Source organism: Rhodococcus sp. NPDC059969 (assembly GCF_042738325.1).
Lineage (GTDB): Bacteria > Actinomycetota > Actinomycetes > Mycobacteriales > Mycobacteriaceae > Rhodococcus_F.
Genome location: NZ_JBHWUF010000007.1, coordinates 115,344 through 172,026 on the forward strand (window position 1 = coordinate 115,344; position 56,683 = coordinate 172,026).

Consider the following 56,683-nt stretch of genomic DNA (forward strand, 5'->3'; position numbering starts at 1 on the left):
GGGGTTCGAACTGCGATGAGCGGTGGTCAGGCCCGCTCCCTGTGTCCCCAGGCGATAGTCGTTCCTCCACGAATGTCCGCATACTCGCAAGCGAGCAAAGACGTGTTCGACGTCTTTCATGACACGTCGCCGCTGGTCGAGGGAATTTCGATCGACGAAGCGTTCCTCGAGGTCGGGGGATTGGCCCGGATCGTCGGCACGCCATTGCAGATCGGTGCGAACCTCAGGCGTGACGTCGCCGAGCAGGTCGGACTACCGATCACGGTCGGCATCGCCCGCACCAAGTTCCTGGCAAAGGTCGCGAGCGCGTTCGCGAAACCCGACGGATTGCTGCGGGTGCCACCAGAGGGCGAAACCGAATTCCTGCATCCGTTGCCCGTCGAGAAGCTGTGGGGCGTCGGCAAGATCACCGCCCAGAAGTTGCGAAACTTCGACATCGTGACGGTGGGCGACATTGCTCGGCACGACGAATCCTCGATAGTGTCGATTCTCGGGGGCGGCGCCGGCCGGCATCTCTACGCGCTCTCGCACAACCGAGATCCGCGCCCGGTCCGGGCCTATCGCGGCCGTAGTTCGATGGGCGCGCAGCATGCGCTCGGTCGCGGACCCCATCCCCGCACAGAACTCGATGCGTCGTTGATGTCGCTGGTCGACCGTGTCAGTCGACGGATGCGCTCGGCGGAGCGGACGGGGCGCACGGTCACGCTCCGACTCCGCTTCGCCGATTTCACGCGGGCTACTCGATCTCACACGCTGCGCCGGTCCACGGCCGACACAGCGGAACTGCTGAACGCCTCGATGGTGCTGCTGGACGAAGCGATACCGCTGATCGCGGACAAGGGCATCACGTTGATCGGTGTGGCAGTCTCCAACCTGGATCGGGACGGCGCCGAACAACTCGAATTGCCCTTCGACGGTCCAGGATTCGCGGGTCCGGACACTGCCGCCCTCGACTCGGCGATGGATAGCGTCCGGAAGAAGTTCGGCTCCGCAGCCCTCACGAGGGGAGTCCTTCTGGGGCGCGACCCGGATCTGTCGGTGCCGTTGCTTCCGGACTAGGTGAGATTTTCTCGCAGAGTTGCTCCGTCGTACTCGCGACGGAACAACCCACGAGCCTGCAATGCCGGAATCACGTGATCGACAAAATCTTCCAGACCGTGGGGATAGGTCGGTGGCATCAGATTGAAGCCGTCGGCGCCGCGGCCGTTCAACCAGGCTTCCATTTCGTCGGCGATGGATTCGGGTGTTCCGATCATTGTTGCGTGTCCGCCACCGGCAGCCAATGTTCCGAGGAGCTCACGCACTGTCGGTGAATCCTTCTCGACGATCCGCAGAATCGTTGCGTAGCGTCCCTGCGGCCCGGTGAATGCCTCGAGCGGCGGTAGTGGGGGGACAGGACCGTCGAGATCCCAGTTTTCGCAGTTCTGTCCGGTGAACAACGACAGTTGGCGTATCGACTGTTCAGTGGGCAGAAGGCGGTCCAATTCGGCCTTCTTCGCCCGCGCTTCGGCGACCGTGCTGCCGACGTAGGTGACCAGGCCCGGCATGACCGCGACGGCGGCGGAATCCCTGCCGGCGCGTTCGATTCTCGATTTCACGTCCGCGTAGTACTTCTGCGCGCTGGGGAGGTCGTAGGCAACCGAATAGATTGCTTCGGCGCGCCGCGCCGCCAGATCGCGACCCTGCTCGGACGCCCCGGCCTGGAACAACACCGGCCTACCCTGCGGGGATCGCGGAACCGTCAACGGGCCGTCCACCCGAAAATGCTTGCCGTCGTGATTGATTCGAGAAATCTCGCCGGCGTCGGCGAAACGCCCGCCGCGGTCGAGGATCAGAGCGTCTTCCGACCATGAATCCCACAGTGCGAGGGCTACTTCGACAAATTCGTCGGCTCGTTCATATCTGGACGCGTGGTCCGGCATCGCCTCCAGTCCGTGGTTGCGCGCTTCCTGGTCGAACATCGAGGTCACGACGTTCCAGCCGGCCCGGCCGCCGCTGATGTGGTCGAGTGATGCCAACAGCCGCGCCGCGTGAAACGGCGTGTAGAAAGTCGTGGAAATGGTGGTGACGAGACCGATGTTCGTTGTCGCCCGCGCCATGGCAGTCAATGCGGTGATCGGCTCGAGAAACCACGACGCACCCGACTCGGGTTCGCGAACACTGTGACCGTCAGCGAAGAAGACGGCGTCCAGCTTTCCGCGTTCGGCGATCTGGGCGAGCGACTCGTAATACGTGATGTCGCCGAGACTTTCGACCGGTGAGTCGCGATGACGCCATGCCGCACTGTGATGTCCGCACCCGAGCAGGAACGCACCTATCCGTAATTGTGCGCCCATCAGTTCTTGACGAGTCCGCCGTCGACAACCAGGTTCTGGCCGGTCACGGCCCGCGACCAGGGCGAGGCGAAGAACAGTGCGGCGTCGGCGAATTCGTCCGGTGTCGTGACCCGGCGCAGGGGAGTGCTTGCCGCGATCATGTCGAATACCGCTTCTGGCGTCGCGGCACTCGCGTCCGTGGTGCGGAGCAAGCCGCCGGAGACCATGTTGACGGTGATCCCGTCCGGACCGAGGTCCGCGGACAATGTCCGCGTCAGTGCCAGCAGTGCGGCTTTGGCGGCGGTGTAGTCGTGGTACGGAACTACCGGATTCTGGACCAGATTGGTTCCGACAGTGATGATTCGGCCGAACCCGAGTTCTCGCATGCCGGAGAGTGCTGCCTGGGTGGTGTTGAGTGTCCCGGCGACAGCTCCGCGTAGTTGGGAGTCGAAGTCGGCCCAGGTGATCGTGTCCGCGTTCGGCCGGGCGTCACCGTTGAACGAGAAGTCGACAAGTGCATTGTCGACCACGGTCGAGATCGGTGCCTCGAATCGCTCGAGTGCAGCGGCGAACAACTGATCGACGGAGCTGCGGTCCGTCACGTCCGCCTGGACTGCGAAGGTGCGATCCCTGCCCAGTTCGGCGACCAGGGCCTCGGCGGCATCACGGCTCTTGTTGTAGTTCACGATCACCCGGGCGCCTGAGCGGGAGAATGCTCGGCTCAGTGCGGCTCCGAGCCCGCGGGCACCACCGGTGATCAGGACGATCTGCTCGCTGAGTTCGAGAGCGCGCTGAAATTGCTGTTCGGTCATGTCGACATCCCTCCGCCAGTGCTAACTGGTCAGGTTCATCGGGTCTGATCTCAGCCGACTTTTTCGGCACCCCGTGTCGCCGTCCATCAGACCACGAGAGGTGAACCCACCTGAACGCCGGGTGCGTGGTAATTGCCGGCGCGATGAGTTTTCGATCGCCGGGGAGTCGTTATTGGCAAGCGAAGTGGCAACCGGCCGCTCGCCTTCGCCCCGGGAGATTCCGATGACTACCCAGCCTGCCCACCACGACACCCTTTCCGGTGATGCAACACGAACGGCACCTTCGGGGACCGCGCGCAAGGTCGGATACGTCCTGAGTGGTCTGTTCGTACTTTTCATGCTGTTCGACGGCATCATCCACATCCTCAATCTCCAGACGGTCAAGGACGCCTCGGCCGAACTGGGGCTGCCCGACTCTCTTGCCCTGACAGCCGGGGTCGTGCAGTTGATCTGCCTTGCGCTGTACGTGATTCCGCGAACGTCCGTACTCGGCGCGATTCTGCTCACCGGTTACCTGGGTGGCGCTGTGTTGACCAACCTACGAGCTGAACAGCCTCTGGTGAGCACCACATTGTTTGCCGTCTACGCCGGAATCGTGATGTGGGCTGGACTGTATCTCCGAGATGAGAAGGTTCGCGAGATCATTCCACTCCGTCGGGCCTGAAATCAGGCCATCGAAGGGGTTGCGTGGGACGCGGTGTCCCATTATGTTTGACCTCATTCAAGTCCGTCGACTGCAATCGGCGGACTGGCCGTGAGGAGACACCGATGGCTCGGTCAGCGTCGATCGAAGTGGAACTGCCGTACCACGAGGTACTGCAGACTTTGTCCGAGGGCTCCGTGGCCCGCAGTTTTGATCCCTACCTCGACATCGACTGGGATTCACCAGAGTTCGCGATCGATCCACATGATCCGAGATGGGTGCTCTCGTCCGTCTCGGACCCCCTCGGCGCGACGCAGTGGTACCAGGAGCAGTCCCTGCAACGTCGAATCGCGATGGGAATGTGGCGTCAGGCCAACGTGACCAAGGTGGGTTCGGCGTTCGAGAGCATCTTGATCCGGGGAATGCTGCAGTACATCATGGCGCTTCCCAATCAGTCACCCGAGTTCCGGTACTGCCTGCACGAGATGACCGAAGAGTGCAATCACATCCAGATGTTCCAGGAACTCGTCAATCGTATGGACATCGACGTGCCGGGTATGCGTCCGATGTTCCGGCGACTCTCGCCCATCATCGGAGTGCTGGGTGCCAAGTTCCCGGTCATCTTCTTCATCGGCATTCTTGCCGGAGAAGAGCCGATCGACCACTTCCAGAAGGACTTAATCCGCGAAGGTAAGGACACCCCGCCGGCGATGCTCCGCACCATGGAGATTCACATCGCCGAAGAAGCGAGACATATTTCGTTTGCGCACGAGTTCCTGCGCAATCACGTTCCCAGGCTCAGTCGTACCAGTCGGGCAATGACGTCGGTAGCCTTCCCCGGCGCGATGCGTTGGCTCGCAGGCGAAATCATGTCACCGCCCAAGGAATTCGCCGAAGAATTCGGCATTCCCGAAGACGTGATGGCGAGTGCTTTCTGGGGCAGCCCGCATTCCCGCCGAATTCTGGGGAACTACTTCGGTGAAATGCGGTCCCTGGCAGACGAACTCGGTCTCATGAACCCCGTGTCGAAGCGGGCGTGGCGAAGGCTGGGCATCGACGGCGACTACGCACGCTATCGCGGCGAGCCGAAGCGCTCCGACAAAACACGGATCTAGTCAGGCGGCCCGGATCTAGTCAGGCGGCCCGGATCTAGTCAGGTAGCGAGGACTGGCCGTCGGCGGACACCAGTTCAGCGATGAGCGTGGACAATTCGACGTGGGGATCGATCGTGAGCCCGCTCGAGCGGGCAACGCCGTCGAACATGTACCAGGTGTATTTCGCGAGGTCGGCGACGATCTCTGCGCGGCTCGGTTTCGGATCAGTGCTTCGGACCCAGTGAGTGAGCGTGCCCTCGACCATCGTCACCACTGCGAACGGTAGTGAATCGAAGGGCGACGAATCGATCCCCACGGATCGGCCGACTTCGGTGATGGTGGCCAGGGCCGAGTCGGCGATTGTCGCCTTCAGACTGCTGATCGCGTCGATGCTCTCGTCGTCGTAGTCGGTGGGGCCGGTACCCATGAACTCGTGAATACGAGGATGCTCGGTGATCCACTCGGCGACGGCGCTGATGGTGCGAGTCAGGATCTCGTCGAGAGTGCCCACCGAAATGCTCATCGACGCATCCAGGGCAGCGGCAAATTGGCCGAGCACAAACGCTCGGACTCGTCGATCGAGGTCGTCCCGGCCGCTGAATTGCCGGTATACCACCGACTTGGCGAGACCGGCCCGGTCGGCGATCTGCTGAACGGACACCTCGGCACCTGCTGCCCGCTCTTCGATCAGTTCGACAGCGGAGGTGAGTATCCGTTTCTGACGCTCGGAGTTGTGCCGCTCCCACCGAGCTTCGCGACCGGTCAACTCCGCAGTGGCAGGTTGCGCAATTGCGTCGCTCGGCATCGGGTCAGTCTATCCGGACACCACCCGGCTCGGGATCAGGCGCGGCATCGCACATTCTCGTCGGCACAACGTGGGACACTGGTCGAGTGAGGTTGTATCGAGACACGGCGGTGGTGCTGCGCCTGCACAAACTGGGCGAAGCCGACCACATCGTCACGTTGCTCACCCGTCAGTTCGGGTTGGTGCGTGCCGTGGCCAAAGGTGTCCGCCGGACAACCTCCAAATTCGGCGCCAGACTCGAACCGTTTGCTCACATCGACGTACAGCTTCTCCCCGGCAAGAATCTCGACATCATCACCCAGGTGCAGACGGTCGATGCGTTCGCCACCGACATCGTCGACGACTACAGCCGGTACACGACGGCGTGCGCGGTACTCGAAACTGCCGAGCGGTTGGCCGGTGAGGAACGTGCGCCGGCCCCGCAGCTTCAGCGATTGACGGTTGGCGCACTGCGCGCGATCGCCGAGCAGGCACGACCGGTCGAGTTCGTGCTCGACGCGTTCTTGTTGCGAGCCATGGGCTATGCGGGTTGGGCACCTGCCCTCGAAGAGTGTGCGCGCTGCAGCGCTCCTGGACCGCACCGGGCATTTCACGTCGCCGCAGGTGGAGCCGTGTGTACCTATTGCCGCCCGGCGGGTGCTGCGACGCCGTCACCCGGAGTGCTCGACTTGATGGAAGCCCTGCTCCGAGGAGAGTGGGAGGGTACCGATTCGGCGCCCGCGACTCTGCGGACGCAAGCCAGCGGACTGGTCGCGGCACACCTGCAGTGGCATCTCGAGCGCCAATTGCGGACGTTGCCGCTGATCGAGCGTTCAAGGCCGCATGCAGCCGTCGAGGTCGACTTGCCCGTGAGGCAGGATGGAACCCGTGATTCGACGACGCGAACCGCGAACTCCGCTTGATTCTGCTGCTGAACGGGTGATCCGGCCACCGGACCCACATCCGTCCGGGGCGACCCCGCCCATCCTGCAAACCGAACTCATCCCGCGCCACGTCGCGTTGGTGATGGACGGCAACGGTCGGTGGGCTCAAGAGCGCGGTTTGCCGCGAACCGCCGGGCACGAACGCGGCGAAGCTGTCCTGATGGACACGGTGTGCGGTTGCATCGAGATGGGCGTCGAGTGGCTCTCCGCCTACGCCTTCTCCACCGAGAACTGGAAGCGCAGTCCCGACGAAGTTCGATTCCTCATGGGCTTCAACCGTGACGTCATCCGTCGCCGACGCGACGAGATGAACGAAATGGGTGTGCGTGTTCGGTGGGCCGGTCGTAAACCGCGCCTGTGGGCGAGTGTGATCAAGGAACTCGAGATCGCCGAAGAACTGACCAAGAACAACACCGTCATGAACTTGACCATGTGCGTGAATTACGGCGGCCGGGCCGAAATTGCCGATGCGGTAAAGGAAATCGCGAAGCGCGTCGCCGCCGGCGAGATCAATCCGGACAAGATCACCGAGGCGACGGTGGCCAAGTACCTCGACGAGCCCGACATGCCCGACGTCGATCTGTTCCTGCGCCCGTCGGGAGAACAGCGGACGTCCAATTTCTTGATCTGGCAATCCGCCTACGCCGAAATGGTGTACCAGGAGAAGCTGTTTCCCGATTTCGACCGCCGCGACCTCTGGGCCGCGTGCGTCGAATACGCCTCACGCGACCGTAGATTCGGTGGCGTCAAATGACGACAGGGGAGAACATGACCGACACCACCGACGAAGCAGCCCGCCTACAAGAACGCGCGGCCGCCTCGCTGGCGCATTTCGTGACGGTCGATGTGGCTGCCGACGGATCGCTGGGTTTTCAGTACTCGGGCGCGCTGTGTTCGATCCAGGCGATGAATCTGTCCGAGGGTCTGGACGTGCTGTCCATGACGTGTGTTCTCGCGTGGGACCGGCCGGTCAGCGCGGCACTGCATCGCAAGGTGGCCGAGCGGAATCGGACCATCCAATTCGGCTCGATCGCGGTGTTCGGTCACGGAAGTCTGGCGGACGTCATCCTGCGGTACACGTTCCCGGCGGCCGGACTGGACGACGAGGCACTGACCACGATGTTGCTACTCGCGCTCACCGGTGCCGATACCGCCCGGCAGGGTTTGATTCCCTGACGCTCTCAGGAGGCGGCGCAGTCGCGGCAGGTGCCGAAGATCTCCACGGTGTGGCTCACTTCGGTGAAACCGTTGTCCTCGGCGATGGTCTGTGACCACTGCTCGACGGTCGGGCCCTCGACCTCGACGGTGAATCCGCAGTTGCGGCACACCAGGTGATGGTGGTGGCCGGAGGAGCACCGACGGTAAACGGACTCGCCCGTGTCGGTGCGCAGAACGTCGATGGTTCCGGCGTCGGACAGTGCCTGCAGCGTGCGGTAGACGGTGGTCAAGCCGATGCCCTCACCGCGCTTGCGCAGTTCGTCGTGCAGTTCCTGTGCCGACTTGAATTCGTCGATGTCGTCGAGCAAGGCGGAGATGGCGCTGCGCTGCTTCGTGGAACGAACGCCGACGGTGGCCGGTCCACGTTTCGAGGTCGTACTGCCCGGAGTGTTCATGCGGTGGAATCTCATCCTTCTTCGGCGTGGGCGACAGCGTCGACGACGATGTGTGCGAGGTGATCGTCGACGAGTCGATAGAGAACTTCTCGTCCGTTGCGTTCGCCGCGGACGACGCCCGCTGCTTTGAGAACGCGCAGATGCTGGCTGATGAGTGGCTGAGTGACACCGAGAGCGCCGACAAGTTCGTGAACGCAGCGCTCCGACTCGTGCAGTTGGAGCACGATCGCGATCCGTACGGGTGCAGCCAGTGCCCGCAGAATTTCGCCGGCGGCCGCCAAGGTCTCCTTGGGTGGCACGGGCGCGGGAGGTGCGGCTTCGAACGGGTCATGCGTGTGTCCGAGGTCGGAATGATCATGGCTTTTGTGGAGATCGCCGGTATCCGCAATGCTCACAGCGAGGCTCCTTCGAGGGGTAGATCATGATGTCCGGGCATAGCCATCTCACCACATTATTGCAAATCACTTTCATTTTGATATGCACAAGTATGCATGTCAACCTTGGACGGAAGTGCGTGGCAGCCGCCAGATAGGCTGATGGTGCGAAAAGCGCACGAAAATCATGCATCTATTACCCAGATGGAGAGCAATCGAGTGGCACCCAAGTCCAAGATCGAAGCCGTTGTCAATCTCGCCAAGCGGCGAGGCCTGGTCTACCCCTGCGGTGAGATCTACGGCGGTACCAAGTCCGCATGGGACTACGGCCCATTGGGTGTCGAGCTCAAGGAGAACATCAAGCGCCAGTGGTGGCGCAACATGGTCACCAGCCGCGAGGACGTCGTCGGCCTCGACTCGTCGGTGATCCTGCCCCGCGAGGTGTGGGTCGCATCCGGCCACGTCGGTGTCTTCAACGACCCGCTCGTCGAGTGCCTCAACTGTCACAAGCGTCACCGTCAGGATCACCTGCAGGAGGCGTACGCGGAGAAGAAGAAGCTCGACAACCCGGACGACGTCTCGATGGATGTCATCGGTTGCCCCGATTGCGGCACCGTCGGCCAGTGGACCGAGCCGCGCGACTTCAACATGATGCTCAAGACGTACCTCGGCCCTGTCGAGAGCGAAGAGGGCATGCACTACCTTCGCCCCGAGACCGCACAGGGCATCTTCGTCAACTTCGCCAACGTGCTGACCACCTCGCGTAAGAAGCCGCCGTTCGGCATCGGTCAGATCGGCAAGAGCTTCCGTAACGAGATCACCCCGGGCAACTTCATCTTCCGCACCCGCGAGTTCGAGCAGATGGAGATGGAATTCTTCGTCAAGCCGGGCGAGGACGAGCAGTGGCATCAGTACTGGATCGACTACCGCCTGGACTGGTACACCGGCCTCGGTATCAACAAGGACAACCTGCGTCTGTACGAGCATGCGCCGGAAAAGCTTTCGCACTACTCGAAGGGTACGACCGACATCGAGTACCGCTTCCACTTCCAGGGCAGCGAATGGGGCGAGCTCGAGGGCATCGCGAACCGTACCGACTTCGATCTCTCGACGCACTCCAAGCACTCGGGCACCGAGCTGAACTACTACGACCAGACGACGGGCGAGCGCTACACGCCGTACGTCATCGAGCCGGCGGCCGGTCTCACGCGTTCGCTGATGGCCTTCCTGGTCGACGCCTACACCGAGGACGAGGCGCCCAACTCCAAGGGCGGCGTCGACAAGCGCACGGTGCTCCGCCTGGATCGTCGACTCGCTCCGGTGAAGGCTGCCGTTCTGCCGCTCTCGCGTAACGCAGACCTGACGCCCAAGGCAAAAGACCTTGCAGCGCAGCTGCGTCAGAACTGGAACGTCGAGTTCGACGACGCCGGCGCCATCGGTCGTCGTTACCGTCGCCAGGACGAGATCGGCACACCGTTCTGCATCACGGTCGACTTCGACACCCTCGAAGATCAGGCCGTCACGGTTCGTGAGCGTGACTCCATGGCGCAGGAACGCGTCGCCCTCGATCAGGTGGAAAGCTACCTGGCCGCACGGCTGATCGGTTCCTGATTCTCGTTCGAAGCTGACGGGCGGTTCTTCTCAATCGAGAAGGACCGCCCGTTTTCTCTTTCCCCGATGGTCCTTCAGGCGCAGGATCGAAGTTATGAGAAAACTCAGCGTGACCAACAGCGTGACTCTCGACGGTGTCATGCAGGCACCTGGTGGGCCGGACGAAGACCGTCGTGGCGGATTCGAGCACGGAGGGTGGGCGGCACCTTTCAACGATTCCGTCATGGCGCAGAAGATGGGGGAGGGGATGGCGAAGAAATCAGAGTTGCTCTTCGGGCGCAGAACCTACGAGAACTTCGCCTCGTACTGGCCGTTTCAGACCGACAATCCGTTCACCGAGGTTCTCGACAACACGCAGAAATACGTAGCTTCAAGAACTTTGGGTGAACCGCTCCCGTGGAAGAACTCGACCTTGTTGAAAGGTGATGCTGCCGATGCCGTAGCAGCGCTCAAGGAAAACGAGGGCCCGGATCTGGTGATTCTCGGCAGTGGAGACTTGATCACGTCATTGGCCGAGTGTCGCCTCGTCGACACCTACACCCTGCTCATTCATCCGCTGGTTCTCGGAACCGGGCGCAGATTGTTCCCCGACGGCGCTGCGCTCGCTCAGTTCACCCTCGTCGACAGCGTCCCCACGACAACAGGCGTCATCATTGCGACTTATCAGATGAGCTGAACACAGTTGCGTTGAACGCAGTTGAGCTGAACGCAGTTGAGCTGAACGCAGTTGAGCTGACACATCGGGGAACTCGCCGAAATGCCGCAACTGCCAGCGCTGAGTTCTGACTGCTTGCGCACTGGTCGGCGTGACCCAGGGCGGATAGACCCGGATAGCGCGCTTGCCGCCCGAGAAGTTGGTCGACACGATGTCGTGTTCGACGAGGGTCTCGACAGGAAAGACGAAGTGCCCCAGATGTTCTTCGTCGTGCACCTTCACCACGAACAGCATGACGCCGTCGGTGGTGTCGAAGGGGCGGATGGGCCCGGCATCGGAACGGCGCCACAGCGTGACGAATTGGCCCAGTTTGGTAGGCGTCGTCTTGGCGGTTCGATACACGGTCATGAGTCCGTTGACGGTCAGCGTGTGAGCGCCGTACTCGGCGCCCTCAAGCTCGGGAATCGGTGTGGACCAGGTAAATCCGTCGGCATTCATCGGCAACGATGATGGCACGAACCACCGACAGCCTTCGTGTCGAATGCTGTCGGTGGAAGGCCGCTTCAGGCCGAAGGCACCTTGTCGAGGAACCCGAGGACAAGCGTCAGACGCCCGTCGTCGTCGCGTTCGAGTACGTCGAATCCGTCGATCAGTGACTCGGCCCCCGACGGGCCGAGAGCCCAACCGAATCGCGCCTGCCGGTGGTGTGCGTCCACCGGTCCGACGAGAGTGAAGCGCATGCCCGGAAACTGTTGCTGCACAGCGTTGATCATCGCGTCGATCTGTTCGTGTCCGGTGACGTCCGCCAGCGGATCGGTGTAGCGACCGGCTGGTGTAAACAGTTGTTCGATCCGCGCTTTGCGGGCGGTGGTATCGGTTTCGTTCCACATGTCGATGTAGGCATCGGCAATGGCGTCGAAGTCGCTCATGGTAACTCCCTTGATCAGTACCCGGCGTTCTCGCCGGCTGATATCACTGTTGTGCCGAAACTGCTTCGGGTCGATTACCTGTGAGGTCATGTCCTCGGCTACCTCGGGTCGCTACCGTGGGGGAATGACCTTCGAGACGATGGACGTGGGCACAGAACTCAAACGGTGGCGGGAGCGGCGAAGGCTCACTCAGTTGGGTCTCTCGACAACGGCAGGAGTGTCGACCAGACATCTGAGCTTCATCGAAACCGGCCGCTCCAAACCCAGTCGGGACATGATTCTTCACCTATCTGATTGCCTGGATGTTCCTCTACGGCAACAGAACACGCTTCTACTGGCATGTGGTCACGCGCCGGAGTACTCGCAGAAGTCGTTGGTGGAAGCGCCGATGTCAGCAGTGAGTGAGGCCATCGATCGCATCATGGACGCGCATGACCCGTATCCGGCGGTGGTGATCGATCAGCAGTGGGAGATGGTAGCCGGGAACCAGGCCGTGGGAATTTTGACCGAGGGCGCCGCTGCGTTCCTTCTGGAACCACCGGTGAACGTCTTGCGGTTGAGTTTGCATCCCGAGGGAATGGCGCCGCGGATCGTCAACCTCGCGCAGTGGCGGACGCACCTGCTAGCCAGGCTGGCGCGGGAAGTGGAGGTGAGTGCCGATGCGCAGTTGGCGTCGTTGCTCGACGAGCTGCGCGGCTATCCGAGGGGAGGGGACTGGCACGACGACCGCGCAAATTCCCTGCTGGTTCCGTTGCGTGTACGCGCCGGCGATACCGAACTGGCGATGTTCAGCACCACCACAGTGTTCGGTACGCCGCGCGACGTCACGCTCGCAGAGATTGCGATCGAATCGTTCTACCCGTCGGACAAGCAGACGGCCGACTACTTTCGATCGGCCGCCGAGGTCACAGAGACTTCTTGCCGAACTTGAGCTTCCACGGCACCAGAGCAGACTCCAACTGAACCGAGAGACTCATCTTGGAGACGCCTTCGGTGCGCTCCTCGAAGCGGATGGGCGTTTCGGCGATCTTCATGCCGCGCTGAACAACTCGGTAGTTCATCTCGACCTGGAACGCGTAGCCGTTGCTCTGCACCGATTCGACGTCGATGTCGCGCAAGGTCTTTGCATGCCACGCCTTGAAGCCGGCGGTCGCATCCTTGACGTGAAGTCGCAAAATGGCGTTGACGTAGAAGTTCGCCCAGGCTGACAGTGCCTTGCGATGCCACGGCCAGTCGCCGGCGACTGCGCCGCCTTCGACGTAACGGGAGCCGAGAACGACTGCCGCATCGGTGGTGGTGAGGATCTCGATCATGGCGGGGATCGCTTCGGACGGGTGCGAGAGATCTGCGTCCATCTGAATGACGATGTCTGCGTTCTCCGCCAGAGCCCGGCTCATGCCCGCGACGTAAGCACGGCCCAGACCGTCCTTGACCGTGCGGTGCAGTACTCCCACCGGGATGGGGCCGTCGATACCCAACTTGTCGGCAACCTCGCCCGTACCGTCGGGGGAGTTGTCATCCACCACGAGGACGTGCAGGTTCGGGATCTTCAACGCGGCGAGGCGATCGACGAGCTTTGGCAGGTTCTCACGCTCGTTGTATGTAGGTACAACGACGGTTATCTGCGGGGCGACGCTTTCCATAACACCTTCGTATGATCTGTGATCCCGACTTGCCGGATGAAGCGTACGACGAGTGCGGTCGTGAACAAAGTACGGATTTTACTACCTCGACGGGATCCGTCAGAACCGGCCGCCGCCGCCTCGGCTCGTTCGGCCACCGCCGCCGCCGCCGAAACCACCGCCGCCGCCCCCGCGTCCGGAGCGCCCGCTGCTGCTCGGCCCGCCGTACGAGCGGGGTCCTCCGCCGCCTCGCAGAATGCTGTTGATCAGGATCCCACCGAGAATCGCTCCGGTCGCATCGCCGCCCCCACTGCGGGGTCGCTGGTTTGCTTCCCAGGTATTGACGTCGTTCTGCGCGGCGCGAAGTGAGTGCGTCGCCAAGGTGGTCGCTGCCTGGGCGTGTTGGAGTGCCTTCGATGGATCCGAAGTCTGCAATTGTTGGGCGGCTTGCAGGTGCCGCTGAGCCTCCGCGTAGCGAGTGCGGGCCTCGGCCCCGATCGCGCCGCGTCTGGTTCCTAGGAAGTCACCGGCAGCGGTCACCTGGGCCTGTGCGGCCAGAATGTCCTGGGCGAGGCGCTGCTGTGCCCGTTCGAGCTGCTGCTTCTGCTCCTGAGCGTCAGCAAGCAGCGCGTCGAGTTGGGCGTCGGCCGCGACGATCTGGTTGAACGCCGTCAGTGGATCGCTGTCCTTGGACGTCTGGGCATTGGCCAACGCTGACTGGGCCGCCGCCTTCGCGTCCGCCAATTTCTGCCCGCCCTGCGCCAGGTAAGCGTCCGCAGCGGTGATGCCCTGCTGGACGTCCTCCATCGCGGACGGAAGTGTCGCGATGGCGTTTCGGATGTCGTCGGCGGCGTGATCGACGCCGTCGAGTAGCTTGCGGGCCTGCTCGAGAGCTGCTTCGGCCGTCCGAATTGCGGTGACGGCGGCGCCTTGCTTGCCGGCCGGCAGCGCCGTGGCGTCTCGACCTTCTTCGATCGACTTCTCGGCGAGCGTCAAGCGTTCGCTCGCCATCGTGACGTTGTTCACCACCGACGCCAGCGTCGGCGCGGGGAACTGATCCTTCAGTTTGGTCAGAATCGCCTCGGATTCAGGCAAGCGCACGCTGAGAGCAACAACACTCTGCGTCAGAGCGTCGAGGCGTGCCGGGGCGTTGATGAGAAGGTCGCGAAGCCCGTCGAATTCGTCGACGCGAGCTTCGAGTTCTTGGTCGGCTCGACCGCACGAGGAGATGATGTCGATCAGCATCTGACGGCGTTGGTCGGGAGTTTCCGGGATGGCGTCGTCGAGCCGCTGCCTGATCGCGAAGGCTTCGGCGAGGGTGGCCTTGGCCTTGTCGAAAGCCGCGGAGAAGGGCGCAACAGCGGAATCTCCGAACTCGCTGCGGGCCAGATCCAGCTCTTCCTGGCTGCCGGCGATCGCGTTGTCCGTCTCGACGAGGATTTCCTTCGCGCGTTCGTCGAGTGTGGGCAGCGGGAGTGCGTTGAGGCTGGCGAGGTCGTCGGGGGCGATGTTCTTCGCGGCCTCCACGCTTGCCTTGTTCTTGTCGTTCTTCCGCTTGCGTGAGTACAGGACCACACCGCCCGTTCCGACCACCACAGCGCCACCCGCGATGAGGAGTGTTCCGACTCCCATTCCGCCGCTCGTGTTGTTCGCGTCGCCGAGTGCGCCGGCTGCTGCAATAGCTGCGCCGGTCCAATCATCCTCGGCGAGAGCCGGTTCCACCGCGTCCGAATTGATCGACTCGATGTCGGAATCGGTGATGTTGCTGAGTTCAGCTGGAACGTCGAGGTAGTAGGCGCGCTCTGCCGTGGCAACTGCAAGCAGGACGGACTTGGTACCGAGCGTCGACTTGGTGGCCGTCTGCTGCGCCCATGCCTGGCCACCGAGGTTGTTGAAGTCGGGGACGAATGCGACCCACAGGTCGATCTGGTGGTCCTCGCTGAGTTGATCGATCGCGGCTTGGATGTCGCTGCGTTGACCGGCGTCGAGAACCCCGGAGGTGTCGGTGATGTGATTCGGCAACACCATCGGTGCGTCCGCCGAGGCGAGCGCGGGGCTGAAGACGAGCGCCAACAAAGCGAAAATCGCGGCGACGGCGGCGGCGCTTCCCCGGCGCCGAACGGGTCGGGTGGTTGTCCGACTCTGCTCTACAGAGGACAACTGCGCGAAGTGTGGTGCGAGGGCCATGACGCAAATCTATCCGTTGTGGCGCGTCGGCATCGGAGGAGATCGCTGCGAACTGGCAGAATTGCGGGAGTGAAACCTGCTTTCGGTAACCGCCCCCACGATCCATCACCCTCACGGGCGGGCGGCTTCGGTGCAGGATTGGCTCGTTGGACGCGGCGATTGATCGCCGGCGCCGTGTTGATGGCAGTGGTCCTGGTCGGCGGTACCGCATTCCGGGTGTGGCAGGTGGCCCGCATCGACGACACGCGGCCGGCCGACGCAATAGTCGTTCTGGGCGCGGCTCAGTATTCCGGCACTCCGTCGTCTGTCTTCGAAGCCAGACTCGAACAGGCGTACAAGCTGTACAAGCGCGGAGTGGCTCCGCAGATCATCACCGTCGGCGGTAAACAAGAAGGTGACGAGTACACCGAAGCGGCGTCGGGAAAGATGTATCTGACCGATCGAGGGATTCCGTCGAGTGCGATCACCGCTGTGGAGACCGGTTCGGACACTCTGCTCAGCATCGATGCGGTGAGTGCCGAGATGTCCTCGCAGGGCATCAATTCCGCCGTCCTGGTCAGTGACCCGTGGCACTCGTTGCGCACCCGGACGATGGCCCGCGACACGGGACTTCAGGCGTGGACCGCACCGACTCGTCAGGGCCCGGCCGTGTTCACCCGCGAATCCCAGTTGCACGGAATCGCTCGCGAAACCGGCGCGCTGCTCTGGTATCAGCTCACACACTTCTCGGCAGACTTCCCCTACACGGCAGGGCAATAGAAACCATGACAGCTCACACCACCTACGGAGGCGGCATCTACTCCGAACACGACCTCGAACGTCGTGTCGTCGAGGCGCCGAAGCGAGCGGGGTTGCCGGGTTCGCAGATCGCAGCGGCGCAGCATCGTTCGGACTTCTCGCGAGACCGCGCCAGGGTCCAGCACTCCGCGGCTTTGCGGCGCTTGGCCGACAAGACCCAGGTTGTCGGCCCACGCGACGGCGACACACCTCGCACGCGGCTGACACACTCGATGGAAGTCGCACAGATCGGGCGAGGGATCGCCGACGGGCTCGGTTGCGACCCGGACTTGGTGGACCTTGCGGGTCTCGCACACGACATCGGGCACCCGCCGTACGGGCACAACGGCGAGAAGGCGCTCGACGAAGTCGCCAAGGACTGCGGCGGTTTCGAAGGCAATGCGCAGAATCTGCGAATCCTCACCAGCCTCGAACCCAAGATCCTGCGCCCCGACGGTCTGAGCGCCGGTCTCAATCTCACCAGGGCGTCACTCGACGCGGCCATCAAGTACCCCTGGACCCGCCCTGAGCCCGGCGCGAAGTTCGGCGCATATGACGACGACGCAGAGGTGCTCGCCTGGGTTCGCGAGGGTGCGCCCGAGCGTCGGCAATGCCTGGAAGCTCAGGTCATGGACTGGGCTGACGACATCGCCTATTCCGTGCACGACGTGGAGGACGGGGTGATCGCAGGCCGGATCGACCTTCGCTCGCTTGCTGATCCGACCGAGCAACGCGCACTGGCTGAACTGGGGGCCTCCGAGTTCCGCGGCTTGGTAGTCGACGACCTGATCGAAGCCGCTCAACGGTTGTCCGAACTCCCCGTCGTACGCGGAGTCGGAAGTTTCGACGGGACGCTGGGAAGTTCCGTCGCGTTGAAGAACCTCACAAGTGAATTGGTGGGACGCTTCGCCACGGCCGCGATCGCCAGCACACGGCAGACAAACGGCAACCGACCCCTCTCGCGCTATCAAGCCGACCTCGACATACCCGAGGCCGTCGCATCCGAGGTGGCGTTGCTCAAGACCGTGGCGCTCTACTACGTGATGTCCGACGCCGGGCACAAGGCGCGTCAGGATCGGCAACGTGATCGTGTGCATCGCGTCGCGGAATGGTTGTTGGCCACGGCGCCCGCCGGGCTCGATCCGATCCTGCTGCCCGCATGGGAGCGCGCCGCGGACGACGGTGCTCGGGTCCGCGTGGTGGTGGATCAGATCGCGTCGTACACGGAAAGTCGGCTGGAGCGGGTGGACAAGGCGAGCCTGGGCGCGCAGGCCAGTTGGGGCTGAGCCGGCCGCGCTCTCAGCAGGTCATTCGCGTCGACGGATCGGTAGTGGTGTCGAGCCACTTGCCGTAAGCGTCGCCGCCTGCTGCGCGGACGTCCTTGCAGATCTTCGACTCGCTGTTTCCGGATTCGCGATACACGGTGTAGATCGCAGTCCCGGAATCCGAGACTTGACGCAGTGACGGGCAGGACTGGTCTGTGCGTAGGTATTTCGAGCCGGGGAACGCGTCAAGGTAGTTCTGAATCTCGCTGGCATACGTGGCCGGATCGGTGGCATTGGCCAACACCACGATTCCGGTTCCCTTGCACGAGGGGACGGTGATCGGCTTGCTCACCCCGAGATCGCCGTTCTTCGTGGACGGGGTGGACGCCCGCGTGGTCGTGGTTGCCTGCTGTCCGGCGGTGGGCAACGGCTCCAGGTTTGGTGTTCTGACCGGCTCCTGGATGGGTGCCGGTTCCGTCGTGGCGGTGGAAGCTGCTACAGCGGTTAATGATTCAGGGCCCGAGCTTCCCAGTATCGCCCAAGCCGCCGTGCCTCCTGCGGCCAGAACGAGTGCAACTCCAGCCGCCCCGATCGCGATCGGGGCTCGGTTTCGCTTGGTCTTTGTCGCGATGTGCGTGTAGTTCCCGGAAGCGGGATTCACCGTGATGTAGGTGGGCGGCCCGACGATTGTGGATTGCAATCCGCGGGCCCCGCTGGTGGCACTGTCGGCCGAGAGGGCTTGCCGCGCTTCGAGTGCGAGCGCTCCGGTGGTCGGATAGCGGTGTGCGGGATCCTTTGCCATACCGCGAGCCACGATGGCGTCTAAGTGTTGCGGGAGCGACGGAACCGTCAGCGTGGGGCGCGGCGGCGGAGCGTTCAGGTGCGAATTGACGAGATGACCGATGCTTGTGGTGTTGAAAGGTGTTGTTCTGGTGAGGGACTGGTAGAGAACACAAGCAAGCGAGTAGACATCCGCTGCGGCCGTGGGTGTTTCGATACCGAATCGCTCCGGCGCCATGTACGCATACGAACCGACCGCGCTTCCCTCGGTGGTGATTTTCGTGTCTGTCTGTAAATATGCGATTCCGAAGTCCACGAGGTACGCGAAGCCGGTCTTCGTCAGAATGATGTTGTCTGGTTTGACGTCGCGATGGATGAGTCCGCGCGCGTGCGCTGCGTCCAGCGCTGACGCTATCTGCGAGACGATGTCGACGGCTCGCGCCGCGGTGAGTCTGCCGAACTCGGTCAACTCGGCTCGCAATGTGTGGCCTTCGACCAATCGCATGTCGATGAAGAGAACTCCGTCGATCTCGCCCCAGTCGTGGACCGGGATCACGTGCGGTTCGTTCAGGGCGGCGGTGGCGCGAGATTCTCGGCGGAAACGAGCTTGGAATGACGGGTCGGCCGCGAGCTCGCGATGGAGCAACTTGAGAGCGACCAGGCGATCCTTCGAGGTGTCGTACGCCTCGTACACCTCGCCCATTCCGCCCCGACCGAGCAGACGACGCAGCTCGTACACGCCGAATCGAGTTCCCGATCGCCCTTCGTGCGAGCTCGAGGCGTTTTCAGTCATCGTCGGTCCCATCGCTGCGGTGCAGAGTCGGCCATCAACATATCGTTGTCAGGAGGTGTCGGGGGACCGCCTAGACTGATGTACGTGGCGGGCCGAATTTCTGACAGAGACATCGCGGCCATTCGCGAACGCACTCGCATCGAGGACATCGTCGGTGAATACGTTTCACTCAAGCGTGCCGGTGGCGATTCGATCAAGGGTTTGTGTCCCTTCCACGACGAGAAGTCACCGTCGTTTCACGTACGACCCAACCACGGCCTCTATCACTGCTTCGGCTGCGGTGAGGGTGGTGACGTGTACTCGTTCCTGCAGAAGATGGACCACATCAGCTTCGTCGAGGCCGTCGAGCAGTTGGCGGATCGACTCAGCTACACGATCTCGTACGAGGGCGGCGGACCGTCCGTTCAGCGCGATCGCGGCACCCGTGCACGCTTGATTGCGGCGAACGCGGCGGCTCAGGAGTTCTACGCCGCCCGACTGCGCGAACCCGATGCCCAGGCGGCCCGCGACTATCTCACCGAGAGAAACTTCGACGGGGCAGCAGCCCTACAATTCGGATGTGGATACGCGCCCGAAGGTTGGGACACTCTCACAAAACACTTGATGTCCAAGGGATTCGAGTTCAAGGAGCTCGAAGCAGCAGGGCTGTCCAAAGAAGGGCGGCGCGGTCCGATCGACCGGTTCCATCGTCGCCTGCTCTGGCCGATCCGCAGCGTTGCCGGTGACGTCATCGGCTTCGGCGCCCGCAAGCTCTTCGACGACGACACCATGCCGGGCAAGTACGTCAACACGCCGGAAACGATCCTCTACAAGAAGTCTCAGGTCCTGTTCGGCTTGGACCTCGCCAAGCGCGACATCGCCAAGGGGCACCAGGCTGTCGTCGTCGAGGGGTACACCGACGTCATGGCGATGCACTTGGCCGGCGTCAAGACCGCCGTTGCTTCGTGTGGAACCGCCTTCGGTGAGGAGCACCTTGCGATGCTCCGCCGACTCCTGATGGACGACAGTTACTTTCGCGGTGAGATCATCTACACCTTCGACGGTGATGCCGCAGGGCAAGCTGCCGCGATGAAGGCATTCGAAGGCGATCAGAAGATGGCCGGGCAGACCTTCGTGGCCGTCGCTCCTGACGGAATGGACCCGTGCGATCTTCGCCTCGAGTCCGGTGACGCCGCCGTTCGCGACCTTGTTGCGAGGCGTACGCCGATGTTCGAGTTCGTGGTGAAGTCGATACTCACCGAGCACGATCTCGAGACGGCTGAAGGGCGCGTCGAAGCACTGCGTCGTACGGTCCCCGTCGTTGCGCAGATCAAGGAATCAACTCTGCGCGACAGCTACGCGAATCTCCTCTGCGGATGGGTCGGTTGGGACGATCTTCCATCCGTCCGACGACGCGTGCGTGACGAAGCTCGTAAACGGGCGTCGACGCGTGGATCTTCACCGGCGTCCAAGCGCCGTCAGGTTGTCAACCCACCTGCCGCCGATGCGCTTGCCCTGCCGATCGGAATCTCGAGGCCACGGCCCAACGACCCGGGGCTTTCGACGCAGCGAGCTGTCCTCAAGGCCGCGTTGCAGCACCCTGGCGTCGCCGGCAGTGTCTTCGACTCGTTGCCACCCGAGACCTTCACCCACCCCGCCTACGTCGTGATCAGGCAGGCAATGGCAGACGCCGGCGGAACGAGCAAGGGACTCGGCGGCGCCGAGTGGATCGAAGTCGTCACCAAGGGCGTCGAAGACATGACGGTGGCCTCGGTTGTATCGGAGCTGGCCGTCGAACCCATGCCCTGTGACGAAGACACGGTTCCGCGCTACATCAACGGAGTGCTCGCCCGGCTGCAGGAAGCGTGGGTGGGCGAACAGGTTGCCGACCTCAAATCCAAGCTTCAGCGCGTCTCACCTGCTGCGGCCCCGGAGGAGTACAACTCGCTGTTCGGCGATCTCGTGGCGCTGGAGCAGTATCGCCGACAGCTGCGTGAGCAGGCTGTCGGCGATCAAAGCGTCTGACCTAGCGGTTCTTCTTCAACTGGTCGTGGGGGACCAGAATCGTGGTCTCCTCGTTGAGCGGCTTCATCGGCTCGAGCTTGGGCTGAGTACTCAGTGAGTCGGCCAGCTTCTGCCGTGACGCATCCAACACCTTCTTGGTGGCCGGACTAGTGGCCACCGCCTTCGCGGCCCGGCTGATCTGCTCGTATCGTGCGCGGCCCGCTTTGGTTCCCAGGACGTACCCAGCTGCAACACCGATCAACAAACGCATCATTCCTGCTTCCCTCCAGCACCGATCGTCCTGACTCCATCCTGCCTGATGACTCGCTGGGCAGGCGATTTGGTACTTCGGTGGAGGATTCGCTACAGTTTCTCAGGCAACGCCGGAACGGGCGAAGCGAGCAAGACAATCCCCTGTAGCTCAATTGGCAGAGCTTCCGACTGTTAATCGGACGGTTGCTGGTTCGAGTCCAGCCGGGGGAGCATAGAAAAGCCCCTCACCTGAGAAATCGGGTGGGGGGCTTTCTTGTATTCGTCCTTGTTTCGTCTCCGCTAGTGCGTTTGCAGCAGACCCACCGATCGAAGTGCCGATTCAACGTCTGCCGCCTTGTTTGCTTGTGCACCGCGAATTCCCAGCTGTCGAGCGCCGAGGACGTTGATCGGGTTGTCGTCGACGAAGAAGGTCTGCTGAGGGCGCGCATCGAACAACTTCAGCGCGGCCAGGAAGGCCGTAGGGTCGGGTTTGGTGGCTCCGAGCGACAAAGATATCGAAAGCCCGACGCAAGAATCTGCGTCGGGCTTTCGGTGGAACCGTCGAACTGTTCGGCCGGTGCGCTTACTTCGCTGCGCGATCCGACGGCTCGAACAGTCGGATGATGTGGCTGGGGTTGATGTAGTAGACACCGTTCGGAGAATTGAGAACGAGAGTGTCTTCGGTGAAATCGGTGACGGTGCCGTTCAGCTTGGCGCCGTCGGACATGATGATCCGGATCGTAGCCTTCGAGTTCTTGAATTCGGTCAGTGCAAGCTTCATGTGGTGATCCTGTTCCGTGGGGTGTGCACTCCCACGGTATCGGCTCATTGCGCCTGTGCCGACCAACCTTGGAAGACTCGACTCGAAAGAGTGCAACGCGTCACCGCCTGCCCGATTGTGATCCGCGTCGGATGTGCCGGTAACATTCGGATTCGCCGTGATGCAGCGCGTCACGGATGGGGCGGTAGCTCAGTCGGTTAGAGCCGTGGACTCATAATCCATTGGTCGCGGGTTCGAGCCCCGCCCGCCCCACGTTCAGGTGCCGCGAGCCCGCGGCTCAGCCCCAATGACTTTTGTCGAAGAGCATGCTGCAGACGATCGCCAAGGCGACAAGTGCGCAGAGTGCAACCACCAGGACAGTTGCCCACCGGTTGTTGGGATTGAATCGCCTGGCAATGCGCCTGCGGTTGCGCCTGAGTCGAGCATTCGTGGTCACGCAAGGAATCGTCGCATCATGATCGTCGATTCCAGATGAGGTGAAAGTCTCGGATTCATATGACCAATTTCCCGACAGAGTCGGATGTGCAGCGCTTCTGGATGTGACCGAGACAGCGACCACTCGGAAGGCGAAGGAAAATAGGTACCGATCCAGGCAATTCAGCGTATGTGCTCAACCTGACGAAGTGTCACGCTCTAGATGTACCTACGCACGGCGATCGAAGATGATTTCGAAGATCGAACTCAGGGTTCACTGAACAATTGTCTGTACCTGCTGGCGCGAGCCCGGCCCACAGGTGACGACGATGTGTTCCAGCGACACCCTGAGCGTCGACTTACGCTGGTTAAACAGTTAGCCGGCACGAAAACCATCTTCGCCTGGTGTAGGTGCAGGCAGTCGAGCCGACCCCCCGCGGCTCGGCTGCCCTCAACAGGCGAAGTGAAGCCCGAATGGCGCCGAATCGGCGATCAGGGCGTCAGTCTGCGGACCGAATGTCCATGGAATGTAGAAATGCTCGGAATCTAATTGGGAGACAACAGGTTTGTTTGATCCCGCGGCTGAGGGGCCTGAGGATCGCCAACCTGCGCTGGGGTACTCACGAACTATGTCGGAAGGTCCGCGCCCGCGTAGTAGATCTACGGTGCGTCCGAACTGGCGGGAAACACTTGACGTTGAGTATCCGGCGCCGACTTGTTAGCGCTATCGGGCTTTCTGCCTAGGGCTCGCTTGGCTATCCATACGGCAGGTGCCGACAGGAACGGCAGATACACGAAGATGTAGCTGTCGAACTCAATGCCCAACGCGAGGTAAACCCCGAGGTGAAATCCGAGCAGGACGACAATCCCGATCCTGAACAACGCAGGGAAGAGGACGGCAACGATCAACCATCCTTCTGCGAAGACAGTGGCGTAGTCGAGTGCCTTCCATAGCCACATCGCGTGAATGTCGAATAGTTCGTATGTCAACGGGCCGAGCTTGGTCGGGTCAGCCACGTCTCGTGCAACATAGCCCCGGGTTGCCTGCAATTCAGGGTTCAACCATCCCGACACAGCTTTCGGTAGTGCCGCCGTAAACAGGGCGTAGGCGATCGTTACAGCCCAGATGAGCATCGGCAGCCCGCTGGTCTGGGGTGCTTTGCGTTGTGCACGTGAGCGTCGTGCGTCGAGGGATAATGCGGCGCCCCATCCAGCAGCGGCCATAGCCACAGGCAAGAGCTCGAACAGTATGAAGTGATCGACCTTGCCGAAGGAATGAACGATCCCGCTACCGGTCACCAGCACGACTGTCATCGCGACGGATACGAACATCGTTCGATAGCCGACGAGAAGGGCCAATGCCAGGATGAAACGGATGACTTCGAGGCCGACGAGGAAGCTCTCGGAAGGCGGTGACGACAGCACGGAAAACGGACCGGACTGCGGATGAAACAGAATCGCCGGAACCTTGCCCGCCCACGAGTAATCGATGGGAAACGCGATCACATACAGTGCGAAGAGGATTCGAATGACGGCAAGGAACCTTGCATCCGCGCGGTACGACTCGCACAACTGATCGATGTAGTCGCGCAGGAACAACAGAGTTCCCGCACGGGCTCTCATAGATCAACCTTTGTCGTTTCGCACGGGTCAGTTGACGCAACGGTTCCGTCGGTGATGTCGATAATTGTTTTGCGCCAGCAGAACTCGATACTGTCCGGGATGGCACCACTTCCGATTTCGACGCTGCGGTTTCGGAGCCATTCGACCAATTCAGGGTCCGCTGTTCGGGTGTTGCGGTCGCCTGCCCCGCTGGGGCGGAACGCATAATCGAGTGATGCTCTCGCGGATGAGTAGCGAATATCGCCGGCGAGGTCTGCTGGGTTGGGACTCATCGTGGATCCGTCGGTGTAATGGAGAGTGATATCCAAGCCACTTCCACTGAACTCGCCGTCTGCATTGGGCACGCCACCGAAGCTGGGCATGCGAATTGTCGGGTAAGGCTCGGGGCGGACACCGAACGAGTAGGCGCCTTGCGCGAGGAGTACGACCGCGAGTGCTGCGATCGCGATCAGTCGCCGACTGCTGCGCTTTGCTTCTTCTGGCATGTCGACGTTCTTCCTGTCATCTGGTGCCGGTTTCTTCGAATGAGAAAAATAGAGGGGATTGCCGAGCGCGGGACTGGGTGTTGTCGCGCGTCCGTGCAGATGTATCGAAAGTAGTTGAAGTGTCGACGAAATATAGCTGCGTGATTGCCGATTGTCGCGGCGTTGAATTGGAAATGGACTTTGGTCCGTCGAATGGGGGACAGTGTGCCCTGAATGCTTTGCCGCGCCGTAACTTCCAGCAAGCTGGGCCCCGGACTGCTGTGAGAGCGAGATTTCGCTCCTTTGTCGAAGTTCGATTCAAGCGGTACGACAGATGCTTGACACTCGCTCAGAGGCAACATGATTCGACCCCGTATGTTTACGGGGTGACCAAACCCAACAAGCGAACTGTCGCCGTCATCGGTGCCGTGGTTTTCACCGTCGTAGCGGTGATCGTAGGATTTGCGTACGAGCAATCCCGAGACAGTCGGGCAACTGCCTCTGTATCGCAGCCCGACAGTTCGGCGCCGACGCTGAATGCCCCTACCGACGACTTCGACACGGTCGCAATTTTGGGCGACTCTTACTCGATTCCGAACACGACAGGAGATCACTGGCCGGCACTGCTTGCCTTCGATCGTCGCTGGTACCTGGCAGATTTTGCGAGCGGTGGTACCGGTTACGTCCAAGGAAACGCCGAAAAAGGCAAGCTACCGTTCGGTGCGAAAATTGATCAGGTCGTTGCGGTGAATCCCGAGGTCGTCATCATCGCCGGCGGTCGAAATGATGTTTCGTACCCGCTCGAAGTGCGAGATGCGACTCGAGAGTTGTATGCGCAGTTACGAGATCGGCTTCCCGACGCCAAGGTTGTGGTCATCGGCCCCATCATGGACAACCGGCCTCCATCCGAGACCGCTGTCAACGTGAACGATCGAATCCGTTCCGCCGCTGAGCAGTACAAGCTACCTTTCATCGATGCGCTCACCGAGAACTGGCTGTCGGATCCGACGCTACTCAAGGAAGACGGCATGCATCCAACACCGGCTGGTCAGAGGCTCATGTTCGAGAAGATCAGCGAGCACCTTCACTCGCTCGGTCTCTAGCTCCGAAGGAAAACAAAGAGGATCCCGCACATGCGGGATCCTCTTTTTCGTGAAAAGTGCTGTCGGACTTAGGTCATCTTTAGCGAGGACTTTGGGCGCGGCCTCGGCTGGGCAGTTACCTGACGCGGTGATACCTACGCTTTGAGCTCGTTGGCGGAAAGTCGCTCTTGTACTTTGGCGGTGGCGCAAACTTCACGGCAGCCTGAACGGAGATGGTCGGGACTGCGCAGATCATGTCGGCATGTTGGCCACAGCTGCTGCTTCTGCGGCACTGTGATCAAACCGGGCAATCGGAACAAAGCACTTGCCGATGAGTTACAGTTGTTGCTAAAGTGTAACGATAGAGTGTAAACAAACAGCAACTTCGAGGTCGCGCTGTCGGAAGTCGGTGGCGCCGGGGGATCGCTTTGCTGTCGATGGGCACGACGTCGTTGGACGGCGCAGACAAGGGCTCGGCGAATTTGTGTCGGGTCGCAACCCTGGTCAACCTGACAGGTCAACGTAACGGAGAACACGCTGTGACAATCAAGGACTCGATCCCGACTGGTGCCAAATCTGAACAACGACATAGGCTGTTCGGCAACACTATTCGATCGAATGAAGGCCAGGAGCTGGTCGAGCGGCTGAATGCCATGTTCGAGCGAGCGGACAGTACAGGTCAGGTCGTGAATCAACGTGAACTCTCGACCGTGCTTTCTGCGCGGAGATCCGAGGGTGTGCCCGGCGACCGGTCAATTCCGGCGCCTGACAGGTTGATGCACGCAACCGAGGGACTCTCGTACGAATCTCTTTCGCTGTTGATTCGCGCGGCCGAGCATTTACTGCGTTCGGAAGGGGTACATGTCGACTCGACGCCCTTCATGTGAGGATTGACGAGACCAAGTCTCCGCCACAATCGCGTCACAGAATCTTTGAAGTTGAATTGAAAGCCCTGGGAAATTTCCAGTGACCGACCCGTCGCAGACGGACGAATATTTGTCACCAACGGAATGACATTCATACATCGTTGTTTGTAATTCCGTTGTGCGATAGGCGAACCGGACGCCCCGCGTTGCTCAACCGCAGGATCCTGATTCTGCCATTTCGAAGGCGTCCTGGATGCGTTGACGCCCCTCAGCGTCGAATCCCCTCCAGTCGCGGTATGGTCCGCTCATGTATTCGCGGACTCGATCGATCGGCGACATGGAATCGCTAGGAGTACGTCCCAATTCTTCGGCCAGTCCGAGTATCGACTGGCATATCTTTTCGATGGAATCTGGTACGTCGAGCCTTCGGACCCACGTTCCGCCCGTTTCGGTGGTTGTCGTTGCGGTGTCGGGTTGCTGCACCGCCGGCGCCGCGCAGCCCGCAAGTATCAAACTGGCAGCGAGCGTGGCCAAGGCGAGCGAAGAGCGCATGTTTCGAATCAAACCAGATGCCGCAAACGATTATGGAAATTCGCAATACTGAGCACGATTCGTTTCATCGGCCAAGCAAAACAGCCTGACTCCGCTCTGGCGGACTATTCTCGATCCATGCCGATCACCCCGGACACAAAGAATTGGACCTGGGTCCTCGAACGCCCTTGCACCGAGTGTGGGTTCGATTCATCCAGCGTCGCATTCACGGACGTTCCCGATCTGGTGCGTGCCAACGCCGCCTCCTGGGCTGAAGTGCTCGAACGCGAGAAAGTGACGGTGCGGCCAGACAGCGAAACATGGTCGGCGTTGGAATATTCCGCCCACGTGCGCGACGTGTTCAGGATCTTCAAGGTGCGGTTGGAACAGATGCTCGAATTCGACGATCCGAGATTCGAGAACTGGGATCAGGACGCAACAGCTGAGGCCGAGCGATACAACGACCAGGATCCGGCAACGGTGGCATCGGAATTGTCGGACGCTGCTGCGGAGATCGCGAACGCTTTCGAAGCCGTGCCAGAGGGTGGCCGCCAACGACGGGGCCTCCGCAGTGACGGATCGGCGTTCACCGTCGAATCGCTGGCGGCCTACTTCATTCACGATCCGATCCATCACCTCCACGACGTATCGGCGTAGTCAGAGCCCACGTACCTCCTCGAGAGTTTTTCTGGCTCCGACGGAGTGCAACGAGTCGAGAGTCTTTCGGAAGCTTGCGACAAATCGGCGGTCGTCCACGAGATCGCCGAAGATTTGGCGGTTCCCGACGAAGGCCAGTGGATCGCTCGACTGTTTTTGTGCGAGAGGTACCAGAGTGTCCGCCATCTGATCAACGACGGTGATGGGGTCGCCATTCTCGTCTGTGCCCTCGGCGTAGCGGGCCCAGCTGGCGACAACGGCCGTGGACAGGTTGATCGATCCGCCGGCGTCGAGTTGCTCCCGAATGACGGGCAACAGCCACTTGGGAATTCGATCGGACGACTCGGCACACAGGCGCGCAATCGTGTCGCGGACGTGAGGGTTCGAGAATCGTTCGATGAGGGTCTTCTTGTACTGATCGAGGTCGACGCCGGGTACCGGGTCAAGGGTCGGCGTCGCTTCGAGATTCATGTAGTCGAGCAGGAACCCTGACAAGAGTTCGTCCTGGCATGCCTCGTGGACCAGGCGGTATCCGGCAAGGTAGCCGAAGTACGCGATGCCTTGATGGCTGGCGTTGAGAAGGCGCAGTTTCATGAGTTCGTACGGGCGAACGTCCGGCACCAGATTCACGCCGGCATTCTCCAAAGGGGGCCTGCCTGATGTGAACTCGTCCTCGAGGAACCACGCGGTGAAGGGTTCCGCCGCAACCGGCCACTGATCTTCGACGCCAAACGTCTCGGCGATCTCTGTGGTTACCTCGGCTGTCGTGACGGGTGTGATCCGGTCGACCATGGAGTTGGGGAAGGCGCCGTTCTTCTCGATCCACTCCGCAAGTTCGGGATCCTTCAGGGCAGCAAAGGCTCCGAAAGCCTTCCTCGCGACTGATCCGTTGCCTTCGATGTTGTCGCAACTCATGATCGTGAACGGTGTCAGACCCCGGTCTCGACGGAGTGCGAGTGCAGCGCAGATCAGAGCGAAGGTGGTGCGGGGGAGTGTTCCTGGTTCAAGGTCGTGCACCACATCGGGATTGGACGAGTCGAACTCTCCCGTGCTGTCCGAGATGTTGTACCCGCCCTCGGTGATGGTGAGGGAGACGATCTTCGTCGATTCGGATGCCATCTTCTCGATCACCGCCTGCGGGTCGTCTGGAGCGAACAGGTACTCGACTATCGACCCGATGACCCGGCCCTCGAGCGTTCCGTCTGCATGCTTGAGTGCCAGGGTGTAGAGGCCGTCCTGTGCTCGGAGTGCGTCTCTCATTCGCTTGTCCGACGGCATCACTCCCACACCGCAGATTCCCCAGTCGAAGCCCTCGCCACGTCGCAGGAGAGTATCGATGTACATGGCCTGGTGTGCACGGTGAAAGCCGCCGACACCGAAATGCACTATGCCGGTAGTGACTTTGCTCCGGTCGTAGTTCGGCACTTGGAGTGAAGTGTCGAAGTCGTGCAAGGTCTTCGTATTGAGTTCCATGAAAGTTCTAGTCTCCTTCGGCGACGATGACTACGGCTTTGATGCTGCCGGGAATGCGGTCGGCCACCAGGGCCTCTTGCGACTGTTCGAGTGAAAAGCGTGCAGTGACCATCGAATCCAGATCGACCCGGCCGGCGGCGACCAGTGCGGCGGCGATCGGCCACGTATTGGCGTATCGGAACACCCCGGTCAGAATCAGTTCGCGATTCTGAATGATCGGGACCGGCAACGGAATCTCGTCGGCACCCATTCCGACCAAAACGACTGTCCCAGCCGGCCGAACGGCGTGAATGCCGTCGATTACGGCGGCCGTGGCACCCGAAGCGTCGATGAATGCGTCGACGGCGAGAGAGCGTACGTCGCTTTCGCGGGGATCTACGACCGTAGTTGCGCCGAATTTCAGTGCCACATCACGCCGGGCCGCATCGATGTCCGAGACGATGACTTCCGTGGCGCCGAATGCCTTGGCCACCTGCGTCGTCACGATTCCTACCGGACCGGCGCCGGCGATCAGCACTCGAGAGCCAGCCGTGATCCCTGCCTTCTGGGCTGAGGCGATCCCTACTGACAGTGGCTCGAACAGCGCAGCTGCTTCGTAGGACACCGAATCTGCGACTGGATGGGCGAAGTCGGCACCGATCGTGACGTAGTCGGTGAGTGCACCGTCAATCGGAGGTGTTGCGAAGAACTCCATGTGAGGGCAGAGGTTGTATCTGCCTGCCTTTGATTCGGGACTTGTCGGATCAGGCTTCTGAGGTTCGATGGAGACGCGCTGCCCGACGCGTCCCGGATCGACGCCGTCGCCGACTGCGGCGATGCGTCCCGATGCCTCATGTCCGAGAACGAGCGGTGCGTTGACGACGTAAGAGCCGATGCGGCCTTCGCGAAAGTAGTGCGCGTCCGACCCGCACACGCCCACGGCGTGGATGCGGACGAGAACTTCACCGGCCTTCGGGGACGGTCGCGGTCTCTCGACCATCTGCATCTTTCCGGTCTCAACGAGGACATTTGCCCGAATTGTCGCAGGTAGATCGAAGGATTCTCCGGAAACTGTTGTGTGGGTCACAACCTAGATGTTAGCTTAGTGAGCATAAGAACATCTAGTGAGCATTTGCTCACGATCGAGAAACTTTGAACCTGATGCATAAGGAGACCGTGTGAACCAGTCGGCTCAGCCCACAGGACTCAAGCCGTCGAAGTTGCCTGCTTCCGAGGATGTGCGGCTCGCGTTGCGGGCTGCGACCATGTATCACCTCGAAGGCGCTACTCAAGCGGAGATTGCAGCGAAGTTGGGCGTCTCGAGGCCTACGGCCGGGAGACTGTTGGCCAGGGCGCGGACGCAAGGTTTGGTCAGGGTCGAGATTTTGGTTCCGCCCGAGCTCGAAGGTTCGGTGAACACGGAATTGGAATCGAAGCTGGAGAAGCACTTCGGGTTGGCCGAAGTGTTGATTGTCCCCGAAGCGAATTCGGACTCGGACGATCCGGACTTCGATGCGCTCGGCCGACGTGCAGCGGAAGTTCTGGTTCGCCGCCTGCAGCCGTCGAGCGTGCTCGGATTCACGTGGGGCCCGGAAACTGTTGCGGTAGCAGGTTCTTTGCCAGACAGGGCGGCGAAGTGCTCGGCTGTGGTACAACTTGACGGCTCCATGACGGTGACCGACTACCAAACCGGTGTCGACTTCACCATCGGCCGATGCGCACAACAGTTGCAGGCCAATCCTATTCGCCTCAATGCTCCGCTATATGCCGATCCAGCAACGGTGGAGTCGATGCGAAACGACTCGGTCATCTCGAAGGCACTGAAGGCTGGAACAGATTCCGACATCATGGTTTTCGGAGTTGGTGCTGTTTCGACGGCCACGACTTTGTTTGCCGGCAGTTTCGTCGACTCGACCATGCTGGACGAGTTGGAAAGTCGAGGGGCTGTCGGTGAGATCGGCGGCCGTTTCTACACGATCGACGGAAATCCAGTGGAGGGGCCACTGCCTGAGCGGACGGTCTCCGTCCCGCTCGACGCAGTGAAATCCTGCGATCAGACAATTCTGATTTCGGGGGGAACACACAAACGCCAGGCCGTTCTGGGCGCATTGCGCGGAGGTTTGGCAAACGTACTCGTCACCGATGTCGAGTGCGCCCAGTGGCTGCTCGAAGGGTAGCGCTCTCACGAGTTTCGCTGTCCGAGCGCGCGACTGACACGCAAGTGTGAAGGAAGGTAATCCGTGAAAACAGGAAGACGAGTGTGGGGCGCTGCCGCTGCGGCGCTCTGCCTCCTGGTGTCGGGATGTGCGGGTGCTGGTGCGCTCGGTGGTTCCGGCGAACGAACAGTCACCATTGCGATGGTGTCGAACTCGCAGATGCAGGACGCCATCAAATTGGCTCCGGCTTTCGAAGCCGAGAACCCCGGCATCGACCTCAAATTCGTCAGCCTTTCCGAGAACCAGGCCCGCGCCAAGATCACAGCGTCGACGGCCACCGGTGGCGGCGAGTTCGACGTCGTGATGATCAGCAACTACGAGACGCCCCAGTGGGCCGCGAACGGTTGGCTCACGAACCTGTCCGAGTACGCGGACAAGACACCAGGTTATGACGAGGACGATTTCATACCGTCCATCAAGGCTTCACTGTCGTACGAGGACAGCATGTATGCGGTGCCGTTCTACGGGGAGTCGTCGTTCCTGATGTATCGCAAAGACCTGTTCGATCAGGCGGGGATCACAGTTCCAGAAGACCCGACGTGGCAGGAAGTTGCAGGTTGGGCAGAGCAGTTCGACAACCCTGATGCCAAGATGTCCGGAATCTGCCTGCGAGGAAAGCCGGGCTGGGGCGAGGTTCTCGCGCCGCTCAACACAGTGATCAACACTTTCGGCGGACGCTGGTACGACGAGAACTGGAATGCGCAGTTGACCAGTCCGCAGGTCGAGGAGGCCGTTCAGTTCTACGTGGACACCGTCAAGGAGCACGGCCAGCCGGGGCCTGCCACAAGTGGGTTCGGCGAATGCGCAACACAATTCGCGCAAGGCAACACGGCGATGTGGTACGACGCGACCTCGGCTGTGTCGGTGCTCGAAGATCCCGCATCGTCGAAGGTGGTCGGCAACATCGGATATGCGAAGGCCCCGAAGGTCGAGAAGTCCGATCCCGGATGGCTCTACACCTGGGCGCTCGGAATCCCGGAGTCGGCACAGAACAAAGACGATGCCTGGAAGTTCATCTCCTGGATGACGAACAAGGATTACATCCAAAAAGTCGGCACTGAACTCGGTTGGTCGAGAGTCCCTCCGGGAAGCCGTCTTTCGACCTACGAGATCCCGGAGTACCAGGAAGCTGCAAAGGCATTCGGTCCGATCACCCTCGAATCGATCAACAATGCAGACCCGAAAAACCCGACAGTGCAACCGGTTCCATACACCGGCGTCCAGTTCCTCACCATCCCTGAGTTCCAGGATCTGGGCACTCGCGTCAGCCAGCAGATCAGTGCGGCAATCGCGGGTCAGAAGAGTGTGAAAGAAGCACTCGAACAATCGCAGCAGTATGCCGAGGTGGTCGGCAAGACCTATCAGGAGAACCGATGACTACGGTTGCTGAGCTCAGATCCACGGTGGACGACGCACCACCGGTTCGTATCGACAAGAAGATCTCTCGTGCCGAGGGTTGGCGTCGTCGAGGTCCGTTGCTGCCGGCGTTGATCTTCTCGATCGTCGTCACGCAGATTCCCTTTCTGTTCACGCTCTACTACTCCACGCAATCCTGGAATCTTGTCCGGCCGGGATCGCGGCACTTCAACTGGTTCAACAACTACATCGATGTGTTCAAGGACAGTCAGTTTCGGGAAGTCGCGGTCAACACGGTCATCATGATCGTGGGTACGGTCGTCGTTTCGGTGATCCTCGGACTCGCCTTGGCGCTGCTACTCGACCGAGCCTTCCTCGGTCGCGGCATCGTACGAACGCTGCTGATCACGCCCTTCCTCATAACTCCCGTCGCTGGTGCATTGCTTTGGAAGACAACAATGTTCGATCCGGTATTCGGTATCGTGAACTTCGTCCTCCAGCCTTTCGGTGTCGGCCAGGTCGACTGGGTCAGCAAGTTTCCACTCGCCGCGGTCATGATCAATCTGTTCTGGCAGTGGACGCCCTTCATGATGCTGCTCATTCTGGCCGGTTTGCAGTCCATGCCCCGAGACATCCTCGAAGCTGCACGGGTGGACGGAGCCAAGCCTTTTGCGATGTTCCGCGAACTGACTCTGCCGCACCTGCGTCGATTCATCGAACTCGGTGCAGTTCTCGGCGCGATCTACCTCGTGAACACCTTTGACGCGGTGTACATGATGACGTCGGGTGGGCCCGGCGTGGCCAGTTCGAACCTGCCGTTCTACATCTACCAGCGCGCGTTCCTCGGCTTCGACGTCGGTCAAGCCGCGGCGATGGGCGTCGTGACAGTGATCGCGACCATCATCGTGTCCACGCTTGCGCTTCGACTGATCTTCAAGAGCTTCACCGGCAACGAGGAGGCGGCGTGATGACTGCCGTAGAGACGACAAGTGCGACGACCGACAGGCCCGTCGTCAAGAAGAAAAAGAGCGGTAAGTTCAGTCCGTGGTCGGTCGTGGCGTGGATCGCGGCCCTCGGGTTCTTCTTTCCTGTCTTCTGGATGGTCCTGACCGCGTTCAAGACCGAGGCGGACGCGTACACCGATCCGCCGAAGCTGTTCTTCACCCCGACCCTCGAGCAGTTCCGAGCCGTCCTCGACTCCGGCCTCGGTACGACACTGGCGAACTCTGCCTTCGCCACGGGAATGTCGACCATTCTGGTTCTGCTACTTGGTGTTCCGGCGGCATTTGCCTTGTCGCTCCGGCCGGTCGCCAAGACCCAGGACGTTCTGTTCTTCTTCATCAGTACGAAGATGCTCCCCGTCGTCGCAGCGATCGTGCCGCTGTACGTGATCGTCAACGACATCGGCCTGCTCGACAACATCTGGGCCCTGGTCATCCTGTACACCTCGATGAATCTGCCGATTGCGGTGTGGATGATGCGCTCCTTCTTTCTGGAGGTTCCCGGCGAACTTCTCGAGGCGGCAAGCATGGACGGTGCCAGCCTGTGGACGTCGGTTCGCGAGGTGATCCTGCCTCTGATCTCACCCGGCATCGCTGCCACCGCACTGATCTGTGTGATCTTCTCGTGGAATGAGTTCTTCTTCGCCGTCAATCTGACAGCTGTTCAAGCACAAACGATTCCGGTCTTCTTGGTCGGGTTCATCACGGGCGAGGGCCTGTACTGGGCTCGGCTGTCCGCGGCAGCGACCATGGCGGCATTGCCCGTCATCTTGGCCGGTTGGTTCGCCCAGAACAAACTGGTGCGCGGCCTGTCCTTCGGTGCAATCAAATAATTCTCCTCACCCTTCTCAGGAGTTCGTCATGGCTGAAATCTCGTACCAGAAAGCGTCTTGCATCTACGAAGGTGCCGGCACTCTCGCTGTCGATTCACTCGATCTCGACATCAACGACGGTGAGTTCATCGTGCTCGTCGGTCCGTCGGGTTCCGGAAAGTCCACGGCACTACGCATGTTGGCGGGGCTCGAGGACATCGATTCGGGCGCGATCACCATCAACGGCAAGGACATGACCGATGTCCCGTCGAAGGACCGTGACATCGCGATGGTCTTCCAGAACTATGCGCTTTACCCCAACAAAACCGTCGGTGAGAACATGGGGTTCGCGCTGAAGATGCGCGGTGTGCCCGTCGAGGAGCGAAAGAAGAAAGTTGCGGAAGCGGCCAAACTTCTCGACTTGACGGAGTATCTCGACCGCAAGCCGGCCAAGCTTTCCGGCGGTCAACGGCAGCGAGTTGCGATGGGCCGCGCCATCGTTCGTGAACCGCAAGTGTTCTGCATGGACGAGCCGCTTTCCAACCTCGACGCCAAGCTACGCGTCCAGACTCGCACGCAGATCGCGGCCTTGCAGCGACGTCTCGGAACCACCACCGTCTACGTCACACACGATCAGGTGGAAGCGATGACGATGGGTGATCGTGTGGCCGTGCTCAAAGGTGGTAAGTTGCAGCAGTTCGCCTCTCCGACCGAACTTTACGATCGGCCCGCCAATGCGTTTGTTGCCGGATTCATCGGATCTCCGGGAATGAACTTGGTGACGGTGCCGGTCAGTTCGGGTGGCGTCCGCTTCGGTGCCGTCGAAGTTCCGCTCGACCGCGAGCAGATGACCGCAATCGCCGCAGCCGGTCTGAGTTCGGTCACCGTGGGAATTCGGCCTGAACAATTCCAGGTGGTCGCGGCCGGAGACGGAATCGCAGCTCAGATCGACCTGGTCGAGGAACTGGGCAACGAGTCGTACATCTACGCGCACGTACCCGGCACGGAATCCGATCCGATTTCGCTCGTCGCACGCACCGGCGGGCGATCGAAGTTGCAGTACGGCCAGACGCTCGGATTCGAGCGGGTGGACGGTCCTGTTCACCTCTTCGACCCCACGACCGGCGAGCGCGTGGGTAGCTGAACCCCCCTCCACAATCGTGACCTGCTCGGCACCCGAATTCGTTCGTGCCGAGCAGGTCACATCCATCGTCGATTGGCAAGAAGGTTAGGGTCTACCGATGAGTGATACACGCGAACGATCCGTCGTGGTGTGTGGTGAGGGACTGGTCGATCTGGTGCCGGTGGGGGATAACTTCTCGCCCAAATTGGGCGGGGGGCCGTTCAATGTTGCGATCGCACTAGGTCGACTCGGCTCTGACGTGGGATTCGTCTCTCGCTTGTCCACCGACGCGTTCGGAGATCGGATGATCGATTCGCTGGCCGCGTCGAACGTCGACACAACCGGAGTCGAACGCGGACCCGAGCCGACAACTTTGGCCGTCGTGAATCTTGCTGCGGACGGGGGAGCGCGGTACTCCTTCTATCTCGAGGGAACGGCGGATCGACAGTTTGCGCTGCCGAAACTTCCCTCTGCTCGGGCATTCTCGTTCGGAACATTGTCGCTAGTGCTCGAGCCCGGCGCCTCTGCCTACGAAGCGATGCTGCACGAAGCTCATGCCCGCGGTCGACTCACCATGGTGGACCCCAACATTCGCCCGGCGGTGATCGCGGACCCAGACGCCTATCGCCGACGGTTTCGGTCGTGGTTACCGTCCATCGACATTCTCAAGGTGAGCGACGACGACGCCCAGTGGTTGGGTTCGGTCGACGGCACCGAGTGGCTGGACGAAGGCGTCGGCGCCGTGCTGCTCACCCGTGGTGGTGATGGGTTGCGGTTGATCACCAGCGAACTCGATGTTTCGGTGCCGGCGCCCGCGGTTGACGTCGCGGACACGATCGGTGCGGGGGATACGGTACACGGAGCCCTGTTGGCTTGCCTTGATCGACACGACGCCCTCGACGCCGCAGTTCTGCGTGGGTTTTCCGAGTCCGATTGGACGGCTGCGTTGATCTTCGCTGCGCGCGCGGCAGCCGTCACGGTGTCGCGACCGGGGGCGGATCCGCCGTGGTCGAGGGAGTTGGGCCTGCTCGGCTAGCCCTGGGGACCACCGCCCTACTGCGAGCGCAGTACGCTTAAGTGTCTACCTGTGCACGATGTGCGACGGGGTCGTGTATCGGCACAGTGATACGCATGTCGATATTCCTGTACAAACTCTCGCGACTCGCGTTTCGGCGTCGCTGGGCAATGGTGGGCTTCTGGCTCGTCCTGCTGGTGGCGGGCGGAGTGGGCGCAGCAACGCTGTCCGGTCCGACGGTCAACACGTTGTCGATACCGGGCACCGAATCGCAAGCGGCGCAAGATCTTCTGGCTGAGAGATTTCCGCAATCGTCCACCGACGGAGCCAGTGCTCGCATCGTCTTCGAATCTCCTGCGGGCACGACGCTCACCGATCCGGCGATTCGACAATCCGTCAGTGACTTGGTCTCTGCGCTCGGGAAGGATCCCGAGGTTGCAGCGGTATCGGATCCGTATGCCTCCGGAGGAGTGTCGTCGACTGGGACGATCGGATACATGCAGGTCTCCTATACCGCCGACTCGATGGACTTGCCGGACAGCTCGAAAGAACTGCTCGAGTCCGCCGTTCACGACGCTGCGGGTTCGGGACTGGCGGTCGATGTCGCCGGCAACGTGCTGATGGAAAGCAGTGCCGAATCGATGGGCGAAGTGATCGGCGTCGCGATCGCCGCAGTGGTCCTGACGGTCACTTTTGGTTCGTTGGTGGCCGCAGGGCTTCCGTTGATCAGTGCACTCATCGGCATCGGCATCGCGATCTGCACGATCACCATCGCAACGGGCTTCATCGAATTGGGTTCGAGCACAACCGTCCTGGCAATGATGCTGGGTCTGGCCGTGGCGATCGACTACTCGCTGTTCATCGTCTCGCGCTACCGCTCAGAACTACGTGACGGACATGATCCCGAAATCGCAGCGGGCCGCGCAGCCGGGACAGCGGGATCGGCCGTAGTGTTCGCGGGGTTGACCGTGCTCATCGCACTGGCAGGATTGTTCGTCGTGAACATCCCGTTCCTGACGAGCATGGGTCTGGCTGCGGCGTTCGCAGTTGCTGTTGCCGTGGTGATTTCACTGACTCTGCTGCCCGCCACGCTTGGATTTGCAGGATCGCGCGTTCTGAGCCGATCCGATCGTCGCCTGCTTGCGTCCGGTGGTCAGTTGACGCATCGCAAAACGAAGGAAGGCGCAGGCTCGCGATGGGCCAAGTTCGTGATCCGGCGTCGAGTTCCGGTTTTGCTCGCGTCAGTCCTCGGGCTGGGATTGCTGGCGATCCCCACCTTCGGCATCAACCTGAGCTTGGCGAGCCCACTGGTGCCTGACACCACTGCCGCCCGAGCCACCGACCGACTTTCCGAGGGATTCGGTGCCGGGTTCAGCGGTCCGCTGATGGTGGTCGTAGACGTTGCCGACGCCGCAGATCCGGCATCGGCAATGAGTGGGGCCCAAGAGAAACTCGGTGCTCTGCCCGACGTGGCGGCAGTGACGCCGCCCGCGCTCAATCAGGCCGGTGACACAGCAGTCATCACAGTGGTTCCGTCGAGTGGCCCGGAAACCGAGGCAACCAAGGCGCTCGTTGCCGATATTCGTGCGGTCGCCGGATCGCTGACCGACGAGACCGGGGCCACGATGTCGGTCACCGGCCAGACAGCCTTGACGATCGACGTCTCGGACCGCCTGGCCGATGCCCTGGTTCCTTACCTCGCATTGGTCGTCGGCCTCGCCTTCATCCTCTTGATGTTGGTATTCCGCTCGATACTGGTACCGCTCAAGGCAACTCTCGGATTTCTGCTCTCCATCGGCGCGACGTTCGGTGTGCTGGTCGCGATCTTCCAGTGGGGTTGGTTCGCCGGGATTCTCGGAATCGAGGGTCAAACCGGATCAGTTGTCGCGATGTTGCCCATCTTCATGATTGGCATCGTCTTCGGGTTGGCGATGGACTATCAGGTGTTCCTGGTGACCAGAATGCGTGAAGCGTACGTCCACGGCGACGGACCGGACGAAGCAGTCGTGAAGGGCTTCGACCAGGGTGCCCGAGTGGTCACGGCCGCGGCGCTAATCATGATCGCCGTTTTCGCGGGCTTCATCTTCGGCGGCGACGCCTTCATCATGCAGATCGGACTCGGACTTTCGTTCGCGGTTCTGTTCGACGCCTTCGTGATTCGCATGACAGTCGTTCCGGCCGTCATGTCCCTGTTGGGCTCGAAGGCATGGTGGTTCCCAGCTTGGCTGGACCGGTTGGTCCCGAACGTCGATGTCGAGGGGGAGCAGTTGACTGCGCTGCTCGCAGATTCGAAGGATTCCACTGAGCCCGCGAACGACAAGTTGTCGGTGTGATCCGGATACGGTAGATCGATGACCTCGACTTCGACGTGGGGTCGATGGTGTGCGGAACACCCGCGCACCATCGACCTGGCACTGACCATCCTCGTGCTCCTTGCCACGTGGACGGCGCACCGCATCGCGCTCGACGGCAATGAGACCCGCGAGGTCACGGTTGTGGGAGTTGTCGTGACAGCTATCGCAGCCGCAACCATCGTGTTCCGAAGGCGCTATCCGTTGTCGGCGCTCGCGGTGGCAGTGCTTCTCGGCGTTTTGATGATTTCGCTGTCGGCGCCGCCGAATGCCGGCACAGGTTCGGCGGCGATGGTATGCCTCTATTACGTTGCCAGCACGAGTGACCGCCGGAAGACCTTTTTCGCAGCGGCAATCACAGTCGGATCGCTGATGCTTGTCACGATTTTCCTGGGAGTAGGAAACAACCTCCTACAGGAAGCGCTGGGGTTGTTGTCTTGGTTGCTGATGGCGAGTTTCGCCGGCGCTGAGGTCCGTTCTCGCCGTGCATATCTGGAGTCCGTCGAAGAGCGTGCGGTGCAAGCGGAAAGAATGCGCGAGGACGAGGCTCGACACCGGGTCGTCGAAGAAAGGATGCGGATAGCGCGAGACCTGCACGACGTCGTCGCGCACCACATTGCATTGGTCAATCTGCAAGTTGGGGTCGCGTCGCACCTGATCGGGAAGGACCCGGAGAAAGCGACGACTGCACTACGCGGAGTGGAAGAAACATCCAAGGCCGCACTGGACGAGATTCGGGCCACCGTTGGTGTCCTCCGTGATGCGCAGGACGGCGATCGCTCGATGAAGCCGGCTCCGGGGCTTTCGGATCTACCGGCACTGGTGGATCAATTCGTCAGTGCAGGAATGGAAATCGAGGTGCGCACTGTGGGTTCTGTGCGCCTACTCGGACCTGCAGTAGATCTCACGGCGTATCGAATTATCCAGGAGGCACTCGTGAATGCGAGCAAGCATGCGCTGCCAGGAGCCGTCACCGTGTCGTTGTCGTACGAAGCTGAGGTTCTGGTGCTGACGGTCGAAAACTCCGGAACAGCAGTGCCTTCGACTTCGCCACCCGGGTACGGACTGCTGGGAATGAAGGAGAGGGCTCAGGCAATGGGAGGCGAGGTGTCAGCAGGATTCAGTGCGGACGGGGGATTTCGTGTGGACGCGCAACTTCCGCTTGTGTCAGTGTCGAGCGGTTCTCTGCGTGAGGAATCGCTGTGACTGTTCGGGTAGTAGTGGCGGACGATCAGGCGCTCTTTCGGCAAACGCTTGCACTGCTCATCGGTTCTGAAGACGACATGGAGGTGGTCGCCGAGGCGGCGGACGGAGAGCAGGCATTCCAGGCAGCGCTCGAACACCGACCTGACGTTGTACTCATGGATATTCGAATGCCGGGCACCAGCGGTGTCGAAGCAACCGCCATGATCGCCGATCATCCGGATTTGTCCGACGTACACGTGTTGATCCTGACGACATTCGAGGTGGATGAGCATGTGGCTCAGGCGATCCGGGCGGGTGCCAGCGGCTTTATCGGCAAAGGGATCCGGGCTGAAGATCTGCTAGATGCTGTTCGGACGGTCGCAAGTGGCAACTCGTTGTTGTCGCCGATTGCGACCAGTGCGTTGATTACTCGATTCCTTTCCATCCCGTCGCGGGCAGACTCGACTTCTGGGATCTTCGGTCAATTGACCCCGCGCGAACTCGAAGTAGTAACTCTCGTGGCCCTGGGGATGTCCAACGACGAGATCGCCACGGAGTTGGTGATCAGCGCTGTCACGGCAAAAACGCACGTAAACCGGGCGATGACAAAACTTGATGTTCGGGACCGCGCGCAGTTGGTGGTTCTGGCCTATCAATGCGGTCTAGTGGTTCCGGGGCGCTCGGTGGACTGATTCGAGAAACCCTCTTGACTCGAATGTGTGTTCGAGTACGGTTGGGGGTGGGGATCGGGGGATTCAATGACTGTTTTGTTGTCGGACGTGGTGTCGGGTTCTGCGGTGGGGTTACGCGGACGCCTGTGGCAGTTATCTGCTGCCGAGTTGCGTGAGGCTGCGGTGTCGGCGAGTGCGGAGATTCTGCGGCTGGAAGCGGTGCGGGTGGCGGTGGTGGACGAACTGTCGATGCGTCCGGACGATCAGGTGATTGCCAGCCGCGGCCTCGGGTCATGGTTGGCGGCAAACACGATGCTGCAGGTTCGGGACGGGAAGAAGATCGCCGCCCTGGGCGCCGCGCTGCGGCCGTTTCCCGCGGTGGCAGCGCAATTCGATTGCGGGGATTGCTCGTTCGATCATGCCGTGTTGATCGTGGCGTTCTGTGAATCGCCGCCGAAGGGGATGTCGGAGGAAGCGTTGCCTCGCTGTATCGACCTCTTGCTCGCAGCAGCCTCGGGTGTGGAAGCGACGACGACGAAGGTGCGGCATGTCATCGCGACGTTGGAGCGGGTGTTCGAGTCCGATGAGATTCCACCTGCCGAAGATGTCGATCGCAATGAGCTTCGGATCGCCTCGACACTTAATGGTCGGGTGGTGGTGCGCGGTGATTTCGACGCTCTCACCGGCGAAATGCTGCTCTCGGCGCTGTCGAATCTGACGATGCCCACCCCAGCACCGGACGGAACGCCGGATGCCCGGTCGGCGGCGAAGCGGACCGCGGACGGGTTCACCGAACTGATCCGCCGATATCTGGACTGCGCAAAAACCGGAACCGACGGCGGCCAACGACCGCACGTGAACGTGCACATCAACGCCCGCGACCTCGCTGAGCATCGGGATTGTGCCGCACAGTCTTCGGATTCGGGTGATGACGGCTCTCTGGGCCCGGCCGATCTCGACGTCGGGCACATGCCGTGGCTCGGACCACTCTCGGTGTCGCAGACGAGGCTTCTCGGCTGCGACTGCTTCCTCTCCTCCGTTCTGCTCGACGGCCACGGGGCGCCGTTGGATGCGAAACCTGGGAAACGGTTGGTCAGCGCGGAACAGAGGGTGGCGTTGATTGCCCGAGACAAGGGTTGCGCGTTCCCCGGCTGCACATGCGTGCCGGCCTGGACGGACGCGCACCATATCCGGCACTGGGCGAACGGCGGTCCGACGGTGATGAACAACCTTGTCCTGCTGTGCCGCTCGCATCACCGGTTGATGCACCGCAAATCCGGGTTCGTCGGAAAATGGGACATCAGAATGGGCGTCGACAACAAACCCTGGTTCATCCCGCCACCCTCGATCGACCCGCAGCGGCACCCGCGGCCGGCGAACACCACCTTCAAAACTTGAGAGGGTCCAACCTCAGGCACAACAGAACACGCCCAGGCTCCGCATCCGACTTGACTGCCGGAGGCGGAGTCCAAGGTGCGTGCTCTCGTGATGACCGTGGTTTCGGCGCGACCGCGGTTTCGGCGAGACTGTGATTTCGGTGAGGCAGGAAGACGTGTCCCACTCAGTGGGTCATTTTTTCGTCGTTGCCACGCCGGTTGTGCCAGGTCATTTGGACGGCTGACCTGCACCGCAAAATCTTTCGTTAGAACACGTTCCAATTTCGTAGATTTGTGGCTATGGTCACAGAGATAGATGCGGGTGTGCGAATGAAAGGGTGAAGTGACGTGAAGACCAAGGGTGCAATCCTGTGGGGCCTCAACGAGAAGTGGTCCGTCGAGGAGATCGAGATCGGCGAGCCGGTAGCCGGCGAAGTTCAGATTCGCATGGAAGCGGCCGGAATGTGCCACTCCGATCACCACATCGTCACCGGCGCGACCCCGATGCCGTCGTTCCCCGTCATGGGTGGGCACGAGGGTTCGGGCGTCATCACCAAGCTCGGCCCAGAGGTCAAGGGGTTGGAGGTCGGCGACCACGTCGTCCTGTCCTTCATTCCGGCTTGTGGAACCTGTCCGGCGTGTTCGGCCGGCCATCAGAATCTGTGTGACCTCGGGATGGGCCTGCTCAGCGGCCAGGCCATCAGCGACGGCACCTACCGAATCCAGGCTCGCGGCGAAAACGTGATCCCGATGTGCCTGCTAGGGACGTTCTCGCCCTACATGGTCGTGAACCAGTCGTCGGTTGTGAAGATCGACAAGGACATTCCGTTCGAGGTTGCAGCACTCGTCGGTTGCGGCGTTCCCACCGGTTGGGGATCGGCAACACACATCGCTGATGTGAAGCCGGGTGAAGACGTTGTGATCATGGGCGTTGGCGGCGTCGGTATCAGTGCCCTGCAGGGTGCTGTTGCGTCGGGTGCCCGCTACATCTTCGCCATCGATCCTGTGCCGTGGAAGCGTGAGCAGGCTCTGAAGTTCGGCGCAACACATGCATTCGAAAGCGCCGCCGCTGCCATTCAGCCGATCATTGACGCCACGTATGGACGCATGGCGCAGAAGACGATCATCACCGTCGGCGAAATGAAGGGTGAGTACGTCGAAGAGGCGATGATTCTGACGGCCAAGGCCGGTCGTTGTGTTGTCACTGCAATGGGGCATCTGACGGACATGGACGTAAAGCTGAACCTGTTCCTGATGTCGATGCTTCAGAAGGATCTTCAGGGCAACATTTTCGGCGGTGGCAACGCTCGCCAGGACGTGCCGAACCTCCTCGCGATGTACAAGGCAGGCAGGCTGAACCTCGACGACATGGTCACTCGGACCTACACCCTCGAAGGTGTGAACGACGGCTACCAGGACATGTTGGATGGCAAGAACATCCGCGGCGTCATCCGCTACACCGAAGCCGACTGGTGATCGGAAGCGCAACGCTTGTGCCAGTAGTCTGATCGGGTGCCCAGTACTCACAGTCTCGACGTAATTCAGCAGTGGCCGGTCGACAATGCGGCAGCGGTCGTCCTCTCCGGGAAGAACTCGGGTGAGGGCGACCGCGTTCGTGGTTTCAGCGGCGATCAGTCGCACGTTTTCCCTCTGGCCTCGGTGACAAAACTGTTGTGCGCCTACGCGATTCTCGTCGCGGTGGAGGAAGGGGCGGTCGAGCTGGACGGGCCGGCCGGACCTGAAGGATCGACCGTTCGACATCTCCTCGCGCACGCGTCGGGGTTGGCATTCGCCGAACGTGTCGTTCAGGCGCCGGTGGCGTCGAAGCGGATCTATTCGAGTGCGGGATTCGAGGTACTTGCCGAGTTGGTTTCCCGGGAGACCGAGATCGAATTTGCCGACTATCTGGCCGAGGCCGTGTTCGCGCCCTTGGGGATGACCAGTGCGGCTCTCGTCGGCCCGGCCGGCCACGGTGCGCAGGCATCGGCAGACGACTTGGCCAAGTTCGCGGCTGAACTGCTCTCACCGACCCTTGTCTCGACGCAGACGTTCGCCGAGGCGACAACCGTCCAGTTCCCGGGGCTCAACGGAATTCTTCCGGGATACGGCTCTCAGCGCCCCAACGACTGGGGACTCGGATTCGAAATTCGCGGCGACAAGCGTCCGCATTGGACCGGTCTCGAGAACTCGCCGGCAACCTTCGGTCATTTCGGTCAATCGGGGACTTTCCTGTGGGTCGATCCCGCGATCGATACTGCGTGCGTCGTACTTACCGATCGCGACTTCGGTGACTGGGCCAAACCTTTGTGGACTGAATTGTCCGACGGCGTGATCGGCGAAGTTTCTCGATAGAGCACAAATTTCTCTCCTTCCACTGGCGCAACACGGGTAACACAAGGCACACTGTTCAATCGAGCGTGCTGCACGAACTCGACAGAGGTCGTTGGGGAAGACGTCCCTCGTCGAAGCAGGAGGCTCGAGTGCGCGAAATGAATCAATTCGCGGACGTGACGACTGGTGTGGTTTACATCCACTCGTCGCCCGCGGCGCTGTGCCCGCACGTGGATTGGGCTCTGTCCGCCACGTTGGACAGCCCTGCCAAACTCAGATGGACCTCCCAGCCCGCCTACGACGGCCTTCTCCGTGCAACGACGGATTGGACAGGTCCCGTCGGAACCTGTGCCCGCCTGGTCGATTCGCTACGCGCGTGGCCGATGTTGCGGTTCGAGGTCACCGAGGATCCGAGTCACGGCGTCGACGGCGAACGGTACAGCCATGTACCTGGTCTCGGTTTGTGGCGCGGATCCACCAGTGCGAACGGTGATGTCGTCGTCGGGGAGATGAAGCTGCGGTCCATCATGAATTCCGGTGGAGACATCGCCGCGGAAATCGGTCGGGCAATAGGCGCACCGTGGGACGAGGAACTCGAACCCTTCCGGAGTTCCGGCGAAGGTGCCGAAGTGACATGGCTGCGAAGGCGCGTCAGCTGACCGAGGTCCATCCTGAACCCTGAGTGCTCTCGCGGCTTGAACGACTAAGACTTGAATGACAAAGGTGGGCCCCGCCGTATCGGCGAGGCCCACCTTGCTGTCCAGGGTTGTCAGAGCGGAATGTTCTTGTGCCGCGCGCGGACAGACGGCGCAGACGCGAGCGCAGCAGTGACGATGCTACGAGTCTTCGCCGGGTCGATTTCCTCGTCGACGACGCCGATTTCGACCGCGCGGTCGACGCCGCCCGCGATTGCCTCGTGCTCGGCAGCGAGACGGTCGTGCAATGCTTCACGCTCGTCGTCCGGTGCAGCTGCGAGGGCCCGCTTGTGCAGGATGCCGACAGCAGCCTTCGCGCCCATCACGGCAACTTCGGAGTTGGGCCAAGCGAACACGGCCGTTGCTCCGAGGGCTCTCGAGTTCATCGCGATGTATGCGCCGCCGTAGATCTTTCGAGTGACGACGGTGACGCGGGGGACCGTTGCCTCGGCGAAGGCGTGAAGTAACTTCGCTCCGCGTCGGACAACGCCTTCCCACTCCATCGAGACGCCCGGCAGATACCCGGGAACATCGACGACGACCACGAGCGGCACGCCGAATGCGTTGCACAGTCGCACGAATCGAGCGGCCTTCTCGGCACTTTCGGAGTTCAGGCACCCGCCGAGTCGGAGTGGGTTGTTCGCGATGACGCCAACGGTACGTCCGGCCATTCGACCGAATCCGGTGACGATGCTCCGCGCGTAATTGCCTTGCAGTTCTTCGAAACTCGACTCGCCTTCGACGTTGTCGAGCATTTCGTGAACGATCGGACGAACGTCGTACGCACGTTTTGCGGACGCGGGCATCATGGCGCGCAAATCGCTGTCGCCGAGTTCGGCCGCACGCTGATCGAATTCGCCCTGCTCGCACATCATCGAAACCAGGCGGCGTGCACGGTGCAATGCGTCAGCCTCGTCGTGTGCGGCGATGTGCGCGACACCGGACTTCTTCGTGTGTGTCTCCGGACCGCCGAGTGAAACCATGTCGACCTGTTCGCCGGTGACACTGCGAACTACGTCTGGGCCGGTGACGAACACTCGGCCTTCCGGGGCCATGATCACGACATCGGTGAGGGCTGGACCGTACGCGGCTCCGCCGGCCGCGAAGCCGAGCACGACGGAAATTTGAGGTATGAGACCCGACGCGCGGACCATGGCCTCGAAGACCAGTCCGACTGCGTGGAGTGCTTCGACGCCTTCAGCCAGACGCGCGCCACCGGAGTGCCAGAGGCCCACGATGGGGGACTCTTCCTCGATGGCGGTATCGATGGCTTTGACGAGGTGTTTGCAGCCGTCGACGCCCATTGCGCCGCCCATGACGGTGGCGTCGGAGCAGTATGCGATGGTGCGGACGCCGTCGATGTTTCCGGACGCAGCAAGCACACCGGACTTGTCACGGGCGTGGAGTGGAACTGTGGTGCCGGGGTCGAACAGATTTTCCAGGCGCGCAAGAGGATCGCGCGGGTCTGTCGATGATTCGGACTTTGTCACGGGGGCCAGGATGGTCATCGCGTCCTCCTTCAGTACGAGCCTTGGGTGGAACGAAAGGTCGGTGTTGTCCGCGGGTGACGTTGTGTTGCAACGACACCCGCGGACAGGTGCAAACCGCGGTTCGGGCTAGGCCCGACCGAAGGCGAGCGCGACATTGTGCCCACCGAAACCGAACGAGTTGTTCAGTGCGAAATCGAAAGAGCCGGTTCGGGGTTCACCCTTGACGACATCGAGATCGATCTCTGGATCCTGGCTGTCAACATTGAGCGTGGGCGGGATGATCCCGTCACGCACTGCCAGAACCGTCAGGACTGATTCGAGGGCGCCGACAGCGCCGATCGAGTGTCCCAGCGCGGATTTCGGGCCGTACACCGCAGCGTGATTGCCGACCGCTGCGTTGATTGCCTTTGCCTCTGCGATGTCACCGATCGGCGTCGCAGTAGCGTGGGCGTTGATGTGCTTAATGTCGGACTTCGTCAGTCCGGCCATCTCGATTGCTCGGGTCATGGCTCGCGCCGCGCCCAGGCCTTCCGGATGCGGTGCCACGATGTGGTACCCGTCCGAAGTGATTCCGGAACCGAGCAGGCGGGCGTGAATCGTTGCCCCGCGTGCCTTTGCGTGCTCCTCGGTTTCGAGGATCATCAGGGCGCCGGCTTCGCCGAAGACAAATCCGTCGCGATCCTTGTCGAAAGGACGTGAAGCTGCGGCCGGATTGTCGTTGTTGGTGCTCATCGCACGCATCATGGCGAAGCTCGCGATCGGAACCGCGTCGATGAAGCTCTCGACTCCACCAGCTACAACCATGTCCGCGTCACCCATGACGAGCATGCGGTGAGCGTGAGCAATTGCCTCAGAACCTGACGAACATGCCGAAACCGGGGTGATGACGCCACCGCGTGCTCCGAGTTCGAGCCCGACCGTTGCGGCCGGTCCGTTGGGCATGACCATCTGCACCGAGAACGGGGACACCTTGCGGTATCCGCCGCCGCGGAGCTTGTCGACGGCGTCGATGAGCGTGTCGCCGCCGCCGAGTCCGGTGCCGATGACAACGGCCAGGCGGTCCTGATCGACTTCAGGGCTGCCGGCGTTGCTCCAGACCGTGCGACTCAACGTGAGGGCAAGGCGTTCCACCCAGCTCATCCGTCGAATTTCGACGCGGGACAAGCCCTCGTCCGGTGAAACCTTCAGGTGCCCGCCGATGCGAATGGGAAGGTCGAACTCGTCGATGAACGGGTCATCGAGGATTCCGATGCCGCTTTCGCCGGCGAGTAGCGCCTTCCACGTGCCATCCACATCACCAGCCACCGACGTCGACGTCGCGAGGCTCGTGACGACGATGTCGGGGAATTTCCCTTTGCGGGTAGAAGCGGAAGTCACGGTCGGCTCACTCTGCGTTCTTGGCTTCGGCGCCTTCGGCTTCGAGCTTCTGGATGTAAGCGACGATGTCGCCGACGGTGCGCAGGCCTGCGAGATCCTCGTCGGGGACCTTCACGCCGTACTTGTCTTCGGTCTGAACAGCGATCTCGACCATGGACAGGGAGTCGATATCGAGGTCGTCCACGAAGGACTTGTCAACGGTGACCTCGGAAGGCTCGATACCGGTGACCTCCTCCACGATCTGGCCGAGTTCCGCGATGATTTCTTCCTGAGTGTGGGCCACTGGTGTGGCTCCCTTCTTGATCGATTGAGGTGGGGTGAAACGTCCGGCCGCCGGTGGGGCTGATCGGCCGGTGGGGCGTCCGAGCTAGGTCAGCTCGGACAGTGCGGAGATATCCTCCGGGTTCTTGAGGGCCACCGTCGGTGTGCCACGCATTTCACGCTTGGCAATTCCGACGAGGGTTCCGGCCGGCGGGAGTTCCACGATCGCGGTAACTTCTGCGGTCCGCAACGAAGCGGAGCAAAGATCCCAGCGAACGGGGCGGGTAACCTGCGCGGCAAGTTTGGTGAGGGCGTCGGCGCCGGAGGAAACCGGTGCGCCGTCCGAGTTGGAAAGCAGCGTGCGCGTCGGATCGGACGGGGTGATCTTGGCGGCAGCAGCTGCGACGGCGTCCTGTGCAGGTGCCATGAATCGGGTGTGGAATGCGCCGGCGACAGGCAGTGCTCGGACCCGTGCCTTTTCGGGCGCATTCGCCGCGAGTTCTTCGAGTGCGGTGAGCATTCCGGCTGCCACGATCTGGCCGGCTGCATTGCGGTTGGCCGCTTCGAGTCCGAGTTCTTCGAGTCGTGCGAGTACTTCGGCTTCGTCTCCGCCGAGAACTGCCGACATGCCGGTCGGCTCGAGTGCGCAGGCCTTGGCCATCTCGGCGCCGCGAATTGCGGCAAGTGCAACCGCGTCGTCAGCGGAGATCACTCCGGCGACCGCGGCGGCGGCAAGTTCACCCACCGAATGGCCGGCAGCGATGACGTCGGCGCCGAGCAATCCACGCGATTCGATTTCCTCGTATGCCAGCAGAGCAGCGGCGACGACGAGGGGCTGTGTTACCGAGGTGTCGGTGATTTCTTCGGCAGTTGCGGTCGTGCCGAGGCGGACCAAGTCCAGGCCGACTGCTTTCGACCACACTTCGAGGCGGTCTTGCGCTCCGGGCAATGCCAGCCAGGGGCTGAGCATGCCGGGTGTCTGAGAGCCCTGTCCCGGGGCGAGCAACGAAATCACTTATTAAGAGAACACCGCCGCGAGCAACCTGCGAGATGTCGGTCGCGATGAACTCTGGCGAAGTGTTTTGTAGGGTTCCCACAAAATCCCACGTCGCGCTCGGCCATCGAAATTGGACGCTCGGGGGTTACAGGTTTGTTTGTCCGGATGTTAAAGATGTGACTGAAGTAACCGAATTGTTCGATTTGAGATCGATTTGTGTCAATCGGCCCACGGTAGCGGCGATCCGTAGTACGTATGCGTCCCGAGGATTCGTAGGATCCCGGCCGGTAACTTCCGCGATTCGCTTCAAGCGGTACCGAACGGTATTTGGATGAACAAACAGAAGACGTGCACAAGTCTCAACCGCACCTCCACAGTCGAGATAACTGTCTAAAGTATCGGTCAAGACTGTGCCGGATTCAGCTAAAGGTGCGACCAGGAAATCGCGAAGCGCCTTTACGGCAGCGGCGTCTCCCAGTAGTGCCCGTTCCGGGAGCAGTTCAGTCGCGAAAACCGGACGAGGTGCGCCGCGCCATCCGGCAACGGCCTTGATTCCCGCGAGAGCTTCGGAAGCACTGAAGTGCGCTGCGCTCAACGAGGGCGTCGTCGGACCGATCACCACCGGCTCGTCCGCGAAACTCATGAGCAGGTCTTGAAGGAATTGGCTGCCTTCCGTCTTACTGCTCAGTTCGCCGCTGACGATCATCACCAGTCGCGGACCCTGCACCACCGCGAGAACCGCGCGCCCGTGCGCGGCGGCAGTCGCGTGGACGGTGCCGGCGACCGAGACTCGCTCGTCCGGCGGGGGAGACCCGACAATGACCGTGGCCGGAGCAGTGGCATCCCAGTTCAAGGTGGCGGCGCGGGAGAGCATGTCCGACCCGGTGTCTCCCTGCACGACGGCGTCGACGACGAGCGCTTCCAGCCGCGTGTCCAGGGCGCCACGAGATTCGGCAGCGCTTGCGTAGACCGTTGCCGCCGCGAAGCCGAGTTCACGTCCGTAGCGCAGGACGGCCTCTGTCAGCGCGATCAGCTGCTGATCGTTGCGGGCGAGAGCCGGTAGCCATTTCTCGAAGAACTCCATCGCCACCCGGACCATGTCGACGGTCTGGCGCAACGTGAGCTGTCGAGCAAGGTCCTGAGGGATGACCGGAAAAGACTCGTATCCGAAGCTGATCTCCGAGTCGAGTTGCCGCAGCCATTCGAGGAAGTTCACCACCGACGTCTGCACCAAGAGTTGAACGTCGGCGCGTTGCGAAGCGTCGAGACTGTCGAAGAAAGGAAGCTGCTCCTCCATCACGGTCACGGCCTCGGTGGAGAGCCGACCGGAGAACTGTTTGACGCGGCGGAGCAGGGCCTCGGGGAGTGGATCGCGAACCTGACGACGGCGGGCGAGAACAGCCTGCAACCCGGACGACTGCGGTCGGGTGCGGCGCACACCCTCTTCGGATTTCTCGGGATCAGGTTCGGGCATGAGAAAAACCTACGCCCATCGCCGCAGCGGATGTCGAGATGACACCCGCGGCGATGGGCGTAGGTCTGTTTTCGAGCGCTAGGACCGTTGCGCCAGGACCGTTGCGCTAGGACTTACGCGCTACCGGTGTCCCCGGTCTGCTCGGGGGCAGCGTTCACGTCGTCGATACGGTAACGGCTCGCTGCTTCGACGGCCTTGGACCGCTCGATCGATCCTTCCTTCGCCAAACCGATCAGCACGGCAACGACGATGGACTCGGCATCGACATTGAAGTAGCGACGTGCCGCAGTTCGAGTGTCGGAGAAACCGAACCCGTCCGTGCCGAGCGTCGTGTAGTCGCCGGGAACCCACTGACGGATCTGATCCGAGACCGCACGCATCCAGTCCGAAGCCGCGACGACGGGACCCTGAGCCGAGGACAGCGCCGTGGTAACGAAGGGAACCGGCGCATCCTCGGACGGATTGAGCAGCGCCTGACGTTCGCATTCGACGCCTTCGCGGCGCAGCTCACCCCAGGACGTGACCGACCAGACGTCGGCCGAGACGCCCCACTCGTCGGCGAGCAACTTCTGCGCGCGCAGCCCCTCGGGCATCGCGACACCGGATACCAGGATCTGTGCCTTCGGGCCGGCGGCTTCGGAAGTCTTGTAGAGGTAGATGCCCTTGAGCAAGCCCTCGACGTCGAGACCTTCGGGCTCGGCCGGCTGAACGTACGGCTCGTTGTAGATGGTCAGGTAGTAGAAGATGTTCTCGCCACCGAAGCCGTCGACACCCTCGGTGCCGCCGTACATGCGGCGCAAGCCGTCCTTGACGATGTGCGCCAACTCGTACGAGAACGCGGCGTCGTAGGTGACAGCGGCGGGGTTGGTGGATGCCAGGAGCAGGGAGTGTCCGTCGGCGTGCTGGAGACCTTCACCGGTCAGGGTGGTACGACCGGCGGTCGCGCCGAGAACGAATCCGCGAGCCATCTGGTCGGCGGCCGCCCACAGACCGTCACCGGTGCGCTGGAAACCGAACATCGAGTAGAAGATGTACAGCGGAATCATCGGTTCACCGTGGGTGGCGTACGACGTGCCGACTGCGGTGAACGAAGCCGTCGAACCGGCCTCGTTGATGCCCTCGTGCAGGATCTGGCCGATCGGGCTCTCCTTGTAGGCGAGCATGAGTTCGGCGTCGACGGACGTGTAGAGCTGACCGTTGCGGTTGTAGATCTTCAGCGACGGGAACCACGAGTCCATACCGAACGTGCGAGCCTCGTCCGGGATGATCGGAACGATGCGCTTGCCGATTTCCTTGTCGCGCAACAGTTCCTTGAGGATGCGCACGATCGCCATGGTGGTGGCGACTTCCTGCTTGCCCGAACCCTTGCGGATGACGTCGTACGTCTTGTCCTCGGGGAGCTTGAGCGGCGCCGCGTCGGTGTTGCGCGAAGGCAGGAACCCGCCCAGTGCTTTACGACGGTCGAGCATGTACTTGATCTCGGGTGCGTCGGCGCCCGGGTGGTAGTACGGAGGCAGGTACGGATCCTTCTCGAGCTCGGCGTCCGAGATCGGGATGTGCTGCATGTCGCGGAACGCCTTGAGATCGTCCAGCGTCAGCTTCTTCATCTGGTGCGTGGCGTTGCGGCCCTCGAAGTGCTTACCCAGGGTGTAGCCCTTGATGGTGTGCGCGAGGATGACCGTCGGCTGGCCCTTGTGAGCCATGGCGGCTGCGTATGCGGCGTGGACCTTGCGGTAATCGTGGCCACCGCGCTTGAGGTTCCAGATTTCCTGGTCGGTGAGGTCCTTGACCAGTTCCTTGGTGCGGGGGTCGCGGCCGAAGAAGTGATCGCGCACGAACGCGCCGTCGTTGGCCTTGTACGTCTGGTAATCGCCGTCCGGCGTCACGTTCATCAGGTTGACGAGTGCGCCGTCGCGGTCGGCGTGCAGCAGCGCATCCCACTCGCGACCCCAGATGACCTTGATGACGTTCCAGCCGGCGCCACGGAAGAACGATTCCAGTTCCTGGATGATCTTTCCGTTACCGCGGACCGGGCCGTCGAGGCGTTGGAGGTTGCAGTTCACGACGAACGTCAGGTTGTCGAGGCCTTCGGTTGCTGCGACGTGAGCCAAGCCGCGTGATTCCGGCTCGTCCATTTCGCCGTCGCCGAGGAATGCCCACACATGCTGATCGGTGGTGTCCTTGATGCCTCGATCGTTGAGGTAGTGGTTGAACCGGGCCTGGTAGATGGCGTTCATCGGGCCGAGGCCCATCGAGACCGTCGGGAACTCCCAGAAGTCGGGAAGCAGTCGCGGGTGCGGGTAGGACGGCAGTGCGCCGCCGAAGTCTGCGTGCGACTTCTCCTGGCGGAATCCGTCCAGCTGTTCCGCGGGGATGCGGCCCTCGAGGAAGGCGCGTGCGTAGATGCCGGGGGAGGCGTGACCCTGGATGAAGATGTGGTCGCCGCCGCCGGGGTGGTCCTTGCCGCGGAAGAAGTGGTTGAAGCCGACCTCGTACAACGCTGCTGACGATGCGTAGGTCGAGATGTGTCCGCCGACGCCGACGCCCGGCCGCTGCGCGCGGTGGACCATGATCGCGGCGTTCCAACGGATCCAGGCGCGATAGCGGCGCTCGACCTCTTCGTCGCCGGGGAACCACGGCTCGTTTTCGGTCGGGATCGTGTTGACATAGTCGGTCGAGGTGAGCGCGGGGAGTGCGACGTGCTTCTCACCGGCGCGCTCGAGCATGCGGAGCATGAGGTAGCGGGCACGCGTGGGTCCGGATCGATCCAGAAGTCCGTCGAATGATTCGAGCCACTCGGTGGTCTCGTCCGGATCGATGTCCGGCAGGTACGACGCAACACCCTCGCGAATGACGCGAACGCGACCGTCGGTTCCTCCCGGCGTATTCGACGCGGGCGGACCCGACTCGCCGGCGGCGCCGGAATCGGCGTTCTGCCCGGACGCGGGACCCTGGATCAGGTCAGACAACGTGTGCTCCTCATTGGTTTGGGGACGCGTGGTGGGGCGTCCTTACATAGGTGATCGAGGCCTTGTTAGGTCCGACGCACTTCCATCGTGAATATGGCGCGTACCTCATCTTTCACCATCCCGGTCGGTGCGGCACACCTCGCCTCTGGTTACTCTCGGGTAGCGTTTTTCGGCGTGACGCAGGGGCATGATGGTTCCCCGTAGTCACAGGCTTGGGGGATGGATCGGAACGTATGAAGGGGTGGGGAAAAATAAACAAAGAAATCAATTGCGGCAGGGTCGGGGCGTGGGTTTCGATCGGATCGATCGCAGTGGGGTTGTCGGTGATCGTGGGGTGCTCCGCCGCGGTGACCGGATCTGCAGTTCCGAACGAATCGCAAGCCGCTGCGTATCAATCCGAGGTGAGCATTTCGGTAGCCGCGGCGTCTTCGTCGAAAGCGGCAGCGGATGCTGCCGAAGCAGCCTTCACGATCTGTGAGGAAGCGGTCTCTCGATCGAAAAACGACGTGGTCGCGTTCAACGCCTACGTCGACGCCGGAAATCAAGGCGCGTCGGACTTGAGGGCCGAAGCGAGCACCGCTGCTTCGTCTGCACGGGAAACGGCCTCGTGGTTCGACTCGGTCTCGAGTGAACTTCCAGCGGAGCTTTCCGGACTGTTCGACGAATTGGCCGCGAACCTACGTTCGTCTGCTTCGGTGATCGAGAGTGATCATTCGGCGGATGAAATCAATTCGATCAGCGATGCGAGCAATTCGATTCGCAAGTCGATCTTCGACGAATGTGGATCCCTGTGACCTGCGGTAATCCGCAGGCGTATGGTTCGGCGTGTGTCAGAAGACGATCTTTGACGAAAGTTTTCGGCGTGGTCGGCTTGCGCTAACGCCTCAGACCATGTTCGCTTTCCCTAATTGATCGTCAAACGGTAGGTGTGCGGGGTCGCCACACACCATCAACAAAAGGAGGACCCCACCGTGGTCGCCGCGGCGGATGCCCAGAACTACGCTCAGAAACTCGGGATTACCACTGACATGGTGGTGCAGGAACTGGGCTGGGATGAGGATACCGACGACGGCATTCGTGCCGCGGTTGAGGAAACCATCGGCGGGGAAATGCTCGACGAGGATTCCGACGAGGTCATCGACGTCGTGCTGCTGTGGTGGCGCGACGAGGACGGTGACCTGGTGGATGCTCTGATGGATGCCATCGGGCCGCTCGCCGATGAAGGCTTCGTGTGGGTCCTCACCCCGAAGACCGGTTTCGACGGTCACGTCGAGCCCAGCGAGATCGCCGAATCTGCGCCGACTGCCGGCCTGACCCAGACATCGGCAGCCAACCTCGGTGACTGGTCGGGAAGTCGATTGGTTCAGCCGAAGGCCCGTCCGGCCAACAAGCGCTGACCCGGTCCTTTTCCGTACTTTCCCAAGGAATCGCACATGCCCCTCGATGTTGGTGCCCAGGCACCGGATTTCACTTTGAAGGACCAGAACAACCAGGAAGTTTCGCTCGCAGATTTCCGTGGCAAGAAGAATGTTCTGTTGGTCTTCTATCCGTTGGCCTTCACCGGAACTTGTCAGGGTGAACTCTGCAAGGTCCGTGACGAGCTTCCGAAGTTCGAGAACGACGACACTGCCATTCTCGCGATTTCTGTTGGTGCTTCGCCGACCCACAAGATCTGGTCGGCAGAACAGGGATACACCTTTCCCTTGCTGTCGGACTTCTGGCCGCACGGTGAAGTCGCTCAGAAGTACGGCGTGTTCAACGACAAGTTGGGCTTCGCGAATCGCGGCACTTTTGTCATCGACAAAGACGGAATCATTCGCTTTGCCGAGATGAACGGCCCCGGAGAAGCCCGTGACCACGGACTTTGGGCAAACGCGCTTGCCGCGCTAGAGTCTTAGAGCACTCCCGGTGAGGGTCTCACCGGGAGTTCGGGCGTGTAGCTCAGTGGTAGAGCTCTGGTTTTACACACCAGCGGTCGGGGGTTCGAAACCCTCCGCGCCCACCGAAGAATTCAAACCCCGATCTGCATGTCGATGCAGATCGGGGTTTTTCATTTCCGACAACGAATTGTCTTCAATACGCCATTCTGGACGCATGTCCAGTTCTGTGATCGAAGTAGCCGTCGACCCGAGGCGTGTGCATCCCACCCGTCCGCACATACACATCGCCGAGATGCCCATTCTGAGTGTTGCGTTGTTCCCGGGGCAGACGATCCGGGTTCGTTCCCAGAGCGACGCACTGGCGACCGGGATTGCCCGTGTCTGGGAAATCAATCGCATGCACCGCTTGATCTATCTCACGATCGACTGGGACGGGTAGAGATCAGCTAGCGCAGACACGTGACGGTTGGCCAGAGAACGAGCGACGCTGCTACAACTACGCTCGTGCAAATTTCGGTTCGTTCGTCCCAATCTCGGTTCAGTGCGCGAGCCGCCGGCCTTCTCCTCGGCTTCGCTGCGGATCGGGTGTTCGCCGATCCGGGGCGGTTCCATCCGGTTGCCGGCTTCGGTACCGCAGCGATCGCGCTGCAGAAGATTTCCTACCGAGACTCAAGGATGGCCGGAACGCTTCATGTCGCCGTGCTCGTGGCAGGGACCGCGGGGCTCGGCCTCGCAGCCGAAACAGCGTCGCGCCGGGCAGGTTGGGTTGCCGTGACGAGTACGACGGCGTTAGCCACCTG

The 56,683-nt window shown here is 61.5% G+C and carries 57 protein-coding genes, 3 tRNA genes, 1 pseudogene and 1 riboswitch (2 of these 62 only partly in view); of the genes and pseudogenes, 36 read left to right on the plus strand and 25 right to left on the minus strand.

All coding sequences use genetic code 11. The features are described 5' to 3' along the window. Positions 1–1,059 carry the 3' portion of a DNA polymerase IV gene (gene dinB, locus ACFWAD_RS19770; protein WP_378546843.1) on the plus strand. It extends 240 nt beyond the left edge of the window, so the window shows 1,059 of its 1,299 coding nt (coding positions 241–1,299); its start codon lies beyond the left edge, outside the window; its stop codon occupies positions 1,057–1,059. On the opposite strand, the gene ACFWAD_RS19775 is transcribed toward dinB, so the two are convergent. Both ACFWAD_RS19775 and ACFWAD_RS19780 read right to left on the minus strand, forming a co-directional pair. Then, on the minus strand, positions 1,056–2,336 hold the full coding sequence (locus ACFWAD_RS19775; protein ID WP_378546846.1) for an LLM class flavin-dependent oxidoreductase: 1,281 nt from the start codon (positions 2,334–2,336) through the stop codon (positions 1,056–1,058). The two genes, dinB and ACFWAD_RS19775, sit on opposite strands and share 4 nt — an antisense overlap. After that, positions 2,336–3,127: a 3-oxoacyl-ACP reductase gene (locus ACFWAD_RS19780; protein WP_378546849.1), complete on the minus strand. Its 792-nt coding sequence runs from the start codon at positions 3,125–3,127 to the stop codon at positions 2,336–2,338. Before ACFWAD_RS19780 ends, ACFWAD_RS19775 begins: the two co-directional genes overlap by 1 nt. Continuing rightward, positions 3,118–3,211, minus strand: a riboswitch (TPP riboswitch). (Overlaps the previous gene by 10 nt.) 139 nt (positions 3,212–3,350) lie before the next feature. Here ACFWAD_RS19780 and ACFWAD_RS19785 point away from each other — a divergent pair. Further along, positions 3,351–3,791, plus strand: a complete 441-nt coding sequence (locus ACFWAD_RS19785) for a DoxX family protein (protein ID WP_378447906.1) — start codon at positions 3,351–3,353, stop codon at positions 3,789–3,791. 104 nt (positions 3,792–3,895) lie between these two features. Beyond that, positions 3,896–4,885 (plus strand): diiron oxygenase, encoded by a 990-nt coding sequence (locus ACFWAD_RS19790; RefSeq protein WP_378546852.1) that lies wholly within the window; start codon positions 3,896–3,898, stop codon positions 4,883–4,885. 34 nt (positions 4,886–4,919) lie between these two features. Here ACFWAD_RS19790 and ACFWAD_RS19795 read toward each other — a convergent pair whose 3' ends face one another. Next, a complete protein-coding gene (locus ACFWAD_RS19795; RefSeq protein ID WP_378546855.1) occupies positions 4,920–5,669 on the minus strand; it encodes a TetR/AcrR family transcriptional regulator in 750 nt (249 codons plus the stop codon). A gap of 86 nt (positions 5,670–5,755) precedes the next feature. Between ACFWAD_RS19795 and recO the strand changes: the two genes are divergently transcribed. From recO to ACFWAD_RS19810, 3 genes are read left to right on the plus strand one after another with little or no spacing between them, the layout of a single operon-like run. Next, positions 5,756–6,571 (plus strand): DNA repair protein RecO, encoded by an 816-nt coding sequence (recO, locus tag ACFWAD_RS19800; protein ID WP_029255636.1) that lies wholly within the window; start codon positions 5,756–5,758, stop codon positions 6,569–6,571. Next, the gene (locus tag ACFWAD_RS19805; protein WP_378447908.1) at positions 6,528–7,346 is read left to right on the plus strand and encodes an isoprenyl transferase; all 819 of its coding nucleotides are present in this window, start codon (positions 6,528–6,530) and stop codon (positions 7,344–7,346) included. Before recO ends, ACFWAD_RS19805 begins: the two co-directional genes overlap by 44 nt. A 14-nt stretch (positions 7,347–7,360) precedes the next feature. Further along, positions 7,361–7,768, plus strand: coding sequence for a YbjN domain-containing protein (locus ACFWAD_RS19810; protein ID WP_007731100.1), 408 nt, complete (start codon positions 7,361–7,363; stop codon positions 7,766–7,768). Positions 7,769–7,773: 5 nt separating this feature from the next. Here ACFWAD_RS19810 and ACFWAD_RS19815 read toward each other — a convergent pair whose 3' ends face one another. Both ACFWAD_RS19815 and ACFWAD_RS19820 read right to left on the minus strand, forming a co-directional pair. Then, positions 7,774–8,205 (minus strand): Fur family transcriptional regulator, encoded by a 432-nt coding sequence (locus tag ACFWAD_RS19815; protein ID WP_020908177.1) that lies wholly within the window; start codon positions 8,203–8,205, stop codon positions 7,774–7,776. Between the two features lie 11 nt (positions 8,206–8,216). Then, a complete protein-coding gene (locus ACFWAD_RS19820; RefSeq protein ID WP_003944457.1) occupies positions 8,217–8,600 on the minus strand; it encodes a metalloregulator ArsR/SmtB family transcription factor in 384 nt (127 codons plus the stop codon). Positions 8,601–8,798: 198 nt separating this feature from the next. Here ACFWAD_RS19820 and ACFWAD_RS19825 point away from each other — a divergent pair, with 198 nt between their 5' ends. Both ACFWAD_RS19825 and ACFWAD_RS19830 read left to right on the plus strand, forming a co-directional pair. Continuing rightward, on the plus strand, positions 8,799–10,190 hold the full coding sequence (locus ACFWAD_RS19825) for a glycine--tRNA ligase (protein WP_003944491.1): 1,392 nt from the start codon (positions 8,799–8,801) through the stop codon (positions 10,188–10,190). Positions 10,191–10,284: 94 nt separating this feature from the next. Beyond that, a complete protein-coding gene (locus ACFWAD_RS19830; protein ID WP_378546859.1) occupies positions 10,285–10,866 on the plus strand; it encodes a dihydrofolate reductase family protein in 582 nt (193 codons plus the stop codon). 135 nt (positions 10,867–11,001) lie between these two features. Here ACFWAD_RS19830 and ACFWAD_RS19835 read toward each other — a convergent pair. Together ACFWAD_RS19835 and ACFWAD_RS19840 are read right to left on the minus strand one after the other, a co-directional pair. After that, positions 11,002–11,343 (minus strand): annotated as a pseudogene (locus ACFWAD_RS19835) (MepB family protein); the annotation flags it as partial. Between the two features lie 65 nt (positions 11,344–11,408). Then, positions 11,409–11,774: a nuclear transport factor 2 family protein gene (locus tag ACFWAD_RS19840; protein ID WP_378447910.1), complete on the minus strand. Its 366-nt coding sequence runs from the start codon at positions 11,772–11,774 to the stop codon at positions 11,409–11,411. A 124-nt stretch (positions 11,775–11,898) separates the two neighbouring features. Here ACFWAD_RS19840 and ACFWAD_RS19845 point away from each other — a divergent pair, with 124 nt between their 5' ends. Then, the gene (locus ACFWAD_RS19845; protein ID WP_378546862.1) at positions 11,899–12,705 is read left to right on the plus strand and encodes a helix-turn-helix domain-containing protein; all 807 of its coding nucleotides are present in this window, start codon (positions 11,899–11,901) and stop codon (positions 12,703–12,705) included. Here ACFWAD_RS19845 and ACFWAD_RS19850 read toward each other — a convergent pair. Further along, on the minus strand, positions 12,680–13,417 hold the full coding sequence (locus ACFWAD_RS19850) for a polyprenol monophosphomannose synthase (protein ID WP_003944487.1): 738 nt from the start codon (positions 13,415–13,417) through the stop codon (positions 12,680–12,682). The two genes, ACFWAD_RS19845 and ACFWAD_RS19850, sit on opposite strands and share 26 nt — an antisense overlap. 99 nt (positions 13,418–13,516) lie before the next feature. Continuing rightward, the gene (locus tag ACFWAD_RS19855) at positions 13,517–15,583 is read right to left on the minus strand and encodes a TPM domain-containing protein (protein WP_378546865.1); all 2,067 of its coding nucleotides are present in this window, start codon (positions 15,581–15,583) and stop codon (positions 13,517–13,519) included. A 180-nt stretch (positions 15,584–15,763) separates the two neighbouring features. Here ACFWAD_RS19855 and ACFWAD_RS19860 point away from each other — a divergent pair, with 180 nt between their 5' ends. Both ACFWAD_RS19860 and ACFWAD_RS19865 read left to right on the plus strand, forming a co-directional pair. Then, a complete protein-coding gene (locus ACFWAD_RS19860; RefSeq protein WP_128638009.1) occupies positions 15,764–16,342 on the plus strand; it encodes a YdcF family protein in 579 nt (192 codons plus the stop codon). A gap of 5 nt (positions 16,343–16,347) precedes the next feature. After that, positions 16,348–17,646 carry a deoxyguanosinetriphosphate triphosphohydrolase gene (locus tag ACFWAD_RS19865; RefSeq protein WP_378546868.1) on the plus strand — a complete coding sequence of 433 codons (1,299 nt, stop codon included), beginning with the start codon at positions 16,348–16,350 and terminating at the stop codon, positions 17,644–17,646. Between the two features lie 13 nt (positions 17,647–17,659). Here ACFWAD_RS19865 and ACFWAD_RS19870 read toward each other — a convergent pair whose 3' ends face one another. Then, complete coding sequence (locus ACFWAD_RS19870; RefSeq protein ID WP_378546871.1) at positions 17,660–19,210, minus strand: serine/threonine-protein kinase; 1,551 nt, start codon at positions 19,208–19,210, stop codon at positions 17,660–17,662. Positions 19,211–19,282: 72 nt separating this feature from the next. On the opposite strand from ACFWAD_RS19870, the gene dnaG reads away from it, so the two are divergent. Then, positions 19,283–21,202, plus strand: coding sequence for a DNA primase (gene dnaG, locus ACFWAD_RS19875; protein ID WP_378546874.1), 1,920 nt, complete (start codon positions 19,283–19,285; stop codon positions 21,200–21,202). Position 21,203: 1 nt separating this feature from the next. Here dnaG and ACFWAD_RS19880 read toward each other — a convergent pair whose 3' ends face one another. Beyond that, entirely contained in the window at positions 21,204–21,455 is a 252-nt protein-coding gene (locus ACFWAD_RS19880; RefSeq protein WP_094273802.1) for a hypothetical protein, read from the minus strand. 136 nt (positions 21,456–21,591) lie between these two features. On the opposite strand from ACFWAD_RS19880, the gene ACFWAD_RS19885 reads away from it, so the two are divergent. Further along, a tRNA-Asn gene (locus ACFWAD_RS19885) sits at positions 21,592–21,664 on the plus strand. A 69-nt stretch (positions 21,665–21,733) separates the two neighbouring features. Here ACFWAD_RS19885 and ACFWAD_RS19890 read toward each other — a convergent pair. Together ACFWAD_RS19890 and ACFWAD_RS19895 are read right to left on the minus strand one after the other, a co-directional pair. Continuing rightward, positions 21,734–22,084, minus strand: a complete 351-nt coding sequence (locus tag ACFWAD_RS19890; protein WP_378546877.1) for an HAD-IA family hydrolase — start codon at positions 22,082–22,084, stop codon at positions 21,734–21,736. Continuing rightward, positions 22,017–22,214, minus strand: coding sequence for a hypothetical protein (locus ACFWAD_RS19895; protein WP_003941659.1), 198 nt, complete (start codon positions 22,212–22,214; stop codon positions 22,017–22,019). The genes ACFWAD_RS19890 and ACFWAD_RS19895 overlap by 68 nt, the downstream gene beginning before the upstream one ends. 178 nt (positions 22,215–22,392) lie before the next feature. Between ACFWAD_RS19895 and ACFWAD_RS19900 the strand changes: the two genes are divergently transcribed. Further along, a tRNA-Ile gene (locus ACFWAD_RS19900) sits at positions 22,393–22,466 on the plus strand. A gap of 25 nt (positions 22,467–22,491) precedes the next feature. On the opposite strand, the gene ACFWAD_RS19905 is transcribed toward ACFWAD_RS19900, so the two are convergent. The 3 genes from ACFWAD_RS19905 to ACFWAD_RS19915 form a co-directional block, all read right to left on the minus strand. After that, positions 22,492–22,650, minus strand: a complete 159-nt coding sequence (locus ACFWAD_RS19905) for a hypothetical protein (RefSeq protein WP_378538452.1) — start codon at positions 22,648–22,650, stop codon at positions 22,492–22,494. Positions 22,651–23,288: 638 nt separating this feature from the next. Then, complete coding sequence (locus tag ACFWAD_RS19910; RefSeq protein WP_378546880.1) at positions 23,289–24,251, minus strand: hypothetical protein; 963 nt, start codon at positions 24,249–24,251, stop codon at positions 23,289–23,291. Next, positions 24,248–24,736 carry a hypothetical protein gene (locus tag ACFWAD_RS19915; RefSeq protein WP_378546883.1) on the minus strand — a complete coding sequence of 163 codons (489 nt, stop codon included), beginning with the start codon at positions 24,734–24,736 and terminating at the stop codon, positions 24,248–24,250. Before ACFWAD_RS19915 ends, ACFWAD_RS19910 begins: the two co-directional genes overlap by 4 nt. Positions 24,737–25,101: 365 nt before the next feature. Between ACFWAD_RS19915 and ACFWAD_RS19920 the strand changes: the two genes are divergently transcribed. Continuing rightward, positions 25,102–25,818, plus strand: coding sequence for an SGNH/GDSL hydrolase family protein (locus ACFWAD_RS19920; RefSeq protein ID WP_378546886.1), 717 nt, complete (start codon positions 25,102–25,104; stop codon positions 25,816–25,818). 518 nt (positions 25,819–26,336) lie between these two features. After that, entirely contained in the window at positions 26,337–26,684 is a 348-nt protein-coding gene (locus ACFWAD_RS19925) for a hypothetical protein (RefSeq protein WP_378546889.1), read from the plus strand. Between the two features lie 189 nt (positions 26,685–26,873). On the opposite strand, the gene ACFWAD_RS19930 is transcribed toward ACFWAD_RS19925, so the two are convergent. Then, positions 26,874–27,215: a hypothetical protein gene (locus ACFWAD_RS19930; RefSeq protein ID WP_378546892.1), complete on the minus strand. Its 342-nt coding sequence runs from the start codon at positions 27,213–27,215 to the stop codon at positions 26,874–26,876. Positions 27,216–27,332: 117 nt separating this feature from the next. Here ACFWAD_RS19930 and ACFWAD_RS19935 point away from each other — a divergent pair, with 117 nt between their 5' ends. Further along, positions 27,333–27,851: a DinB family protein gene (locus ACFWAD_RS19935; RefSeq protein ID WP_378546895.1), complete on the plus strand. Its 519-nt coding sequence runs from the start codon at positions 27,333–27,335 to the stop codon at positions 27,849–27,851. On the opposite strand, the gene ACFWAD_RS19940 is transcribed toward ACFWAD_RS19935, so the two are convergent. Both ACFWAD_RS19940 and ACFWAD_RS19945 read right to left on the minus strand, forming a co-directional pair. Further along, positions 27,852–29,324, minus strand: coding sequence for a mannitol dehydrogenase family protein (locus tag ACFWAD_RS19940; protein WP_378546898.1), 1,473 nt, complete (start codon positions 29,322–29,324; stop codon positions 27,852–27,854). It lies immediately after the preceding gene. Between the two features lie 7 nt (positions 29,325–29,331). Next, positions 29,332–30,342, minus strand: a complete 1,011-nt coding sequence (locus tag ACFWAD_RS19945) for an NAD(P)-dependent alcohol dehydrogenase (RefSeq protein ID WP_378547271.1) — start codon at positions 30,340–30,342, stop codon at positions 29,332–29,334. Between the two features lie 139 nt (positions 30,343–30,481). On the opposite strand from ACFWAD_RS19945, the gene ACFWAD_RS19950 reads away from it, so the two are divergent. From ACFWAD_RS19950 to ACFWAD_RS20010, 13 genes are all read left to right on the plus strand, one after another. Continuing rightward, on the plus strand, positions 30,482–31,480 hold the full coding sequence (locus tag ACFWAD_RS19950; protein ID WP_378538475.1) for a sugar-binding transcriptional regulator: 999 nt from the start codon (positions 30,482–30,484) through the stop codon (positions 31,478–31,480). A 63-nt stretch (positions 31,481–31,543) separates the two neighbouring features. Further along, a complete protein-coding gene (locus tag ACFWAD_RS19955) occupies positions 31,544–32,896 on the plus strand; it encodes an ABC transporter substrate-binding protein (protein WP_378538478.1) in 1,353 nt (450 codons plus the stop codon). Further along, entirely contained in the window at positions 32,893–33,843 is a 951-nt protein-coding gene (locus ACFWAD_RS19960; protein ID WP_378546901.1) for a carbohydrate ABC transporter permease, read from the plus strand. The genes ACFWAD_RS19955 and ACFWAD_RS19960 overlap by 4 nt, the downstream gene beginning before the upstream one ends. Further along, a complete protein-coding gene (locus tag ACFWAD_RS19965) occupies positions 33,843–34,709 on the plus strand; it encodes a carbohydrate ABC transporter permease (protein ID WP_378546904.1) in 867 nt (288 codons plus the stop codon). Before ACFWAD_RS19960 ends, ACFWAD_RS19965 begins: the two co-directional genes overlap by 1 nt. A 28-nt stretch (positions 34,710–34,737) precedes the next feature. Continuing rightward, entirely contained in the window at positions 34,738–35,832 is a 1,095-nt protein-coding gene (locus ACFWAD_RS19970) for an ABC transporter ATP-binding protein (protein WP_378538487.1), read from the plus strand. Between the two features lie 97 nt (positions 35,833–35,929). Next, positions 35,930–36,847, plus strand: coding sequence for a carbohydrate kinase (locus ACFWAD_RS19975; protein WP_378546907.1), 918 nt, complete (start codon positions 35,930–35,932; stop codon positions 36,845–36,847). Positions 36,848–36,942: 95 nt separating this feature from the next. After that, positions 36,943–39,159 carry an MMPL family transporter gene (locus tag ACFWAD_RS19980; RefSeq protein WP_378546910.1) on the plus strand — a complete coding sequence of 739 codons (2,217 nt, stop codon included), beginning with the start codon at positions 36,943–36,945 and terminating at the stop codon, positions 39,157–39,159. A gap of 18 nt (positions 39,160–39,177) precedes the next feature. Then, complete coding sequence (locus ACFWAD_RS19985) at positions 39,178–40,383, plus strand: sensor histidine kinase (RefSeq protein ID WP_378546913.1); 1,206 nt, start codon at positions 39,178–39,180, stop codon at positions 40,381–40,383. Further along, positions 40,380–41,054: a response regulator gene (locus ACFWAD_RS19990; protein ID WP_378546916.1), complete on the plus strand. Its 675-nt coding sequence runs from the start codon at positions 40,380–40,382 to the stop codon at positions 41,052–41,054. Before ACFWAD_RS19985 ends, ACFWAD_RS19990 begins: the two co-directional genes overlap by 4 nt. Before the next feature lie 66 nt (positions 41,055–41,120). Continuing rightward, complete coding sequence (locus tag ACFWAD_RS19995; protein ID WP_378546919.1) at positions 41,121–42,431, plus strand: DUF222 domain-containing protein; 1,311 nt, start codon at positions 41,121–41,123, stop codon at positions 42,429–42,431. 326 nt (positions 42,432–42,757) lie between these two features. Further along, positions 42,758–43,885, plus strand: coding sequence for an NDMA-dependent alcohol dehydrogenase (locus ACFWAD_RS20000; protein WP_378538502.1), 1,128 nt, complete (start codon positions 42,758–42,760; stop codon positions 43,883–43,885). Positions 43,886–43,921: 36 nt separating this feature from the next. Continuing rightward, positions 43,922–44,761, plus strand: a complete 840-nt coding sequence (locus ACFWAD_RS20005) for a serine hydrolase domain-containing protein (protein ID WP_378546922.1) — start codon at positions 43,922–43,924, stop codon at positions 44,759–44,761. 128 nt (positions 44,762–44,889) lie between these two features. Further along, entirely contained in the window at positions 44,890–45,399 is a 510-nt protein-coding gene (locus ACFWAD_RS20010; RefSeq protein ID WP_378447935.1) for a DUF3145 domain-containing protein, read from the plus strand. A 110-nt stretch (positions 45,400–45,509) separates the two neighbouring features. On the opposite strand, the gene ACFWAD_RS20015 is transcribed toward ACFWAD_RS20010, so the two are convergent. The 6 genes from ACFWAD_RS20015 to aceE form a co-directional block, all read right to left on the minus strand. After that, positions 45,510–46,943, minus strand: coding sequence for an acyl-CoA carboxylase subunit beta (locus tag ACFWAD_RS20015; RefSeq protein ID WP_378546925.1), 1,434 nt, complete (start codon positions 46,941–46,943; stop codon positions 45,510–45,512). A gap of 108 nt (positions 46,944–47,051) precedes the next feature. Continuing rightward, complete coding sequence (locus ACFWAD_RS20020; RefSeq protein WP_003941591.1) at positions 47,052–48,302, minus strand: KasA/KasB family beta-ketoacyl-ACP synthase; 1,251 nt, start codon at positions 48,300–48,302, stop codon at positions 47,052–47,054. A 7-nt stretch (positions 48,303–48,309) separates the two neighbouring features. Next, the gene (acpM, locus tag ACFWAD_RS20025) at positions 48,310–48,585 is read right to left on the minus strand and encodes a meromycolate extension acyl carrier protein AcpM (protein WP_003941649.1); all 276 of its coding nucleotides are present in this window, start codon (positions 48,583–48,585) and stop codon (positions 48,310–48,312) included. An 84-nt stretch (positions 48,586–48,669) separates the two neighbouring features. After that, complete coding sequence (locus ACFWAD_RS20030; RefSeq protein WP_378546928.1) at positions 48,670–49,578, minus strand: ACP S-malonyltransferase; 909 nt, start codon at positions 49,576–49,578, stop codon at positions 48,670–48,672. 127 nt (positions 49,579–49,705) lie between these two features. Continuing rightward, entirely contained in the window at positions 49,706–51,034 is a 1,329-nt protein-coding gene (locus ACFWAD_RS20035) for a PucR family transcriptional regulator (protein WP_378546931.1), read from the minus strand. 113 nt (positions 51,035–51,147) lie between these two features. Further along, positions 51,148–54,003, minus strand: a complete 2,856-nt coding sequence (gene aceE / locus ACFWAD_RS20040) for a pyruvate dehydrogenase (acetyl-transferring), homodimeric type (RefSeq protein WP_378546934.1) — start codon at positions 54,001–54,003, stop codon at positions 51,148–51,150. Positions 54,004–54,350: 347 nt separating this feature from the next. Between aceE and ACFWAD_RS20045 the strand changes: the two genes are divergently transcribed. The 6 genes from ACFWAD_RS20045 to ACFWAD_RS20070 all read left to right on the plus strand — a co-directional run. Continuing rightward, the gene (locus ACFWAD_RS20045; protein ID WP_378546937.1) at positions 54,351–54,797 is read left to right on the plus strand and encodes a hypothetical protein; all 447 of its coding nucleotides are present in this window, start codon (positions 54,351–54,353) and stop codon (positions 54,795–54,797) included. A gap of 177 nt (positions 54,798–54,974) precedes the next feature. After that, complete coding sequence (locus ACFWAD_RS20050) at positions 54,975–55,400, plus strand: DUF3052 domain-containing protein (RefSeq protein ID WP_317554952.1); 426 nt, start codon at positions 54,975–54,977, stop codon at positions 55,398–55,400. A gap of 36 nt (positions 55,401–55,436) precedes the next feature. Further along, positions 55,437–55,901: a peroxiredoxin gene (locus ACFWAD_RS20055; protein ID WP_317554954.1), complete on the plus strand. Its 465-nt coding sequence runs from the start codon at positions 55,437–55,439 to the stop codon at positions 55,899–55,901. Between the two features lie 32 nt (positions 55,902–55,933). Beyond that, positions 55,934–56,005, plus strand: a tRNA-Val gene (locus tag ACFWAD_RS20060). 92 nt (positions 56,006–56,097) lie between these two features. Continuing rightward, the gene (locus ACFWAD_RS20065) at positions 56,098–56,322 is read left to right on the plus strand and encodes a hypothetical protein (RefSeq protein ID WP_378546940.1); all 225 of its coding nucleotides are present in this window, start codon (positions 56,098–56,100) and stop codon (positions 56,320–56,322) included. A gap of 65 nt (positions 56,323–56,387) precedes the next feature. Beyond that, positions 56,388–56,683 carry the start of a cobalamin biosynthesis protein gene (locus tag ACFWAD_RS20070; RefSeq protein WP_378546943.1) on the plus strand. The gene runs 724 nt beyond the window's last position, so the window shows 296 of its 1,020 coding nt (coding positions 1–296); the start codon lies at positions 56,388–56,390; its stop codon lies beyond the right edge, outside the window.

Excerpts from the sequence above, each read along its gene's own strand:
- ACFWAD_RS19775 (WP_378546846.1), bottom strand. The coding sequence starts at position 2,336 with ATGGGCGCACAATTACGGATAGGTGCGTTCCTGCTCGGGTGCGGACAT.
- ACFWAD_RS19780 (WP_378546849.1), bottom strand. The coding sequence starts at position 3,127 with ATGACCGAACAGCAATTTCAGCGCGCTCTCGAACTCAGCGAGCAGATC.
- ACFWAD_RS19785 (WP_378447906.1), top strand. The coding sequence starts at position 3,351 with ATGACTACCCAGCCTGCCCACCACGACACCCTTTCCGGTGATGCAACA.
- ACFWAD_RS19790 (WP_378546852.1), top strand. The coding sequence starts at position 3,896 with ATGGCTCGGTCAGCGTCGATCGAAGTGGAACTGCCGTACCACGAGGTA.
- ACFWAD_RS19795 (WP_378546855.1), bottom strand. The coding sequence starts at position 5,669 with ATGCCGAGCGACGCAATTGCGCAACCTGCCACTGCGGAGTTGACCGGT.
- ACFWAD_RS19805 (WP_378447908.1), top strand. The coding sequence starts at position 6,528 with ATGGAACCCGTGATTCGACGACGCGAACCGCGAACTCCGCTTGATTCT.
- ACFWAD_RS19810 (WP_007731100.1), top strand. The coding sequence starts at position 7,361 with ATGACCGACACCACCGACGAAGCAGCCCGCCTACAAGAACGCGCGGCC.
- ACFWAD_RS19815 (WP_020908177.1), bottom strand. The coding sequence starts at position 8,205 with ATGAACACTCCGGGCAGTACGACCTCGAAACGTGGACCGGCCACCGTC.
- ACFWAD_RS19830 (WP_378546859.1), top strand. The coding sequence starts at position 10,285 with ATGAGAAAACTCAGCGTGACCAACAGCGTGACTCTCGACGGTGTCATG.
- ACFWAD_RS19840 (WP_378447910.1), bottom strand. The coding sequence starts at position 11,774 with ATGAGCGACTTCGACGCCATTGCCGATGCCTACATCGACATGTGGAAC.
- ACFWAD_RS19845 (WP_378546862.1), top strand. The coding sequence starts at position 11,899 with ATGACCTTCGAGACGATGGACGTGGGCACAGAACTCAAACGGTGGCGG.
- ACFWAD_RS19850 (WP_003944487.1), bottom strand. The coding sequence starts at position 13,417 with ATGGAAAGCGTCGCCCCGCAGATAACCGTCGTTGTACCTACATACAAC.
- ACFWAD_RS19855 (WP_378546865.1), bottom strand. The coding sequence starts at position 15,583 with ATGGCCCTCGCACCACACTTCGCGCAGTTGTCCTCTGTAGAGCAGAGT.
- ACFWAD_RS19860 (WP_128638009.1), top strand. The coding sequence starts at position 15,764 with ATGGCAGTGGTCCTGGTCGGCGGTACCGCATTCCGGGTGTGGCAGGTG.
- ACFWAD_RS19865 (WP_378546868.1), top strand. The coding sequence starts at position 16,348 with ATGACAGCTCACACCACCTACGGAGGCGGCATCTACTCCGAACACGAC.
- ACFWAD_RS19870 (WP_378546871.1), bottom strand. The coding sequence starts at position 19,210 with ATGGGACCGACGATGACTGAAAACGCCTCGAGCTCGCACGAAGGGCGA.
- ACFWAD_RS19880 (WP_094273802.1), bottom strand. The coding sequence starts at position 21,455 with ATGATGCGTTTGTTGATCGGTGTTGCAGCTGGGTACGTCCTGGGAACC.
- ACFWAD_RS19895 (WP_003941659.1), bottom strand. The coding sequence starts at position 22,214 with ATGAAGCTTGCACTGACCGAATTCAAGAACTCGAAGGCTACGATCCGG.
- ACFWAD_RS19910 (WP_378546880.1), bottom strand. The coding sequence starts at position 24,251 with ATGAGAGCCCGTGCGGGAACTCTGTTGTTCCTGCGCGACTACATCGAT.
- ACFWAD_RS19915 (WP_378546883.1), bottom strand. The coding sequence starts at position 24,736 with ATGCCAGAAGAAGCAAAGCGCAGCAGTCGGCGACTGATCGCGATCGCA.
- ACFWAD_RS19930 (WP_378546892.1), bottom strand. The coding sequence starts at position 27,215 with ATGCGCTCTTCGCTCGCCTTGGCCACGCTCGCTGCCAGTTTGATACTT.
- ACFWAD_RS19935 (WP_378546895.1), top strand. The coding sequence starts at position 27,333 with ATGCCGATCACCCCGGACACAAAGAATTGGACCTGGGTCCTCGAACGC.
- ACFWAD_RS19940 (WP_378546898.1), bottom strand. The coding sequence starts at position 29,324 with ATGGAACTCAATACGAAGACCTTGCACGACTTCGACACTTCACTCCAA.
- ACFWAD_RS19960 (WP_378546901.1), top strand. The coding sequence starts at position 32,893 with ATGACTACGGTTGCTGAGCTCAGATCCACGGTGGACGACGCACCACCG.
- ACFWAD_RS19965 (WP_378546904.1), top strand. The coding sequence starts at position 33,843 with ATGACTGCCGTAGAGACGACAAGTGCGACGACCGACAGGCCCGTCGTC.
- ACFWAD_RS19970 (WP_378538487.1), top strand. The coding sequence starts at position 34,738 with ATGGCTGAAATCTCGTACCAGAAAGCGTCTTGCATCTACGAAGGTGCC.
- ACFWAD_RS19975 (WP_378546907.1), top strand. The coding sequence starts at position 35,930 with ATGAGTGATACACGCGAACGATCCGTCGTGGTGTGTGGTGAGGGACTG.
- ACFWAD_RS19980 (WP_378546910.1), top strand. The coding sequence starts at position 36,943 with ATGTCGATATTCCTGTACAAACTCTCGCGACTCGCGTTTCGGCGTCGC.
- ACFWAD_RS19985 (WP_378546913.1), top strand. The coding sequence starts at position 39,178 with ATGACCTCGACTTCGACGTGGGGTCGATGGTGTGCGGAACACCCGCGC.
- ACFWAD_RS19995 (WP_378546919.1), top strand. The coding sequence starts at position 41,121 with ATGACTGTTTTGTTGTCGGACGTGGTGTCGGGTTCTGCGGTGGGGTTA.
- ACFWAD_RS20015 (WP_378546925.1), bottom strand. The coding sequence starts at position 46,943 with ATGACCATCCTGGCCCCCGTGACAAAGTCCGAATCATCGACAGACCCG.
- ACFWAD_RS20035 (WP_378546931.1), bottom strand. The coding sequence starts at position 51,034 with ATGCCCGAACCTGATCCCGAGAAATCCGAAGAGGGTGTGCGCCGCACC.
- ACFWAD_RS20055 (WP_317554954.1), top strand. The coding sequence starts at position 55,437 with ATGCCCCTCGATGTTGGTGCCCAGGCACCGGATTTCACTTTGAAGGAC.
- ACFWAD_RS20065 (WP_378546940.1), top strand. The coding sequence starts at position 56,098 with ATGTCCAGTTCTGTGATCGAAGTAGCCGTCGACCCGAGGCGTGTGCAT.